The sequence below is a fragment of the Capnocytophaga sp. G2 genome, from assembly GCF_035282625.1.
Taxonomy (GTDB): domain Bacteria; phylum Bacteroidota; class Bacteroidia; order Flavobacteriales; family Flavobacteriaceae; genus Capnocytophaga.
The window spans coordinates 1-57,671 of record NZ_JAYKBU010000008.1 but is presented as its reverse complement, the minus strand read 5'-3'; the positions used below and the strand labels follow the sequence as shown (position 1 = coordinate 57,671).

The following is a 57,671-nucleotide window of genomic DNA, read 5'->3' as shown; positions in this document are numbered from 1 at the left end:
CATACCTCTTTGTTGCCAGATTATAGAGGGGCTGCTCCGATTAATTGGGTAATTATTAATGGAGAAACCAAAACAGGAGTTACTACTTTTCTAATAGATGAAAAGATAGATACAGGTGCAATACTTCTGCAAAAAGAAATTCCTATTTCAGAGAGAGAGACTGCGGGCTCCTTACATGACAAATTAATGTCTGTAGGTGCAAATTTGGTGTTAGATACCCTTGATTTAATTGCTTCAGGGAAAAGTAATCCTATCACACAACCTAATGAAAATATTAAGGAAGCCCCTAAAATACATAAGGATACAGCTCGTATTCGTTGGAATATATCTTTAGAAGCTATAGATAGATTCATACGAGGAATGTCTCCTTATCCCACTGCTTGGACTGTGTTGCATCATAAAGGGAAAGAATATGCTATAAAAATATATACAGCAACTCCTATAATAGCAACACATACTTTTACGATAGGAAGTATTCATTTAAGTAATAGACAAATTAGAGTAGCTGTATTAGGAGGTTTTTTACAGATAGAAGAACTTCAATTCCCCTCTAAGAAGAGGATGAATAGTAAAGAATTCCTTAATGGATTCTATTTTGAAGAGAGTGATTTTTTCTCTTAGAAGTTAAGAATTATTCTCAAAAATAATTAAAATAAATACTAACAAAATAATAAAGTTTCTCATTTTCAAGTATTTTTTATGTAAGGGTGTTTTTTTTCTCAATAAAAAGACTACTTTTGTACTGTATTTAACAATTTAAGTATTTAATTTTATTTTTATGAACAAAACAGAACTTATCGACGCTATTGCAGAAGAGGCTGGATTAACCAAAGCCGATGCAAAAAAAGCTTTAGAAGCTTTCTTGGCATGTGTGGAAAAAACATTGAAGAAAGGAGACAAAATCTCCTTAGTGGGATTTGGTTCTTGGTCAGTAGCTGAAAAGGCTGCTCGTGAAGGAAGAAATCCTCAAACAGGAAAAACTATCAAAATTCCTGCTAAGAAAGTAGTGAAGTTTAAAGCAGGAACTGAACTATCTAATGCTGTAAATTAAGATTTTAGTAGTTTCAAAATCTAAAGAGGCTATCCCTACAAAGGTAGCCTCTTTTTGTTTTTTATATCTTTTTGAAAGAATGGCAAGAGAAGCCTTTATAAATTTGAAGAATAATCATGAAAAAAATAACTTTTTTGTTGATAACTTCCAAAATAATTAGTAACTTTGAGCCCTTGAAAGAAAGTATATTTTTGAAAGATAAATGAGAGATATTACCTTTATTAATCCACAATTCTTTTGGCTTTTTTTATTTTTCCCATTACTGATAATCTGGCAATGGTTCCGTAGAAAGAAAGAAATTCCACCGGTGCTTCTATCTTCTTCACAAGCACTTACATCAATTCATACTTGGAAAATACGATTAAGACCTATATTATTTATACTTAGATTATTAGCTTTATCTTGTTTAATTATTGCATTAGCACGTCCTCAATCTTCTTCAGAGATAACTAAAACAAAGACTACAGAGGGAATTGATATCATTTTGGCTATTGATATGTCCTCTAGTATGCTTGCAAAGGATTTAAAACCCAATAGAATAGAAGCTCTTAAGAGGGTGGCTTCTCAATTTATAGAGGAGCGAAAGTCAGACCGTATAGGAATTGTTGTTTATTCAGGGGAAAGCTATACTAAAGTTCCTGCAACTACAGATAAAAGTATTGTTCTTCAGTCTCTCAAAGATATAAAACAAGGAGAAATAGAAGATGGAACAGCCATAGGGATGGGATTGGGAACAGCTATTAATAGGCTAAAGGATAGTAAAACAAAAAGTAAAGTTATTATTCTTATGACAGATGGAGTCAATAACACGGGAGTTATTGATCCTCTTAGTGCAGCTGAATTAGCAAAAGAATATGGTATCCGAGTATATACTATTGGCATAGGAACCAATGGGAAAGCTCTTTCTCCGGTGGCTTATAATCCAGATGGTTCTCTTCAATATGACATGGTACCTGTGGAAATTGATGAAAAATTATTAGGAGAGATAGCTCAGAGCACAGGAGGAAAATATTTCAGGGCTACTGATAATAAAAAATTGGCTCAGATTTATACAGAAATTGATAAATTAGAAAAATCAAAGATAGAAGAACTAAAATATTACCAGCATCAAGAAAAGTTTCGTTTATGGGCTATTTTAGCTATGTTTTTTTTGATGACTGAATTTGGATTGAGGCATACAGTTTTTAGAAGTTTTATATGATACATTTAGAAGAAAAAATATATTTTTATTTACTTTTACTTATTCCTGTCTTTTGGATTGGATATCTTGGAGTTCAGTTTTGGAAAGCAAAAGCAGTAAGGCATTTTGCTGATAAAATAACCTTTTCTAGGCTTGCTACAGAACGTTCGTTATTTAAACCATGGGTGAAGTTTGCTTTCTTTGCCCTCGTATTTATTTTTATAGTAATAGGTCTTGTTAATCCTAAGATAGGAACTAAGTTAGAGACTGTCAAAAGGGAAGGAGTGGATATTGTTTTTGCTATAGATGTCTCCAAGAGTATGCTCGCTGAAGATGTAAAACCTAGTAGGATAGAAAAAGCAAAGCGTATTATTTCTGAACTTATAGAACTTCTACATGGAGATAGGATAGCTTTCATTCCGTATGCTGCTCAGGCTTATCCCCAACTTCCATTAACCTCGGATTATTCAGCTGCAAAGATATTCTTAGAAGCTATTAATACTGATATGCTCTCTTCACAAGGTACAGCTATAGGGGAAGCCATACAGACAGCTATTAATTATTTTGAGGATAGTAATCAATCCTCTAAAATACTTATTATTCTTTCTGATGGAGAGGATCACCAGCAAGGAGCTACAGAAATGATACAGGAAGTGAAGGAAAAAGGAATTCGAATCTTTACTATAGGATTAGGTACAACACAAGGAACAACAATCCCTATTAAAGAGAATGGACAAACTTTCCCGAAAAGAGATAAAGATGGAGAAGTAGTAATTACAAAACTTAATCAAGCCCTTCTGGAAGAAATAGCTCAAGAAGGAGATGGAAAATACTTTGATGGAAGTAATACTCAACAAGTTATAGATAATTTGCAAAAAGTATTGAATAATATAGAAAAGAATGAATACGAGTCTCAGGTATTTTCAGATTATAAGGATCAGTTCCAGTGGTTATTAGCAGGAGCTTTCTTACTTTTGGTTATAGATGTCTTTATTTCTTATAAGAAAACAACTTGGGTTCGCACTTTGAATTTATTCAATGAGAAAAATAAGATTAATAAATAGTAAAACTTAAAATAAATCTTCTTATGAAAAAGAGAAAAGTACTTATTATCTTTGCAATAGTATTAATATTGGGGGGCTTAGCTTTCTTCTGGTTTAAAAAATCTAGTGTACTTCCTCCTCAAACTACTGTAAATATAGAAAATAGGGATATAAAGGAGGAAATTTATATACCTGGAAATGTGTATCCTGTTAAGGAAATAGAATTAAAATCTCAGCTTTCAGGCGTATTAGATAAGATTTTTGTAAAAATAGGCGATGTGGTGCAAGAGGGTTCTCCTGTGGCTTCTATCAGTCTTGTACCTAGCACCTTAGAACTTGAAAGATTAGAGAATAATGTAAAGATGGCGAAAATTAACTTTGATGCCACAAAGCTATCTTATGAGCGTTCTGAAAAGCTTTTCCAAGCACAAACTATTTCAGAAGTGGCTATGGAAAATGCTCGAAAGGAATATAACTCAGCTCGTGAACAATTGACTTCAGCTCAGAATCAATTATCTATTCAAAAGACAGGAAAAGTATTGGGAAGCAAAAATACCTCTAATATTGTTAAATCTAGTATTTCAGGTTCTGTGATTGATCTTCCCTTGGAAGAAGGAGCCTCTGTTATAGAAAGAAATACACTTAATTCAGGAATAACAGTGGCTATTTTAGCTAAAATGGGACAATTTGTATTTCGTACACAGTTAGCAGAACAATACTTAGAGAACATTCACTTGGGTGATAGTATTTCTTTAGTCTTCAATGCCTATAAAGATCTTAAAACTCAAGCTAAAATTACCAAAATTTCTTCAAAAGGGACTTTAGAGAATGGAATAATGAAATATACTCTTGAAGCTGAATTTCCCGTAACAGCTCAGATGCCTGTGATTCGTTCAGGGTATTCTGCAACGGCAGAAATAATTCTCAATAGGAAAAATAATGTACCTGCAATTGAAGAAAAATATATTATATACAAAAATGATTCTTCTTATGTATGGGTGAGAAATGGAGAAAAATTAGAGAAGAAGTATATTGAATTAGGAATTTCTGATGGGAAATATACAGAGATAACTAAGGGGCTTTCTGTTAATGATAAAATTATACAAAATGATTCAGCTCAATGATATTAAAAAGGCCTATCATACTGAGTTTGATACTCTTCAAGTGCTGAGGGGGATTAATTTGGAGGTAGAGAAAGGAGAAATGGTCTCTATCATGGGAGCATCAGGTTCTGGAAAATCTACTTTGATGAATATCATTGGGTTACTGGATACTTATGATAGTGGTACTTATCTCTTTGATTCTAAAGATATGAAAAATCTTAATAGTATAGAGCGATCTGCCTATCGTAGCCGAAATATTGGTTTTGTGTTCCAAGCGGCTAACCTTATTTCTTACAAGAATGTAGTGGAGAATGTAGCGCTCCCATTATTTTATCAAAATGTCTCTAAGAAAGAACGTGAGAAGAAAGCTATGGAGAAGTTGGAACCTCTGGGCATTACTAATTGGGCAAAACATTTTCCAAATGAACTCTCAGGAGGGCAAAGACAAAGAGTGGCTATTGCTCGTGCTCTTATTGCTGATGCTCCTTTGCTCCTTGCTGATGAACCTACAGGACAGTTGGACTCTAAAACTACCAATGAAGTCATGCAAATATTTAAAGAAATTAACCAAAAGGGAACAACAATTGTTATTGTAACTCATGAGGAAGATATAGCGGCACAAACACAGAGAATTATTCGTATTGTGGATGGAATTATTCAATAAAAAATAAGTGTACATTTGCTATGATTATACAAAAAAATATCGTATCTTTGCACGAAGTTTTTTGATGTTTCTTACTTTGGGAAACTATAAATTTTAGAAAAATAAATGGATAAAACATATATAGAAAATTTTGTAAGAGATATTCCTGATTTTCCAAAAAAAGGAGTGCTCTTTAAGGATATAACTCCTATATTAGATAATGCAAAGGCAACTCAGGAGGCATTACGACAACTTTTAGCACCTATAAAAGATGAAAAAATAGATAAAGTAGCGGGTATAGAGAGTAGGGGTTTTTTATTTGGAATTCTATTAGCTCAAGCATTAGGAGTGGGGTTTATTCCTATTAGGAAACCAGGCAAATTACCCGCACAAACAATAAGTGAAAGTTATGATCTTGAGTATGGAAATAGTCGTTTAGAAGTTCATACAGATGCCCTTGTGAAAGGGGAAAAAGTGCTTATTCATGATGATATATTAGCTACAGGAGGAACTGCTTTAGCAGCTACAAGACTTATAGAAAGATTAGGAGGGGAGGTTGTACAATGTTCATTTTTGATGGAACTCTCTTTTCTGAACGGACGGGAAAAATTACATAAATATCAAATAAATAGTATTCTAAATTATTAATTATGAGAAAGAAAATACTTTCAGTGCTCATTCTAATGAGCGTAGGACAAGCCTTTGCACAGGATAATCTTATTAATGCATTGGCAAACAATCAAGGGAAAAATGTACAAAAGTACTACCAAATCAAACCTGTTTTTGCGATAGGGGTTACTGATGTAAAAGACCAAGGTCATAGTGGTACATGTTGGAGCTATGCTGGCTCTTCTTTCTTAGAATCTGAAATGATGAAAAAGAAAAAACAACCAGTGGATTTAGCTGAAATTTATACTGCTAGAAAAACCTATTTAGAAAAAGCAATTAATTATTTGCGTATGCATGGAGCTCTTACATGGGGTGATGGAGGAGAATTACATGATGTAATCAATATCTATCGAAAATATGGAGCTGTACCACAATCTGCTTATTCTGGACTCATTAATGGAGCTACTAAAAATGATTTCAAAGAAATGCAAAAGGATTTGGAATCATATCTAAAAGAAATAGTAACAAGTGAAAAAGTTCCAGCAAATTGGAAGGAAGTTTTTGAACAAAAAATGGATTCCTATATAGGAGCTGTTCCTAAGACATTTATGTATAATGGAAAAATGTATACTCCAGAAACATTCGCTAAGGAAGTTGTTGGATTGGAGGATGAAAAATATATAGAAATGCTCTCAGTAGAAAATAAACCTAAATACCAAAATGTATTTATGGCAGTACCTGATAACTGGAGTTTTGATTATGCATTCAATGTTAATATGGAGGACTTTATTACTACTATTGATTATGCTTTAAGCAAAGGATACACAGTAGGGTGGGCAGCAGATGTTTCTGAAAAATCTTTTAGTTGGCGTAATGGGCTTGCACTTGTTCCTGAAAAAGATTACAAAGACCTAAGTGAAGCAGAGCAAAAAGAATATTTCCATACTTATTGGAATGAAAAGGAAATCACTCCTGCAATGAGACAAAAAGCCTTTGACAATTATGAAAATACTGATGACCACGCTATGCAAATTGTAGGGCTCGCTAAAGATCAAAAAGGTAGAGAGTATTATATTGTAAAAAATTCTTGGGGAACAAGTAATGATAATAAGGGATATCTTTATGTATCTAAAAATTATGTTCGTTATAAAACAATGGCAATCTTAGTGAATCAGAAAGGAACTCCTAAGTCCTTGCTTAAAAAGTTTAAAAAAGCATCTTTTGTAAGCTAGAAGTTCAGTTTTGCATTATATGAATTATTTTAGATAATTTATTCCCCTTAATAGAATTTTTATTACGAGAATTATAATATAAAAAACGGATAAATATTTCTAAAACCATTAATAATGATAAGAAAAATAGTTTCAGTTCTACTTTTGATAAATGTAGGACAAGTCTTTGCACAAGAAAACCTTATTAATGCATTGGCTAATAATAAAGGAAAGGATATACAAAAGTATTACCAAATTACTCCTATTTTAGCTTTAGATGCTACGGAAGTGAAAAATCAAGGTTGGAGTGGTACTTGTTGGAGCTATGCAGGTTCTTCATTTTTAGAATCAGAGTCCCTAAAAAAGAAGAAACAGCCTATTGATTTAGCGGAAATCTATACGGCACGTAAGATTTATTTGGATAAAGCAATTAATTATGTGCGTATGCATGGAGCCGTAAATTGGGGAGATGGAGGAGAACCTCATGATGTAATCAATAGTTATCACAAGTATGGAGCAGTTCCACAATCTGCCTATTCAGGGCTTATTAATGGAGCTACTTACAATAACTTTGATAAGATGCAAAAAAACTTAGAACCTTATTTGAAAGAGTTAGTTAAGATGAAACAACTTCCTGATAATTGGAAGGAAGTCTTTGAAAAGAAGATGGATTCCTATTTAGGAGCTGTCCCTAAAACATTTATGTATAATGGAAAGATGTATACACCACAAACCTTTGCTAAAGAGGTTGTGGGATTGGAAGATGAAAAATACATTGAGATGATTTCAGTTGAAGATAAGCCAAAATATCAGAATACAATTATGGCTGTACCTGATAACTGGAGTTTTGATTATGCATTCAATGTTAATATGGAGGACTTTATTACTACTATTGATTATGCTTTAAGCAAAGGATACACAGTAGGGTGGGAAGCCGATGTATCAGAAAAATTCTTCAGTTGGCAGAATGGACTTGCTATTATTCCTGAAAAGGATTTTGAAAGCTTAACTCCTGCAGAACAAGAAAATTATTATCATACTTATTGGAAAGAAAAAGTGATAACTCCTCAGTTACGTCAAAAAGCCTTTGATAATTATGAAACTCTTGATGATCATTCTATGCACATTGTAGGTCTTGCTAAAGATCAGACAGGAAAGGAGTACTACATTGTGAAAAACTCTTGGGGTACAGAAAATGATAACAAAGGTTATCTTTATGCAAGTAAGGATTATGTTCGTTATAAAACAATAGCAATCCTAGTGAACCAAAAAGCAACTCCAAAATTCTTACTTAAGAAATTTAAAAAGGCTTCTTATATAAGTCTATAATTTCTTAAGTATATTCTTTTAAAGAGGTTATCTAAGGTTTCCAATGATAACCTCTTTTTTGGATTTTATAACCTAAGTATAATATAAAAAATCCTACCTTTAAAGAAGATAAAAGGTAGGATTTTACACACAAAAGTTACTCGGTATTATCGTAGGCGGTCTGCTGATTTTACCAATTCTTCGTCCCTGTGAATGGCTCGATTTGCCAAAAATAGAAATACGATAGAAATGAATGGAACTATGAGCTGAACACCTTTCTCAGAAAGTAAATTTTCTCCAGATGAATGTAGCTCCTTCCACGAAAATACACTTAGTAAAATAAGGTTACACAAAATGTTGATTCTGTTTAAAACAAATTGTCTTTTTCTATTCTTATAAGAGAAAATACTGATTAAAGCAAGTAATAAGGTACTTATTAATAGAGAGGATATGCCCCAATCATCTATATTGAAAAACACAAAAGTACCTCCTAAAATACTAACAATCAGTAGATAAACCGTTTGAATGCGTTGTATCATTACATTGAGTTATAAAATGCAAATATAAGAAAAAAAAATCTTTCTAAAGAAGTTTTTTCTCAAAAATTTGTGTATCTTTGCACTCGCGAAACAAATCTTTTAAGAGAGTGTGTTTTAGCATTGAATCTGCCTGATTAATGCTCCCCTCCAGTATTTATGTTTTTTCATAAAGAGAAGCAATCTATCTTCTCTTAGTAATATTATATTGACTTTCTCAAGATTGAATAACTGAATTATTAACTTACTACATTTACAATGTTTGAAATTTCCGATTTAAAGGAGAAAAAGCTCCTTGATTTGCAAGAAATTGCACAGTCTTTAGGAATGAAAAAGTTCAAAACACTTAAAAAAGAAGAACTTATCTATCGTATTATTGATTTTCAAGCAGAAAATCCTTCTCTTATAACTCAGAAGAAATCATCATCTGATAAAGATAATGCGGAGCAGTCTCTACCTTCATTAGTGAAAAATGCTAAAAAGCAAAAAGAAAAAGTAAGAGTCCAACGAAAAGAAACTTTGACTAAGGGAGAAAAGGCTCCTATGAATATAGAAAATGCCTCTAAGAGTCTACAAGATAAAGGAAAAAGATCAGAAATAATAGAGAATAGTCCCTCTAATTCTAAAGAGTCTATTTCTCAGCCTAAAAAGCAGATAGAGGCTAAAGAAAAAAATGAAAAAGCAAATAATAAAGAAAAGAAATTAGATAATAATTTTCAAAAACAAGACAAAAAGAAGGGAGAGATCTCTAAAAAGGAGATATCTTTACCAATAAAATATCAACCACAGGAAAGTTTAACTTCTAAGAATATAAATAAACAAATAGAACCTAATTCTTCAAATAATCAACAAAACACTCAATCTAATCAAAATCAATCATTAACAAATAATTCCCTAAATAATTCCCCAAAAAATACTAATAATCTTGAGAACTTTGATAAAGAAAAGAAGAATAGATACCGTTCTCCTGATTTTGAATTTGATGGTATAGTGGAATGTGAGGGAGTATTTGAGCTAATTTCAGATGGTTACGGTTTCTTGCGATCTTCTGATTTTAATTATTTAGCTTCTCCAGATGATATTTATGTTTCGCCCTCCCAAATCCGTCTTTTTGGACTTCGTACAGGGGATACTGTATTAGGTTCTGTTCGCCCTCCTAAAGAAGGAGAGAAATATTATCCTCTGATAAAGGTATTAAAGATAAATGGTTGTGATCCTCAATCGGTAAGAGATAGAGTTTCTTTTGATAACTTAACTCCTATATTCCCAAATGAAAAATTCTGTTTGTCAGGAAGAAGAAGTTCTGTTTCTACTCGTATTATTGACCTTTTTGCACCTATAGGAAAGGGGCAACGAGGAATGATTGTAGCTCAACCTAAAACAGGTAAAACTACTTTACTTAAGGATATTGCCAATGCTATCTCGGATAACCACCCAGAGGTTTATCTAATGGTATTACTCATAGATGAACGTCCAGAGGAAGTTACTGATATGCAAAGAAGTGTAAGGGGAGAAATTATCTCTTCTACTTTTGATAAAGAGGCTACAGAACATGTAAAGATAGCGAATATTGTATTAGAAAAGGCAAAACGTTTGGTAGAATGTGGACATGATGTAGTCATTCTCTTAGATTCTATTACCCGATTAGCACGTGCTTATAATACAGTACAGCCTTCTTCTGGAAAGGTGCTAACCGGAGGTCTTGATGCTAATGCACTACATCGTCCTAAACGATTTTTTGGTGCAGCAAGAAATATTGAAAAAGGAGGTTCCCTTTCTATTATTGCTACTGCCCTTACTGATACTGGTTCAAAAATGGATGATGTTATTTTTGAAGAATTTAAGGGTACAGGAAATATGGAATTGCAGTTGGATAGACGCATAGCTAATAAGAGGATATTCCCAGCCATTGACCTAATAGATTCTTCCACTCGCCGTGATGATCTGTTACAGGATGAACAAACTCTTCAGCGTATGTGGATTGTCCGTAAATACCTTTCTGAGATGAATGTGGTGGAGGCAATGGAGTTTATTCAAGATCGTATTAAAAGAACTCTTAATAATAATGAGTTCTTGATGACAATGAATGAATAAATTAGAAAAAAGATTTTTCGTATATTTATACTCCTAAACAACAGCAATGAAAATACACTTTATTACAGAGGGAGAACCTTCCTTGCAATCCCTTATAGCAGCACTCTCTCCGTTACATGAGGTTTCTACAAGCTCTTCATTGGTAGAACTTACTCCAAATATAGAAGCAGTAGTAGTAGAAGAAGGAATACCAACCACGCATCCACAATGGCAAAAAGCTAAAGAACTTCAGCTGCCTATCTATTCTTATGGAGCTTTTCTCTATGAACTTCATAAGATGAAAACCAGAGTAGTTATCTCTGGTACTCAAGGAAGAAGAACTATAGCGGACATGGTATTGCATACTATGGATTACTTTTCAAGAAAGATAGATTATTTCTTAGAATCATCCAGAGAAGGTGCTTCCAGTTGTAGGTATTCTTTGGAAGCGGAATTTGTACTTATTGAGGGCAATGATACTCTTACACAGATAGAACAAGTACCTATATTTCAGCTTTATCGTCCTACCTTGGCACTGATAAGTCATATAGATAAAGAAAAGGAAAAACAGTATGCTGACTTTGTAAATACCCTTACCAAAGGGGGAATCCTTCTGTACAATGAGGAAGATATCGCCCTATCAGTACTTGCTAAAAATACAGAAAACCAATTGCGCCTAATGCCTTATGGAACAGCGCCACACCAACAAAGTGGAGGAATGATTTATCTCCTTACGCCTGAGGGAGAGATGCCTCTTATGGTCTCAGGAGATGCGGTGATGAATTACCTATCCGGAGCTAAGTGGTTATGTCAAAATCTCGGTATAGATGAGCAGGACTTCTATGAGGCGATGGAAACATTTAAATGAAAAATGAAAAATAGAAAGTGAGGACTAAGCCCACAGAGCAGAGTATGTGAGGTGGTTCACTCTCATTTGTCCTTGTAAAGAACATAAAATAAAAAAGAGGCTGCCTGAAAAAGGGTAAGCCTCTTTATTGTAGAAAATTATATCAGTTATTTTATACCGAAACATTAAAGTCCCTTAATGCATCATTTAAAGATGTTTTTAGGTCAGTGGAAGCTTTTCTTTTCCCAATAATAAGAGTGCAAGGTACTTGATACTCTCCAGCAGGAAATTTTTTAGTATAGCTACCAGGTATAACCACAGAACGTTCAGGAATATACCCTTTGAGTTCTATAGGTTTTTCACCTGTTACGTCAATGATTTTGGTAGAGGAAGTAAGCACGACATTAGCTCCTAAGACAGCTCCTTTTTCTATACGGATACCCTCTACTATAATACATCGAGAACCAATAAAAGCACCATCTTCTATAATAACAGGAGCTGCCTGTAGAGGTTCCAGAACACCACCAATACCTACCCCTCCGCTAACATGTACATTCTTACCAATTTGAGCACAACTTCCCACAGTAGCCCATGTATCTATCATTGTACCGCTATCTACATAAGCACCAATATTTACATAAGAAGGCATAAGTACTACTCCAGGAGCAAGATACGCACCACGGCGTGCAGTAGCTGGAGGAACTACACGTACTCCCTTATCTGAATAATTATGTTTTAAAGGAATTTTATCATAGTATTCAAAGATACCTACCTCCTTTGTTGCCATCTTACGGAAGGGAAAGTAAAGAACAACTGCTTTTTTTATCCATTCATGTACCTGCCAACCATTATCAGTAGGAGTAGCTACACGAAGTTCTCCTCTATCAAGGATATCTATTACAGTATCAATAGCCGTCATAGTTGCTTCATCAGAAAGAAGTCTATGGTTTTCCCACGCATTTTCTACTTTCTCTTGTAAATCTTTTATATTCATAAAATTAAACTTTTGAAGTAATCTCCTGCAAAGATACTAAAAATAATCATTAATATTTTAATGATTAATGATTAATTGGTTGTTAATATTTACTTTAATGTGTTAAATAGATTAATAATTGTATAATTCTAGTGGGAAAAGATATTTTTACAATAAATACAATTAGTTGTATATCAAGTGCTTATAAGGATTTCCTCCTAACATTTTCATATCAGCATAAACAAATCCCATACGCAAGTATAATTTCTCTGCCAAAGGATTTCCCATAGAAACTAATAATCCTATAGTTTCCCCCTTGAGAAGTTCTTTCAGATGGAGTAATAATGAGGAGCCAATACCTTTCCCTTGTGCTATGGGAGAAACACTTAGTGTATCTATATAATATTCTCCTGCTTGGGTTTCTTTCTCCAGAGAAATGGTAAGACCATATTGTTGCTTTACAAAATCAAAAACAGATTGGGATAAAGATTCAATATAAGCGCCATTGTAATAGACCAAAGAGCCTAAGATATGGCTGTTTTTTTCATATACTAATGTATTCTTATAGGAATATTGATTATTTTCTTTAATAAAGAGATTTTCTAAAAAATGAATAGCCTCTTGTTTGTTTTCCTGTCCGATAAGTTTAAAAGCAACTTCAGGCATTGCTTGAAACATTAAGGGGGCTACATAAGGAGCATCATGAAGGGTTGCTGTTCGTATCATTGAAATTGGTAAGTAATAGTTCCTATTTGTTTAATTTTACTATCTTTGTTAAAACGAGCTTTACGTGCATAATAGATAGCATTATCAATAAGGCATCCATTGGAAGTGGTGGAAGCTGCTTTGTTATAAGCTGCTTCTGTTACGTAGCCTTGACTATCTACAGTAATATTAATGACTACTTTACCAGATTGTTCACAGGTATAAATAGGATTAGGCAGTTCTGAAATAGCATTTCTTCCTATCAAAGAATAGGAAATTAAAGTTCGTTTATTGGCTTTTTTCTCATCCTTAGGTTGTTGTTTATATTTTTCTAATTCTTTAAATGACATACCATCTTTCACTTTATAGGGGTCTGTTTTAGGAGTTTCTATACCTTCGCCTTCGTCAGGGTCAGTAGTTCCTTCTTCATTGCTATTTTCTTCTTGAGATTGTTGTTCAGCGAGAAGTTCATCCAATGTTTTTAAGTCCTCTACATGTTTTATACTAGCGTCGGCTTGGTTATAAGCATGAGTGGTTATAGGAGCGTTGTCTTGATTCTGTTCTGTTTGAGTTTCATTCAAGAGTTTGTCCTGTTCTTCTAAAAGTTTAGTAATTTCTTCAGTAGGTGGTACTTCAAGCCAAATTTCTTCAGGTTTGTTATTGACTCTAATAATGATAAAGGAGACTACAATACAAAGCATTATAAAAAGAGTAATTACAAAAGCACCTTCTTGGCGTGACATGCCTATAGATTGGAATTCTCGTTTAAATAGTTGTATTAATTTCATTTTCAGTATTAATAAATAGTTGTACGAAAGTGTCTGGGGAAAGAGCATTCTCTACAGAATGCACTCCTATATGTGTACGTCTCAATGAGGAAAGGTAAGCTCCGCTACCGAGAGCTTTTCCTATATCATGAGCTAAAGAGCGAATATATGTTCCTTTACTACAATGTACCTCAAAAGAAAGTTCTTTTTCTGTGTATGGAACTAGATTTAATGAATGTATAGTAATATTTCTTGGGGATATTTCAGTAATCTCTCCTTTCCTTGCCAATTCATATAAGCGTTTCCCTTCTTTCTTAATCGCAGAAAATAGAGGAGGAGCTTGGGTTAGTTCACCTATAAATTGCAGTCGGATTTCTTCTATCAATTCAGGAGTAATGTGAGTGGTAGGAAATGTAGCATTAATTTTGGTTTCCAAATCATAAGAAGGGGTAGTTGCTCCAAGAGTGATAGTTCCTGTGTAAGTTTTTGGAGCATCTTGAATAAAAGGAATCTGTTTGGTATGCTTCCCAGTGCAAAGAATGAGCAATCCTGTTGCTAAAGGATCTAGGGTACCAGCATGACCTATCTTAAACTTTTTCAAGTGATATCTTTTCATAATTGCCCATTTGAGCTTATTGACTGCTTGAAAAGAACTCCAGTGCAAAGGTTTGTCTATTAATATTGTAGTTCCTTGAATGATAGATTCCATAGGGTGTTAACTTCTCATATTATAAAAGTTGGGGCAAAAATACATCTATTTTTTTAATTCTCTATTATAGTTTATTAAAAATATTTGAAGGTAATAAAAAAGAAGTACCTTTGTCATTAATTAAATAAGGACTCACTATGAAACAAAAAAGTTCTCTTTTAAATATTGAAAATGGTGATCTTTTTCTTTTGAGAGAAATCACTATTTCTAAAAGTACAACCTTCTCAGAACTTCGTAAATTATTTCCTACTCATAGGATATGGGAGGTAGAAACAGGATTTAATTGGATATATTTTGATGATATTCTCTTTGAGTATAAAAAATTTTATCTTTACATCTGTTTTGAAGGAGAGATGATAAGAATGATAGGTTTTTCTATGCAAGATAATACTACTTCTACATGGGAAAACTGGAGTGAGGAAAATGAATTACAAAAGGAAAAATATTATAAACAATGGCTCACTTTTCATATAGGGGAAAGGAGAAAGTTCTCATGGGGAATAATTGATGCTTATTTTGATAGAAAAGCAGGAGATACATCAATCTGGATTAATTATAATTAAGCTATTATTTCTTAACAATACTTTGGAAATTTCCTCTTAGATGTAGATTTGACCATTTAAGTTATAAGATTTGAGAAAGGATAATTACATTTTGAATCTGTTAGCAATAAAATGGGAAGATAATATGTAACTTTTGAATAGTATAACTTTTATCCAATTTTGAAAGAGAAATGTTTGATGAAACATTTAAAAATTGTATCTTTGTGCTATTTAAAATCAGAGGGTAAAGATTTTTTATAAAATGGATATAGCACAGTATGTACTTAACTTTGTTAATCAAACTCATCGTTCAATTTTCTTAACGGGTAAGGCGGGTACAGGAAAGACTACCTTATTGCAGCATATTGTTACTACTACCTATAAAAATGTGATAGTAGCAGCACCTACGGGAATTGCAGCTCTTAATGCGAAAGGAGTTACTCTGCATTCACTTTTTCAACTTCCGTTGGCCACTTTTATTCCTTTTTCTATTGAGAATTATCCTCTATCTGAGAATATAAATGTAGTTATTCCTAAAACTCTTATAAAGCAACAAAAAATGAATGCCTATAAGAGAAAAATGCTTAAGAAATTGGAACTTCTTATTATTGATGAAGTAAGTATGCTTCGTGCAGATACTTTGGATATGATTAATGTTGTACTGAAGTCTGTGCGAAAATCTCCCCGTCCTTTCGGGGGAGTACAAGTGATTTTTATTGGAGATTTATTACAACTTCCTCCAGTGGTAAAACCTCAAGAATGGCAAATTTTGCAACATTATTATAAGGGAATTGCTTTCTTTCATTCAAAGGTTATTGAAGAGAATCCCCCTCTGTATTTAGAATTGGAAAAAGTATATAGGCAAACAGATGAACATTTTGTAAGTATATTGAATCGCTTACGTAATAATGAAATAACTCTGCAAGACAAACAAATATTGCAGACTTACCTAAAACCTTTATTTATCCCCCCTAAAAAAGAAGGATATATTATACTTACAACTCATAACTATAAAGCTGATCAGTTTAATAGTGAAGCATTTGAGGAAATTAATAAAAAAGAATTCCATTATTATGCAGAGGTGAAAGGTGAATTCCCTGATTATCTTTATCCTTTAGATATGCAATTGACTCTTAAAGTAGGAGCACAAGTTATGTTTGTAAAGAATGATTTGGATATTCCTAGACGTTATTACAATGGAAAAATAGGAGAGGTAGTATTTCTATCACAGGAAGAAATTCATGTAAAATTAGCAGACGAGGATACCATTATTGAAGTAGGTAAGTATATATGGGAGCATATTCGTTACAAGAACAAGACAAATTCAGAAGAGATTACTCAAGAAGTATTAGGAACTTTTACTCAATATCCTCTGAGATTAGCATGGGCGATTACAATACATAAGAGTCAAGGACTTACTTTTGATAAAGCTGTAATTGATTTAGAAGATATTTTTGCATCAGGGCAGGCTTATGTTGCTCTTTCCCGCCTACGGACTCTTGATGGGCTTGTATTATTATCTTCTTTTAAGGATAAAGAGCTTCATGTCTCTTCAGATATTATTGATTATGCCTCTCAGAAAGTATTACCAGAGTCATTGGAAGGATTACTTTCCTCAAATAGAAAGGATTTTTTAGAGGAAGAAATAGTACAGACATTCTCTTGGCTTGACTTGGCTGTTCAATGGAAAGTACATGTTAATTCTTATAAGATAGAAAATACTCAAAGTATTAAAAGTCAATTTTATAGTTGGGCTATAGAACAGAGTAAAGCTTGTGATACCATTGTATTGAATTCAGAGAAATTTGTAAACCAACTCAAAGGTATTCTTACAACACCCCATTATGATATTCATTTTCTTTTAGAAAGATTTCACAAAGCATTTGATTATTTCTTTCCACTCTTGGAGAGAATAGCTTTTGATACATTCTATACTCATTTTCAGATAAATGGAAAAAAGCAAGGAAAAACTTTTGTAGAAGAACTTACACTTTTAGAGGAAATGATTATAGAGGCTATTGTTAGGTTACTTAAAACTAAAATTATTCTTGAATCCTTATTAGATAATCATCAGAATATAGAAGATAGAAAGGAAAATTTTGAAAAAGCAAAATCCTATAAAGAATATCTTCTAAGTCGTGTATTTGAAAAATGGAAAGAGGACTCTCTAAGTGGAAAAATTTCTATAGGAGGACTTAATATAACCAAAGAAAAGAAGAAAGAAAAAATTTCTACTTATGAACAGACTTTTCTTCTATGGCAGCAAAAAATGTCTCCTCTTGAGATAGCTAATAAGAGAAAACTTAGTCAGAAGACTGTTTATGGGCATTTAGTGAAATTTGTAGAAGAGGGAAAAATTGCAGTTACAGAATTACTCCCTATTGATAAATTAAGTCAGTTGGAGGAAATATTTCCAATAATATCAAGAGAGGAAACACTTACCTCTTTGAAAGAACAAGTGGGGGATAGTTATTCTTGGGAGGAATTGAGGATATTTAGAGCTTATCTGATAAATAAAAATAAAGAAAAGGAGTGAACCTGCTTTATATTGCACTCCTTTTCTACTACTATTATTCATTATTTACGGAAATATTTTTTATATTACTTACCAAAAAAGTAAGTTTTTCTTCATTATCAGTATAATCAACAGAGATAGTGTCCCCCCGTCGTACTTCTGATAATACTATTTTTTCAGCAATTTCATCTTCTACATAGTGTTGGATAGTACGCTTGAGCGGGCGTGCTCCAAATTGTTTATCATATCCTTTCTCAGCAATAAAATCTTTAGCCTTATCAGTAATACGCAGAGAATAACCCAACCCTTTCATGCGTTCTAATAATTTCTGAAGTTCTACCTCTACAATATCCTTTATATTTTTCTTGTTAAGAGTATTGAACATAATTACATCATCTATACGATTGAGAAACTCAGGAGCAAATACTTTTTTAAGTGCATTTTCCACAACAGAACGTTCATACTCATCAGCCTGGGAAATTTTGGCAGTGGTAGAAAATCCCACACCCTGTCCAAACTCTTTCACTTGTCTAGCTCCAAGATTGGAGGTCATAATAATGATAGTATTACGGAAATCTACCTTTCTACCAAGGCTATCAGTAAGGAAGCCATCATCCAATACTTGTAATAACATATTGAAAACATCAGGGTGAGCTTTTTCTATTTCATCTAAAAGAATAACAGCATAAGGTTTACGTCGCACTCGTTCAGTGAGTTGGCCTCCTTCTTCATGTCCTACGTATCCAGGAGGTGCCCCGATAAGGCGAGAAGTAGTGAATTTTTCCATATATTCGCTCATATCCAAGCGGATAAGAGATTCTTCTGAATCAAATAATTCACGAGCTAATATCTTAGCTAACTGAGTTTTTCCTACTCCTGTTTGTCCTATGAAAATAAAGGAACCTATAGGACGGTTAGGATCTTTAAGTCCTGTACGATTACGTTTGATAGCTTTTACAATCTTAGAGATAGCTTCTTCTTGTCCAATTACTTTTTCAGTAATAAGTTTTTCTAGCGAAGAGAGTTTCTTCATTTCAGACTGTTCCATACGGGTAATAGGAACCCCACTCATCATAGAGACTACTTGAGCTATATCTTCAAAGCCTACTTCACTTCGATTCTGCAAGGATTCTTTCTCCCAAAGTTCTTTTTCCTGTTCTAATTGTTTATTAAGATTGCGCTCTGTATCTCGGTAACGAGCTGCCTCTTCATAGCGAGCTCCACTGACAGCCTCGTTCTTAAGTTGTTGCATTTTTGCAATCTCTTCCTCTAAGTTTTCTATTTTTTTAGAGACTTTTATTTGAGAGATATATACACGAGCTCCTGCCTCATCCATTGCATCTAGGGCTTTATCGGGTAAAAAGCGATCTGTAATGTATCGAGAAGTAAGTTTCACACAAGCCTCAATAGCCTCAGGAGTATATTTTACGTGGTGATGGTCTTCATATTTTCCTTTTACATTGTTGAGGATTTCTATGGTTTCCTCATAATTTGTAGGCTCGATAATTACCTTTTGGAAACGGCGTTCTAGAGCTCCATCTTTCTCTATAGACTCTCGGTATTCATTCAAGGTAGTAGCTCCAATGCACTGTATTTCTCCACGTGCTAAAGCAGGCTTGAACATATTGGAAGCATCTAAACTACCTGAAGCACTGCCTGCACCTACAAGGGTATGTATCTCATCAATGAATAAAATAACGTCTTTATTTTGTTCTAATTCATTCATGATGGCTTTCATACGTTCTTCAAACTGACCACGATATTTAGTTCCTGCAACTAAAGAACCTAAATCAAGGGTTACTACTCGCTTATTGAACAAAGCACGGGATACTTTCCTCTCTATAATACGCATAGCAAGTCCCTCAGTCACTGCACTTTTTCCTACTCCAGGCTCACCGATTAATAAAGGATTATTTTTCTTTCTACGACTTAGGATTTGGGAGACTCGCTCAATTTCCTTAAAACGACCTACTACAGGATCTAATTTTCCTTGTTGCGCCATATAAGTTAAATCTTTCCCAAAATTATCCAGTACGGGGGTATTTGTTTTCCGAGCAGGTACATTCTTTTGAGTAGTAGAAGCTGACAAAAAGTCAGGTTTTGCATCATCATCGTCATCATCATAGGTATAAGAATCGGAAAAAGCCTTTTCATCTTGTTTCTTCTCATTATTGATGATCTCGAATTGTTGCCTCACATTATCATAATTAATCCTTTCTTGATTTAGGAGTTTGGTAGTTGGATCATTATCATTTCTTAATATGCATAATAATAGATGCGCTGTATTGATTTGGCTATTACGAAAACTCTTCTGTTCCAAAACAGTAGCCTTTAAGGCTCTATCTGCTTGTTGCGTAAGGGGAATACTTTGTTCTATTGAGGCAGAAGGAGCCGTTGAAAAAGGATTTATAGAATTGGCTAGTTTTTCAGTTTTACATTGTAAAGCAGCAAAATCCGCATGTAAAGCTGTAAGCACTTCAATGGCGCGTCCTTCATTTTCTTTAAGGATACCCAATAACAAATGCTCAGTCCCTACCACATTGTGTCCCATACGGTTAGCTTCAATTTTTCCCGTATTAACTACATTTTTTACTCTGGGTGAAAAATTTTCATTCATAAGTATTGTTGTCCTTTCTTTTTTATATGCTAAATTATAACTTTTATTATATGGCAAAAATAGTGCCATTGAATTTTGTCTGACATTTACAATTTAGCATGAGAAATATTTATTTGTTAAAAAAGTTAATATTTAAAAATTAATTATTTTAGATTTTCTATACTTTTTTGAAGCATTGCTATTTTAGCTAAAGCATCTGTTTCTTTTTTCCGCTCATTCTCTACTACTTGGGTAGGAGCTGAGGTAACAAATTTTTCATTAGAGAGTTTGGAACGTACTGATTTTAAGAAACCTTCTATATGGGTAAGTTCCTGCTCTAACTTCTTGATTTCTTCTTCTACATTTATCTTGTCTAAAATAGGAACAAAATATTCATTAGCTTTTACTCGAAAAGAAATGGCTCCTTCAATAGCTGTTTCTATATAATTAATTGAAGAAATATTACCTAATTTTGTTATAGTACTATCCCATTCAGTTCCAAAGTGTTCATTATTAATTACAGAAAGAGAAATTGTTTCTTTGAAAGCAATATTTTTTTCTTTACGGATGGTACGAATACCTGAGATAATCTCTTTAGCAAATTCAAATTGTTCTAAGATAGTTTCATTAAAGATCTCTTCTTTAGGATACTTGGCTATAATAAGTGCTTCTTCAGGAGTTCTTGAAGAGATTTGTTGCCAAATTTCCTCAGTGATGAAGGGCATAAAGGGATGTAATAGCTTTAAGTTATTTTCAAACAAAGTAATAACTTCCTTAAGTGTTTGTATATCAATAGGGCTTCCAAAAGTGGGCTTTACTATTTCCAAGAGCCAAGAACAGAAATCATCCCAAACAAGTTTATAAACCTTCATTAAGGCATCAGAGATACGGTATTTGTTGAAATCATCTTCAGTTTCATTAAGTACCTTTTGGAATTTGCTCTTAAACCATTCGATGGATTTTTTAGCATAATCAGGTTGGGGAATATTAGCCGTTTGCCATCCTTTGATAAGACGGAAAGCATTCCATATTTTATTAGCAAAACCACTACCTTGTTGACAAAGGGCTTCATCAAAGAGCAGATCATTTCCTGCAGAAGAGGATAAGAGTAAGCCAACACGTACTCCGTCCGCCCCGAAATCCTTGATAAGTTTTAGAGCATCAGGAGAATTACCTAAGGATTTGGACATCTTCCTACGAAGTTTATCTCTGACAATTCCTGTTAAGTAAACATTAGAGAATGGTTTCTTACCTGCAAATTCATAGCCTGCAATAATCATTCTCGCCACCCAAAAGAAAAGAATATCAGGAGCTGTAACTAAATCTTGTGTAGGGTAATAATATTTGAATTCTTTGTTATTAGGCTCTAGAATACCATTAAAGACGCTTATAGGCCAAAGCCAAGAAGAGAACCATGTATCCAAAGAATCTTCGTCCTGATGTAAATCACCTAAAGTTAAATTAGGATTATGGGATTTCTTCCTCGCCAGTTCAAGAGCTTTTTCTTTAGTCTCGGCTACTACAAACTCTTTGTTTTCCCCATAATAGTAGGCTGGTATTTGTTGTCCCCACCACAGTTGGCGAGAGATATTCCAATCATGTACATTTTCTAACCAGTGGCGATAAGTATTATCAAATCTTTTTGGATAGAGTTTAATTTCTTCAGTTTCTGAAACCGCTTTAAGAGCAGGTTTTACCAATTCTTCCATCTTTAAGAACCATTGATCTAAAGGACGTTGCTCTACCACTGCTCCCGTACGTTCAGAAGTTCCTATGTTATTTATATAGTCTTCTGTTTTAGCAAGTAACCCCTTCTCTCCTAATTCCTTAACAATTTCTTTACGTACAATGAAACGGTCTTTGCCTTTGTAATGTTTTCCTTGTTCATTAAGCTTCCCTTCATCTGTAAAGGTATCTAAAATAGGTAACTGATATTTAATGCCTATTTCGTAGTCATTAATATCATGAGCAGGGGTAATTTTTAAGGCTCCTGTTCCGAATTCAATATCTACATAATCATCTTGAATAATAGGGACGGCACGATTTACTACAGGAACAATAACTTTTTTTCCATGTAAATGTTTGTAACGCTCATCATTAGGATTTACACATACTGCTACATCTCCGAAGATGGTTTCAGGGCGTGTAGTGGCTACAGTAAGGTATTCATCAGAGCCTTCTACTTTGTATATAAGATAGAATAATTTCCCTTTTTGTTCTTTATAAATAACTTCCTCATCAGAGAGAGTTGTTTTTGCATCAGGATCCCAATTGACCATGCGATAACCTCGGTAAATATAACCTTTGTTGTATAAATCTACAAATACTTTGATAACGGATTTACATAGATTGTCATCCATAGTGAATTTGGTTCTTTCCCAATCACAAGAACATCCCAATTTTTTGAGTTGCTCAAGGATAACTCCCCCATACTGGTGAGTCCAATCCCAAGCATGTTTGAGAAATTCCTCACGTGAGAGATCACTTTTTAGGATTCCTTGTTCTTTTAGTTTTGCTACTACTTTGGCTTCTGTAGCAATAGAGGCATGGTCAGTACCGGGTACCCAACAAGCATTGAATCCTTTAAGGCGAGCTCTACGGATAAGTACATCTTGGATAGTATTGTTAAGCATGTGCCCCATGTGTAAAATACCAGTTACATTGGGAGGAGGTATAACTATGGTGTAAGGTATTCTTTCATCGGGAGTTGAACTGAAAAAATCGTGTTCAATCCAGTAAGTATACCATTTATTTTCAAAGTCCTCTGGTGAATATTTTGTTGTAATTTCCATCTTTGGCATGGTATTTGTTAGTAAGAAAATATCGTCATCTGATTCAAGGGACAAAATTAAAAAAAAATATTATATTATTATTGCTTTTTAAAAAAATATTGTAATTTTGCCGCGAGTTAGAACGAAAAAACTAAATAGTAAATTATAATTAAATTATTAAAAAAATGAAAAAAGTTTTATTTTTTCTTCTTGCTGTAACATTTGGATTTGTTGCACAAGCACAAAACAAAGCTGAGATTAAATTTGTTACTGAAGAAATTGACTACGGAACAATAAAGCAAGGAGCAGATGGCTTGCGTGTATTTGAGTTCAAGAATACAGGTAAGGCGCCTCTTGTAATCTCAGGAGCTAGTTCAAGTTGTGGTTGTACAGTCCCCTCTTGGCCAAAAGATCCCATCGCTCCAGGAGCAACTGGAAAGATTGAGGTAAAGTATGATACTAACCGTGTAGGAGCAATTGCTAAAACTATTATGGTTACTTCTAATGCTACAGATACCCCTAACATTGCTCTTAGAATCAAAGGAAAGGTAGACCCTAAATAAAATAGTTAGAGTTTAATTAAATTAATTTGAGCTGCCCCACATCAAGGGCAGCTTTTTTTCTACAAATGAATGTAATGAATGAGAAGGAATGAAAATATAGTATTTCTTTCTAAAGATCATCATTTTGGATTGCTTCATATATGGAAAATAAAGCAAGGAATAAGGAGAAAAGTAACTCTTGATCGTATAGTAAAATATATTACTTTTTATTGGGAGAATAATCAGAAAGCTCATTTTGAAGAAGAAGAACAATATCTATTTTCATATCTTTCTGATGAATTGATAGGAAAAGCCATAGAGGAGCACAAACAAATTAGAATACTTATAGAACAAATTCAAAAGATAGGAGGGATATATTTGATAGAAAAATATATAGATCTTCTTACGCAACATATTCGTTATGAGGAACGTATTCTTTTCCCTTATATAGAAAAAAATCTTTCTGATAAGGTACTTTCAGAAATAGGAGGGAAACTTACAAAGGAGCATCATACTGAAATAGAATCCTATGCAGATGAGTTTTGGCAATGATTTACTGAAAAGCATAGCTAATTCAAATAAAATTTTTATCTTTGCGCTTTAAAAACAAAAACCATGATATTACCTATTATAGCTTATGGAGACCCTGTACTAAGAAAGGTATGTGAGCCTATTACGGCGGATTATCCTGAACTTTCTAAGCTTATTGAGGATATGTTTCAGACTATGTACAAAAGTCATGGAGTGGGGCTTGCAGCACCTCAAGTGGGGCTACCCATCCGACTTTTTGTTGTAGATACTATAGGATTCTCTGAGAATGAGGACTTAACGAGGGAGGAAAAAGAATATCTAAAGAATTTTAAACGTCCATTTATTAATGCAAAAATTATCAGTGAAGAAGGAACTCCTTGGATGTTCAATGAAGGATGTTTGAGTATTCCAGGGATAAATGAAGATGTCTCTCGCAAGCCGACTATTGAAATAGAGTATCAAGATGAACAGTTTAATATACATAGAGAAACTTTTTCAGGACTGGTAGCACGTGTAATTCAACACGAATATGATCATACAGAAGGGAAATTATTTACAGATTATCTCTCCTCCTTTAAAAAACAACTGCTTAAAAACAAATTGAATAATATCAGTAATGGGAAAGTGAATGTATCATACAAAATGCGATTTTTTGAAACAAATAAAAGAAGAATTCGTTAAAAATAATATATATAGATGAAGTTAAATCAAATATTAACTATTTCAGGGAAACCAGGATTGTATCAATTACAATCCCGTACCCGTTCAGGATTTATAGCTCTTTCACTTATTGATCAAAAGCATATCAGTATTGGGCTACGCAATAATGTAAGTTTGCTTTCAGAGATAGCTATTTATACACTTGAGGGGGAAAAGCCTCTTGAGGAAATATTTAAGGCTATAAAAGAGAAAGAAAATGGAGGGAAAACAGCTATATCTCACAAAGCAACTAATGATGAATTGGAAGCCTATTTTTTCTCTGTAATTCCAAACTATGATGAGGACAAAGTATATCCGAGTGATATAAGAAAGATTATCCAATGGTATAATCTGCTTATTGATAGAGGATTCTTAGAAGATGATCCTTCTGAAGAAACAAAAGTTGAGGAAGAAAAGTAGAATTGTTATAATTGCTCATAACACACTTTGTAAGGATCTTTGGTAGCCTTACAAAGTGTTTTTTTTAAGGTGAATAAAAGAAGATAAACTCTATTTCTAAGCAATCTAATTAGAAAAAAATATTTAATATTATTTTGTGTTTTTTAAAAAATAAATCTTAATTTTGCCACAATGAAATTAAAAAGCAATTTTCTTTCAAAACGGACTATAGGAATCTTATTTTGTATTCTTTTAGCAGCACTTTCGTGGTTTGTTGGGAACCTTTCCAAGAGGAGTACTCAACAATATACAGTGAAGGTATCATATAAGGATTTGCCTTCTCAGAAATTCATGACTACTGAAGCCCCCTCATCAGTTAGGGTAGAATTAGAAGGAGTGGGATTTTCTTTATTTAAATATGCAATATCTACTCCGACTATTACAATATCTTTTAATGAATTAAAAAGGGTAAAACATGATAAATATATGTTTAATAAAAATCTTATTTCTCAAATTAATAAGCAGTATTTCCCTGACGTCTCAGTACTTAGTTTACAGCCGGATACCTTAAAAATTCATTTTCAAAAGATAGATCAGAAAAGAGTTCCTGTAAAAGTTCAGTTTCTCTTACCCTTACCTGAGGATTATCGAATAGAATCTTATCAGATATTTCCAGATTCTGTGCTTATTAGTGGACTTGAACATGAATTGGATACGGTTACAGGAGTTTATCTATATAAGAAAGGTAAGAAAAATATAACAAAATCTTTTTCTGGAGAAATACCTTTGAAAAGTACTGCAAAAATTCATTATAATGCGCAGAAAGTATCCTTTTCTGTTCAAATAGTTCATGTAACAGAAGAAAAAATAGAGACAAAAGTACAATTGCTTCATCAGCCATTTTCTGCAGATGTAAAGTTATTTCCTGAAGAGATATCCATCTTGGTATCAGGAAATTTAGAAATTATACGTGATCTAAAACCTACAGATATTATTGTTGTAGCAGATTATAGAAAGCGTAATGATACACATATTCCTCTTGAAATATACAAAAAGCCAGCCTCCATAGAGGTGTCTTTAAGTGATCAGAAAGAGGTAGAATATCTTATAGTACACTAAGAATGAAACCAACCGTAGGACTTACAGGAGGAATAGGTAGTGGGAAAACTACTATAGCCAATCTTTTTGCAAATTATTTTTCTATACCCATCTATATAGCAGATGTGCAGGCTAAAAATCTTATTGCAAATAATTCTCATTTGCGAGAGGAAATTAAGTTACTCTTAGGAGAAAGAGCTTTTGTAAATAACGTTTATAATACTTCTTTTGTATCGAATATTGTTTTCTCAAATAAGCAGGTGTTGGACAAACTTAATGCTATTATCCACCCTTATGTACAAGAGGATTTTTTGCAATGGAAGAATATGCAGAAAAGTCCTTATGTAATCAAAGAAGCTGCTATTCTTTTTGAGAGCGGATCTTATAGAGATTGTGATTATATTATCATGGTAACAGCACCTTTGGAAGAACGTATTAAGCGTGTAATAATTCGTGATAAAATTGATAGAGAAATGGTGGAAAAGAGGATAAAAAATCAGTGGAGTGAGGAAAAAAAAATAAAATTATCAACATTTGTTATTGAAAATAAAGAAATCGATAAAAATTTAGATAAAATCAAAGAAGTGCATTTTAAAATAATGAAAATGATAGATGAAAACGTAGGAAATTAACCAAAAAGTTAAACGTTGTTAAAAATAATTAGTATTGAAAAAATAATTATAATTTTGCCTAATGAATAAGAGAAGTTATATTGTTACCCTAATATTGATGCCTATAGCACTAATAGGGCTTATTTCCATTCAAATATATTGGGTAAAGAGTTCTATTGACAATAAAGAGGAAGCTTTTACACATTCCGTTCAGCAAACGCTTAATTCGGTAGCTGAATCAGTGGAACTCAAAGAAATTAATCGATATATTACCCGATTTATAGAGCTAAAGGGAAAAGATAGCTTAGGTTCATTGAAATCATCACAAATTCGTGATTTAGTTTTTGTTCAGGAGAATAAGAATACTAAAGAAACATTTACTTACAAACATCAAGTATTAGAAGAAGGGTATACTGTTCCATCAGAGTTATTCAACCTTCCTAAAGGAGATACAACTCAGATACGAAATTATGTAAGTAAGCAAACCTCCCGTACTTTTGGTCCTAGCAAAGGGTTGGATGGTCAGCGATTTAGTAGTACTACAATAAAGGAAAAAACAGGTCGTATAACATCTTTTGATAAAGCTATGTTTGAGGAGATGTTCCGGGAGATTTCTGTAAAGCTTTCCATAGAGAACCGAATTACAGCCCCACAATTAGAAATTCTTATAGAGAGAGAACTTAGAAATAGAGGACTTAATTTGGACTTTGAGTTTGCAGTATATGATAAATCGTTGCCTAAAGGAAAAGAAATGACTTCGGTTGTATCAAGCAGATTTAATCCTAAGGCAAAGAATATCTATAGTATTCCACTACTGAGAAATCAGGAAGGAGAGTCTCATTATGAATTAGAAGTACATTTTCCTGATAGACAGCGTTATTTGTTATCTTCAGTGGTAATGATGGCTGTTTGGGTATTTATATTTACTGCTATTATTATTTGGGCATTTACTAAGACATTTATACAGTTGCGAACTCAAAAGCAAATTTCTGAGATTAAGACAGATTTCATTAATAATATGACGCATGAGTTTAAGACCCCTATAGCTACTATTAATCTAGCTCTTGATGCAATGAAGAACCCAAAAGTAATGCAGGATCCAGAAAAGATGTCATTTTACTTGAAAATGTTGCGGGATGAAAATAAGCGAATGCATGCCCATGTAGAAAATGTATTACAGATTTCAAAATTGGATAAAAATCAAGTAGAAATAGAGAAAGAACCTTTGGATGCTCATGAGTTAATTGATAATGCTGTAGCACATGTACAACTACTAATAGATGATAGAGGAGGAAAAATCAAGAAACATCTGCATGCAGAGAATTCAGATATTTTAGCTAATGAAATGCATTTTACTAACGTGATTGTTAATATCTTAGAAAATGCTATTAAGTATTCTCCAGAAGCACCAGATATTGATATATATACGGAGGTTGCTCATAACAAATTTGTCATAAGAATACAGGACAAAGGTCAAGGAATGAGTAAGGCTGTGTTAAAGAAAATTTTTGAGAAGTTCTATAGGGAACACACGGGAGATTTGCATAATGTAAAAGGACATGGATTAGGGCTTGCCTATGTGAAACGAATTGTAAAATATCACGATGGAGAAGTGTATGCAGAAAGTGAGAAAGGAAAGGGAAGTACATTTGTGATAAAGATCCCACTTATTATTTAATTAGAAAATAAACGTAAAAAAATATTAATTTTAAATGTTGAATTATGGAAGCAGTTAATAAAAAAATTCTTCTTGTAGAAGATGATCCAAACTTTGGAACTGTATTGAAAGACTATTTGTCCATGAGTGGCTTTGATGTTACTTTAGCGAAGAATGGTATGGAAGGTTTTGATAAGTTTCGTAAAGATCCTTATGATATGTGCATTTTAGATGTTATGATGCCATATAAAGATGGTTTTACACTTGCTAAAGAAATTCGTGAGAAAAATGAAAAAGTACCTATTATCTTCTTAACAGCAAGGACTATGCGAGAAGACGTGATTAAAGGATACAAATCAGGAGCAGATGATTATTTAAATAAGCCTTTTGACTCAGAGGTATTGCTTATGAAAATTAGAGCAATGCTTCAAAGAAAATCTATTGATACTGTAATTGATAGTAAAAAATTTGAATTCCAAATAGGAGACTTTTTCCTAAATTCTAAACTCCGCTTCTTGCGTTACAAAGATGAAGAACCTTTAAAACTCTCTCCTAAAGAAAATGAACTTTTACGCTTACTTGCCTTACATGAAAATGATTTGATGCCTCGAGAATTGGCATTGAATAAAATTTGGAAAGATGATAACTATTTCACCTCTCGTAGTATGGATGTATATATTGCAAAATTGCGTAAATATCTTAAAAAAGATGAAAATGTAGAGATTGTGAATATTCATGGAGAAGGTTTCCGTTTGCTCACTGGTAAGGAGGATGAAGAAGAAAATGCATAGTTAAATAATATTTCATTTACCGAAGAGATTATTCTATAAGTGGGTAATCTCTTTTCTTATTTAGAAATAATTATATGGAAGATTCCTTAAAAATATCTACTTTTCCAAAATCTGAAAAATTATGTAATTTTCATCGCATTCAGTTACTCTTTAGAGAAGGAAGTATTATAAAAAAGTATCCTTTAAAGCTATTATATCTTCCTACAATCAATGAAAATTTTTCAACTCAGGTACTCATTAGTGTACCGAAACGAAAATTTAAAAGAGCTGTTCATCGTAATCGGATAAAACGATTGATAAGAGAGAGTTATCGTAATCAAAAGCATTTATTATTGATACAAAAGCCTCTTTCATTAGCTTTTGTATATATGGGGGAAGAACTTATCTCATATACACAAATGCATTTTCTTGTAGGAGAATTGTTAAAACAACTTTCTTTGATGCAGAAGTAAATTGTCTTAAGAGAATAGTATATGTTATAGGAAAAGGTTATCTTTGCATATATTTTTTGTATAATAAAATAGTTGTATATGGGAACTTATATAAAAGGAGATCGTGATTTTGAGGAAATACCCTCCCTTACGGCTAAAGCCCTACGTATCAATTTGAATGAACACATTTATGGGACTTTCTCTGAGATCGGAGCAGGACAGGAAACGGTGCGTTATTTCTTTCGTGCAGGAGGTGCTTCTGGAACCATTGCAAAAGCAGTAAGTGCATACGATAAAAATTTTAGTGATGCACTTTATGGAGCAGAAAAAGATGGTCGTTATGTAACGGAAGGACGGCTTAAAAAGATGCTTACTCATGAAATAGGACTTCTGGAGGATCGCTTACCAAGAGATAAATATCCAGATAAGCTTTTCTTCACTTATGCAAACACGGTGACTACCATTGATTTTGCTAAGCGATATAAAGGACACGGATGGGTTGGAATACGCTTTCAAACAGAACCTCAAGGAGGATATAATGATATTATTTTGCATATCCGATTTCATCAAACAGAGACACGTGCTCAGCAGGAAACACTAGGAAAGCTTGGAGTGAATCTTATTCATAGTGCTTTTTATAAAGCAGATAAGCCTCATAGAATTATTAAATATCTTTATGATCATATAGATAGAGATCTTATTGAGATAGACATGATTAACTTCTCTGGACCTAAATTTGCACAAGTAGATAATAGGTTGATGAGTTTGCAATTAATCAAAAATGGTATGACTGAGGCTGTAATGTTTGGTGCTGATGGAAATAATTTACTTCCTGCTGAAGAACTCTATAAGAAAAATATCCTTACTTTGAGAGGTAGTTTTCGCCCTGTTGCCAATGTGAATATTGATATGCTTGAGCGATCTTTAGACTTATTTCTTCAAGAAAAAGGAGTAGAAAAGAAAAATACACAGGTTATTTTTGAAATAACACTCTCAAATCTTTTAGAGTCTGGAGAATTGGATGAACAGGACTTTATGGATAGAACCCGTATACTTTCATCATTAGGGTACAAAGTACTTATATCTAACTTTAAGGAATATTACCGATTAGCAGAGTACTTTTCTAACTATACTAAAGCTCAAATGGGGATGGCTATGGGAGCTGATAACCTCATTGCCATCTTTAAGGAAGAATATTACACGCATCTGAGTGGAGGAATATTGGAGGCTTTTGGAAAACTTTTTTACAGAGATATTAAGATATATCTTTATCCTATGAGAGATAGAGATACAGGACAGATTATCACCAGCAATAATATCCAAGTTCCTCCTCGTATGAAGGAACTTTACAAATTCTTTAAATTCAATGAGAAAGTAGTAGATATTCATGATTATGATATAAAAAATTTGGATATACGATCTCGAGAGATTGTTCAAAAAATAAAGAAAGGAGAGGATGGTTGGCAGCCATTACTGCCTAAAGGAGTTGCTGAAATGATAGAAAAAAATGGCTTTTTTGGTTGGAAGAAGAAAGAATAAAAAAAGAAGCTATCCGAAAGGATAGCCTCTTTTTTTATTTCATGGACTGGAAAAAATTCTCCATTTTTTCTTTTTCTTCTCGTGCTAAATCTGGGTCAATAAGGATACGTCCACTATGTTCGTCTGTAATGATTTTCTTACGGGTGGAAATTTCCACTTGTACTTGAGGAGGGATTACAAAGAAAGACCCACCAGAAGCTCCACGCTCTACAGGAACAATTGCTAACCTATTCACTACGCTATTACGAATCCGCTGATAGGCACTTAATAAACGAGGTTCTATCAGGGATGAAATTTCTAAGGATTTTTTAAGGAGAGTTTCTTCATCTTTTTGAGTTTCTTCTAGGATAGAATTGAGCTCCTCTTTCTTATGCTGTAGATGTTTTCTTCGCTCCTCTAACTGATCTTTTATCTTAGCAATAGTTAGCTTTTTTTGTTCTATTTCTGCCTTATATTCCTTAAGATGCTTTTCTGCTAATTGAATTTCAAGCTCTTGGAATTCTACTTCCTTAGAGATAGCATTGAATTCACGATTATTTCGTACATTTTTTTGTTGTTCAGCATATTTCTTAATAAGTGATTTACTTTCCTCAATAAGATTTTTTTTCGCAGAAATATCCGCATTTATCTTGTCAATGTCAGAAGTTAATTTCTCCACGCGGCTTTCCAATCCCATTACTTCATCTTCTAAGTCATCCACTTCTAAGGGGAGCTCTCCGCGTACATTTCTTAGTTCATCTATTTTGCAATCAATTAGTTGCAAATCATATAAAGTTCTTAATTTGTCCTCTACGGATATTTCTTTTTTTGTCATAACTATAAGTAGTTGATAGGATTTGTATTTGTATTAGCTAAATAAAATGCAAAGGTAGGAAATTTTTTTGTAAGTTGTTCCCATAAAAGCATTTTTGTGAATTGTTCACTTTCATAATGTCCGATATCTGCTATAAGAATTTGATTTTCAGATTTAAAGAATTCGTGATATTTAATATCTGAAGTAATATATGCTTCGCAATGTTTCCTAATACAGGCTTCAATAGCAGAGGCTCCACTACCGCCAAGAACTGCAACTTTTTTAATTTTTCTTCCTAATAGGGGAGAATATCTTATACAGGAGGTCTGCATGCGTTCTTTTACAAAATATAAGAAATCTTCCTCTGGCATAGCTGAAGGGAGTTCTCCTATCATTCCTAAACCTATATGTTGATGGTTGTTTTCTAAGGTATGTATTTCATAGGCAACTTCCTCGTATGGATGATGGGTGAATAGAGCCTTTAAAATATTTTTTTGTAAGTGTTTAGGGAAGATGACACTAATACGAGTTTCTTTTTCACTATGGAATTTATTTTTTTCTCCTATAGTAGGGGAACTTTGCTCATTTCCCATGAAAGTACCTATACCATTAGTATTGAAACTACACTGAGAGTAATTTCCTATATTACCAGCACCAGCTTCGAAGAGTTTTTTTCTCAAATTTTCAGCTTCCTTTTCTGGGATATAAGTTACTAATTGTTGGATAGTATGAGGTTTAGGTAGGAGAATATTTCTGTTAATAAGTCCTAATCGGTCGCAGATTCGTGCATTTACTCCCCAGAAAGAGTTGTCCAAAGCGGTGTGTATAGCATAAATAGCTATATCATGCTGAATAGCTTTAATTACAGCACGTTCAACATAATTCTTACCCGTAAGCTTCTTGAGTCCATGGAAGATAATAGGATGGAAACTTACAATAAGATTACATTTTTTTTCAATAGCTTCATCAATTACTGTTTCAAGGGCATCAAGAGTTATGATAGTACCTTGTAATATATTATTTGGATTTCCCACTAGGAGTCCTACATTGTCAAAATCTTCCGCATATTCGGTAGGGGCTATTTCCTCTAGAAAATTGATAATTTCTTGTATTTTCATTATAGAAAAATTATGGTGTAAGAAAAATTTTTAAAAATAATTACTTTCAGTAAGACTACTAATTTTTAGGTATTTAGAGGATGACAAGTATTTGGGATTATTATAGTATGCAAAGATCATAGTACCTTCTTTAATGGTCTCAATTATTTGCTTATAAATAGCTGTGGGTAATACAGGACATCCTAAGCTACGTCCATATCGTCCATTCTTTTTTAAGAAATCTTCATTCATATAATTAGCAGTGTGTATTACGATGCCTCGTTTGTATGCATTTGAGTTATAATTTCGCTCATCTCCATAGAGCTTTAAGCTAAATCCTGCATCTCCTTTATAAGTTTTCCCTGTTACATAAAAGCCTAAGCTACTTTTGTTTGAATCATTTTTATTGGAAAAATAAGAAGCTGCTTTCATTCCTGTTTTTTTCCCATGTGCCACATAAGTATAATAGAGAATCTGCTTAGAAGTTAGATCAATTGTATAGAAGCGTTTCTCGCCACTTTCTTTAGTGAAGTCTATGATAGAGAGTAATCGCTTATCATTGAGTTTATTTTGGATTTTCATATTCTGATAACCAATATAAGCATACCTGAAAGCACTATAATTAAGGTCATGTTCTCTCCCTTGAATATCTATATATAATCTTTTAATGGCATATTCAAAATCCTCTTGAGGAGTGAATAGGCTATCTATAATGCTGGAAGAGAGCTTAGAGAATGCATTTATTTTTGAATGTTGTCCATATACGGAAGAAAAGGAAATACAGAAAAATGTGATTAGATAGAGAATTCTTTTTTTCATTTATTTATGAAAATTTATTGATAAGTGGGGCAAATATCTGAAAAACTAATGAAATAGACAAGCCTTTTCTTAATCAAAAAGTCAATAACTTTTATTATTGTTGATAATTTATTGGTTAAATATTTTGTAATATATTTATTTGCAATTACTTATTTGTAATTTTAGTATATAACTTGATTTAAAAGAATTAACTTTAATTTAAATAATTTAACAATTTATAAAGATATATTTTTGAATTTTTATTAAATATAGTTTCTTTGTTAAATAGGAGGTATTCATAGATAGTACCTCAATAAAAAATTTAGAGAGTAGGATACTTTTTCTTAAATACTTTATAGCACCAAGTTCCGACTGCAATAAGGAAAAGTCCACTGAAAAGAACTAGTAGAATAAAATAATTATCTGGAACCAATAGGTTATTCAGCAGAGCAAATCCTTTGTAAGTAATTAAAAGTTCTGTTCCTACAAAGGAAGTTGCATATAGAGAAATACTCCATTGAGAAAAGCGAATATGTAAATTATTCTTTAGGAAATAAATAATACCAGAACCTATTACTCCCAAAAAAGTAAAATGTAAATAACTAATTATAAAATCTCTATTAAATAGAATTATTTTTGATATCCACGGGAAAGAACCTAAAAACATAAGAATAGTCTTCAGGCACCATAAAAATAAGAAAATACGTATCAAAAAGGCAGGTTTCTCTAATTTTATATAAATAGTATACAACTGATAGACACTTATTAAGAGCAGAAAACTTGAAATATTTCCTATAATATAGAGGAGAGGGTTATCAAAGATGCCTACCCAAGAAAGAGTAACGGATCCTATAGTTCCTATAATAAAACAATAATAAGCAGAATAGAGTTTCTGGCTTATCAGCATGCTTTTATGCTCTATTTCACCTACTAAAAGTCCTAATAATACAGATAAAAACCAACCATTATATTGAAAGTGTAGAAAAAAGTAAATTGCACTATTATACCAATCACTATTCTTTCCTGTCTTTATAATGATTAAAGGTAGCAACCAAATACCTAAACTTGAGATCACCAAGAAGAAGATTCCCCAACGGACAAATCGTAAAGAAAGGGGAAATTCTTTTATGGGCTCAACACTTTTGAAAAGAGAATAGCGAACATGTATGAATTTCTTACTTCTCTTAATAAAAAATATACTGAACCAATAACTTCCTATAATAAATAAAGAAGAGAAGATAATTGAATATAGAAAATACCCTCCGAAAGGGAAAGTAAAAAGCATTCCTAAAATAGATATCTGGGAAAAAATGAATATTTTTAGGTATTCTTTTCTATCTTTTTCTTTTAAAAAATATTGACAGATAAGAGAGGTGAGTATTGTATATACCCATCCCAATAACCCTATGTGTGAGTGCGAATGGGTTACATATCGAAAGTCAAAAAAAGTATTTGTTAGATAGGCAATCCTAAGAGAAAATCCTAATAGGATAGTGATTATGAAGTAAAGGAAAGCCCACTGAATATCTCTTCGAGTATTCATAAAATCGTTACTTTAAAGAATTTGTTCTCTTAACTAGGGAGAAGTGTGCAAAAGTAGAAAATAAATTACTAAATCACAAGTCTATAAATGCTAAATTATTCAATAATAAAATATAATAAAATGATAATTAAAAGTGTAAAAAAATAGTTTGTCATAAAAAGACAAACTATTTTAATACTAATAAAAAATCAAACTTTAAGGTATGAATACATTCTTTTTATAAGAAATAGCGTTCTTTTTCTCCATTTTTATTTTGTATGATAATAGCATTACGTTGTGACTTGCTATTATCAAGAATATTCTTAACGCTATCAATATCGGTTACTTCTTTTCCATTGATAGAAATCAATACTTTTCCGTCCAAATTCACTCCATTTTCAATAAATAGTGGACTTGTCTTAGTTATTTTTACTCCTTTTTTTATTTTAAACTCTTTTTTATCTTTTTCAGAAAGGTTTTTTACAATAATTCCCAAGTCATTTGCTACATAAGAATCATTTTTTTGAAGTTTAACAGTAATATCCTTTTCTTTTCCATCTCTAAGTATTGTGATTTTCACACTATCATTAGGGCGTTTTGTATTAATATGACCGCTTAGGTCAGAGAAAGTGTGTATTTTTACATTATCCATTTGGGTAATAATATCTCCTTTTTTAAGTCCTGCTTTTTCTGCTCCAGAGTCATCATCCACACTATCTATATAGAAACCCTCTGTTTGTTTAGTTTTAAGTTTTTCAGCGGTTTCTGAATTGAGTTCTGTGCCAGCAATTCCTAAAACACCTCGTTGTACGTTTCCATACTCAATGAGATCTTCCACTACTTTTTTAGCAATATTACTAGGAACAGCAAAAGAGTATCCAACAAAGGTGCCTGTATTGGCAGAGGCTATGGCTGTATTAATGCCTATTAGATCTCCATTGAGGTTTACCAAAGCTCCTCCACTGTTACCTGAATTAACAGCGGCATCTGTTTGTATGTAGGACTCTACTTTTCCATTATATTGGTTGCCAAGATTTCTTGCTTTTGCACTAATAATACCTGCAGTAACAGTGGAAGTAAGATTAAAAGGATTCCCTACAGCCAAAACCCATTCTCCTATTTTAGTATTATCAGAATCTGCAAAAGTGAGAAAAGGTAATTTCTCAGAGGCTTTGATTTTCAATAGAGCAATATCAGAACTACTATCTGAACCTATAATTTCAGCTTTGTAAGTTTGGTTATTATTTAAAGTAACTTGTACAGATGAAGCCCCACTAATTACATGGTTATTAGTAACAATATATCCGTCAGGGGAGATGATTACTCCAGAACCTGTTCCTGCCAATCGTTCTTTTCCTCCTTGCTGTGGCATATTACCACTAAAGAGGTCAAAAATAGAAGTAATTTCAGGTGCTACGGTCATATTTTTCACATGAACTACGCTATTGACAGTCTTATTGGAAGCATTAATGAAACTATTCTCATCAAAATTAAAATTGGCTACCTGATGGAAATTTGTATGTACTACATTTGTATTGTCCTCTGTAGAGGATGAAAAAGAAAGAGAACTATTTTCTTTCTCTTTTATGAGAAAATGATAACCTCCTAAGGCAATAGCTCCTCCCATAATTGCAGAGAGTACAGAAATAAAATATTTTTTCATATCAAAAATCTTAAAATAATTAATAATATCTATTTTTTTAACTTCAAAATTGCGAATACTGTTTCTCAAAAACAATGCCAAAAAGATAAAAATTACAAATTTAACTTTTTTTTAATGGATAGTGCATGGACGTTATCATATAAACTTGATTTGTAATATATTATGTATTCACTTTTAAAATATGTCTTTGTTTGAAGTAAGGACAAAAAGTAAGAATATATGACATTGCATCTTCTGTAAGAAAATTGTCTAATAAAAAGAGGCTTAGTAAAGGGATGAAAATTGAAAAAAGATTGATTTCTTTAGATTCGAAAAAAATCGTAATTTTGTGCCTACAAAAAATAAGTTAATTACTGCTTCTCATGAAACATTTGAATGAAAAGATAACTCTTGCAGAGAATGATAGTTCTTCTTTGGTGGATAGGGTAGAGCAGAGCATTATTGACTATATTAAAGATAATGCCTTAAAAGTAGGGGATGCTCTTCCTAAAGAAATAGAGTTTGCCGAATCCTTAGGAGTAAGTAGAACAGCTATACGTGAGGCTATGTTGCGACTAAGGACATTGGGCTTGGTGGAATCACGTAAGCATAGGGGGATGGTGATTATGGAACCTGATTTGGTTCATAATTTTGAAAAAATGCTTGATCCTGCTTTAGTCGATATCAAAAAACTCTCTAACCTTTTTGAACTAAGAATGATGCTTGAAGTAGGAATGGCAGATTTTGTTTTTGCCCGTAAGACATCAAGACAACTAAAAGAATTAGAAGATATTGTTATTAACTCGGAGGAACAACGTTGTGATAGTCTTAATTTTTATTTAGAAGCAGAAAAGCAATTTCATGGTAAATTATATGAAATGGCAGGAAATGATATACTGAAAAAGTTTCAGGATATATTTATGCCTATATTTCAATATGTACATGATATGAATCGATACCAAGCTGCCTATATTCTCCCAGAAGGAGGTAAGTATATCTCTCATCGTGACTTGTTTGAGGAACTTAAACATGGTACTCCTTCTTCTTTTAGGGAACTCATGCGAGAGCATTTGAATCCCCATTATATCAAAGTATTAGGGATTAGTTGTTAAAATGTAAAGATATTGGAATTAAATAGGCTATTCTTTAGATTTGAGTAGCCTATTTTCTTATTATCACGAAAAACTGTATAGATGCATCAGAAATATGATATAGTTATTATTGGTAGTGGCTTAGGCGGACTTATGTCAGGACTTATTTTAGCCAAGGAAGGAAAAAGGGTTGCTATTATTGAAAAAAATAGTCAATTTGGAGGAAATCTACAGACATTTGTTAGGAATCGTACTCTTTTTGATACAGGAGTACATTACGTAGGTAGCCTTGAAAGTGGACAGACACTTTATAATTATTTCTCTTATGCAGGTATTATGCAGCAATTAGACTTGGAGCGAATGCCTATAGAAGGATATGATCATATTTGTTTCGGAAAAGAAGTTATAGAGTATCCTCATGCCCAAGGCTATGAGAACTTTGTTGAGCAATTATCGTTTTATTTTCCTAAAGAACATAATGCTATAGAGCAATATATAACTAAAATAAAAGAGGTGTGTAATTGTTTTCCCCTTTACCGTTTTCACTTGGACGGAAGTTATGATGAGCACTTACTTTCAGAACCTCTTACAGATTTTTTATCAATGATAACTTCTGATAAACGCTTGCAGGCAGTATTATTGGGAAATAATTTCTTGTACGCAGGAACACGAGCATATACTCCTTTATATCTGCATGCTTTATCAGTAAATTCCTATATAGAAAGTGCATGGAGATTAAAGAAAGGAGGTTCTCAAATTACTTATTTACTCTTGCAACAGTTGGAGAAATTGGGAGTATCTCTTTTTAAAGAGAATGAGGCTCTTGCTTTTGAATATCGTAATGAGAAAGTATATTCAGTGATTACTTCTCAACAAAAAAAGTATATTGCTGATCATTTTATTTCTGATATTGATATCAAACAATTGGTTCGCTTAGTAGGAAAAGAATATTTTAAGCCTTCCTATTTTAATAGAATAGAGCGACTTACCCCTGTGACCTCAGTTTTCTCTTTATATTTGGTATTAAAATCTGATACATTTCCTTATATACCCTATAATGTATATTGGTTTAAAGATACTCAATCTGTATGGGGATCACCCTATTATACAGAGAATGATTTCCCATCCTTCTATATGCTTTCTATGAATCCATCTAAAAATAGGGAAGGATATGCAGATAATATGACTATTATGACCTATATGAATGAAAAAGAAGTGAATCAATGGATACATACCTCAAATATGGTTTCACAACCTCAAGATAGGGGAGAGGAATATGAAGTTTTTAAAAAGGAAAAAACTGAACAACTCCTTAAAATAGTTGAAGGAAAATTCCCTCAAATAAGAAATAGCATTGCTTATATGTATACTTCAACTCCTTTAACCTATAGGGACTATATAGGAAGTCCTACAGGAGCTCTTTATGGATATGAGAAAAATGCTTATAAGATATTACACTCACGAATTATCCCTCAAACACATATTCCTAATCTGTATGTGACAGGGCAAACTGTTAATATGCATGGCCTAGTGGGGGTAACTATAGGGGCTGTACTTACTTGTATGGCTTTGCTTAAGAAGAAGATAAATGGGATAGGATAAAATAAAAATGAATGAAATATGATTATGAGTTTTTAGTTAGAAAGATAATATATTATTTGTTGTTTTATTGTGAGATTTTATATATTATGTAGGTGAACTTGAAAATTAGATAATGTATGGGAAGATTATGAAGAAGATGTCTCCGAAGATTATTTTATGGATGTAGAACTAAACAACAAGAAAAAGAACGATAACTCTACTCCCTGGATAGAATTAAAAAGGAAGAACAGAAATTATACTTTTTGTTCTCCCTTTTTTCATATACATTTAAAAATTGATTTCAATAGATTCAGAATCACCTCCTGTGGCTTCAATAGGGTCATTTCCTTGACAATTGAGGCTAAAACTATCACCTTGAGGTCTTGGGAAAGCTCCTTTTGAGATACCTAAATCCTTGTCTTCATATCCTTTTTTCATATAATATCCCCAGATAGGAAGAGCCATAGTAGCTCCTTGACCTAATTGTAATCCTCTAAAATGTACAGAACGGTCTTCTCCTCCTACCCAAACACCAGTTACAAGATTAGGGACAATTCCCATGAACCATCCATCGGACTGGTTTTGTGTAGTTCCTGTTTTTCCAGCAATAGGATTGGTAAAGGCATAAGGATATCCAGTAACTACATTTTTATAAATGGCATTATAAGCATCAGCACCTTTAGTACGTAAGCGTATCCCCGAACCGGAGTGCGTTACTCCTTCTAAAAGATTAATAACAGTATTAGCTACATCGGCACTTACTACGTCATGAGTTTCTGGTATATATTCAAAGAGTACGCGTCCGTTCCTATCTTCAATGCGAGTAACAATGATGGGTTTCACATATACCCCCTCATTAGCAAAAGCTCCATAAGCACCAACCATTTCTAATAAAGTGATATCCGCAGAACCTAGGGCAATTGAAGGAAGTTCTGGTATGTCGGCAGTAATACCCAATTTTTTTACGAGTTTCACCACAGGCACAGGTCCTACTTTGTCCATTAGATTAGCAGTGATAGAGTTGATGGAGTTTGCCAAGGCTGCCTTAAGAGTAAGCATTTTACCACTAAAATTACCATCGGCATTGTGAGGACACCACTCTTTGCTATTTCCATATTTTCCTGCTTCTATACAGGTTTTTACATCAGGTAGTTGATCACAAGGAGTATAGTGAAGCTGATCTATAGCAGTGGCATATACAAACGGTTTAAAGGCAGAACCTACCTGACGAGCTCCTTGTATTACTTGATCGTATTTGAAATTCTTATAATCAATACCACCTACCCATGCTTTGATATGTCCTGTTTGTGGTTCCATTGAAAGGGCGGCTGCTCTCAAGAAAGCTTTATAATAGCGGATAGAATCAGAGGGGGTCATAATAGTATCAATGGTACCTTTCCAAGAGAAAACTTGCATAGGAATCTTTTGTTGGAAAGAAGCACGGATTTCTTTTTCTGATTTACCTAAAGCTTTTAAGTGATACCAACGATCGGAATTCTTCATCGCTCGCTCCATAATGCGATTAATTTCCTCTTGAGAGAGATTTACAAAAGGAAAATTCTTATTTTTCTTAGGATTATTTTCATTGAAGAAAGCTTTCTGGAGATTCTTCATGTGTTTCTGTACCGCCTCCTCTGCATTTGCTTGTAATCGAGAGTCTATGGTAGTATATATTTTGAGACCATCAGAATAGATATCATACTTAGAACCATCAGGCTTAGGATTCTTCTCTATCCATTCCTTCATATAAGAACGAAGATACTCACGGAAGTAAGTAGCTATGCCTTCATTATGCCCTTCTGGATTGAAATTCAGTACTAATGGAAGTTTTTGTAAAGAGTCTTTTTCCTTAGTGGTGAGGTAATGATTCTTCTCCATTTGGGCGAGTACAACATTGCGTCGATTGATAACTCCCTCCGGATTTTTGCGTGGATTATACAAAGAAGAGTTTTTGAACATACCTACCAGTACAGCTCCCTCTTCTATTTTGAGATCTTTAGGTTCTTTCCCAAAATAGATACGTGCAGCCGAGCGGATACCGTCGGCATTATTATTGAAATCATACTGATTAAAGTACATGGTAAGAATTTCCTTTTTAGTATATTGTCGTTCTAATCGAATGGCAATAATCCATTCTTTTATCTTTTGAATATAGCGTTTGCCTACATTCTTAGAACCTTCATGATGGAAAAGAAGTTTTGCAAGCTGTTGTGTAATAGTAGAAGCTCCTCCTCGCCTACCTAAAAAGACTATTGCACGAAGTGTACCGCGTGCATCAATTCCTGAATGACTTTCAAAACGTTCGTCTTCAGTGGCAATTAAAGCATTAACTAAGTGCTCAGGTAATTCTTTATAGGTTACTGCTGTACGATTATCATTGAAGTAAAACTTACCTAATGTTTTTCCATCAGCAGAGATTATCTCTGTAGCAAGATTTGTTTCAGGATTTTCTAAGTGGTCAAAGTCTGGCATTTCTCCTAAAGCGCCCCACGAAGCCAATAAGAAAATAAAAATTACCAAAGCTATTCCTCCCAGTATACAACCCCAGAAATATTTTAAGAGTCTTTTTCTTGAAAAAAAGGTCTTATCTTTTGTTGTTTTTTTTGTAGTCATTTTTTATTCCTTTTTAGGATTTTCAAAATACTCGGCAAAAGTACAATATTATTTACAATTAGCACCTTCTTATTATGAAATTATGATTTATTTAGAAAGAATTCTTATGAGAACCTGTCAATTAAGATATATTATATAACAAATTATTAAAAATCAATATTTAAATAGAAGAGAATTCCTGAGAATTATGATAGGGCTATATTATGATACTGATACTTAAGTTCTTTATGGTAGTACTTATAGTAGTAGTTTATCCCTATAGAAAAAAATCTCCATAATTAAGTAGTATGTTGCAATCTTAATGAAAAAAGGTTGCACACAAATATTTTCATTTCATTGGAAAAAGAAGTTCTAAATCTGCTCCCAAGCCTTGCTTTAATCTGTAAAAGGTCTTAATAAAGGTGTCTTCTAAGAATATTTCATTGATAAGTTCTGTACGAGATATAAAAAATGTTTCTATATGACTTTTGTCATAAGTATAATCATCTTTTCTTCCATAAAAAAGTAAGAAGAGAGTTCTGCATGGAACATACAACTGAATCTCCTGAGGAAGATAAGGATGAATCTCTGCATCTGAAGGACTTATAGAAAGAGGAGAGCCTATCTTTTGTCTTTTTAAGCTCTCCTTGTCCCATAATCCTATATTTGCTATAAGTAAGCAAATAGTTATTAAGAAAAGTTTCCACCCTTGTAGGAAAATGAAGGATTATAAAAACTCTTAAGAACCTTGATGAGTTTTCTTTAGTAGGTCATTAACAGATTTTACGGGATTGAAAGTAATCTGAGGGACTTCTACAAAGATGCTAATCCATCCAGCCATACCTCCATTCCAAAGTCCTGGTAATTCTAATGCCTTGAGAGGGATACCATTATAGGATTTTTCAGTAATAAAACTAAGTTTTTTATCTTGAAATTCCTCTAAGTCAAATATTTCTCCCTTGTAGTTTTTGATACAACAAACTATATCCACAGGATTAAAATGAGTAGAAGATTGTAATATTTTCCATTGTTTAGGGTTGTTTTTATCTATCTGAGCCATTTCAATGATTTGAAGGCTTTCATTTCCTTCTGTATCTTTTACCCAAAAAGGACCTCCCCCTACTTCTCCTTCATTTTTCACCATGCCACATACACGAATGGGGCGATTGAGCATTTGGTAAATGTACTCTATCATATAACGCTTAGCAAACTTATGTACATAAGGCGGTACCTTAATATTTAGTTCAGGAAGAAACTTAAGTACTTCGGGCAAATCTTTCTTTTTAAGTTTTTCTTTTTGTATTTGCCTTAGGATTTTATGTACTTTAGAACGTGTATCTTCCAGTTTCCCAGCGAGGACTTCTTTGTAAAAGATAGCCTCATCGGAATATGATTCTACCACTACATTATCTATATTTTTGATAAAGATAATATCAGCATTGAGTTCATTTAAGTTCTTAAGCAGTGCTCCATGTCCTGCCGGACGGAAAAGGAGTTGATTATTTTCATCTCTAAAAAATTCGTTATTTAGGGTAAGGGCTACTGTATCGGTACTTTCACTTTGGTGAGAGAAAGATACTTCAAAATGTACACCATACTGTTTTTCTAAATCAGGGCGGATTTCGGCTAAGGTGTTAAGGAATTGAGAGGTATATTCCTTATTAATAGTGAAGTGAATATTGACAACATCTCCTTGTGTAGCGTATAGAAAAGCCTCACGGAAATGCTCTTCAAAAGCAGTAACTACTTTTTCACCATATTTGTGGAAAGGAAAGAGTCCTTTAGGTTTGTTTTTATAGTTAAAAGGTTCTTCTTCCAATAATAATTTAGCAATGCGGTGTTTCTGTGCATCTTCGGAAAGTCCGTTGAGCGTTTTGTGTTGCTCTATATATTTCTGGAGGGCTTCATAAAAGGCAAATTGAGGAAGATGCTCAAAGAATATCTCTACATTCACATTTCCACTTTCCTTTACATATTCAGAAAAAGTTTGTTTCTCAGGATTAAAATCACTGACAAAAGCAGATAGAAACTGAAACATACGGGTGGCAGATCCCGAAGCGGGGACGAACTTGAGAATGTCTAAGCCATTTTTCTTCTTCTGATAGATAGCTACGTATTGGATAGCTTCATCACGTGAAAAAGAGAAAATGCCTGTTCCTACATGTGCAGGAGCGACTAAATTTACAGGAGGGACTCCAGAGAGGAAAATAGATACTTGTTCCTGTAGTTTACTTACTTTGATCCCTTTTTCTCCTAAGAGAAGTTGGTCATACTCGGTTAATTCTTTCATCGTTTTAGTTTTTGGTTAATTTGTTGTATTCTACTATTTAAATCTCCCTTCAATAGGTGAAAGGGAATAGATTTTTCTTCTAAAAAATGCTTAAAGAAAGTAAATACTTCATTTCGTTCATTAGGCTTGTCTCTTAAATCGTCGGCTTGCCAAGGAACATCTATATAGGTTAAGAAAATAAAATCATACTTATGAGAGAGTGCATAGTGCTCGATTATAGGATTGCATTTTCCATAGTATATATAGGAATAAATAACTAATTCTAACAGACAGGTATCACAGAAAAGGTATTTATTAGCCTTTTGAATCATTTCATTTTCAAGAGCTATTTGTCCTTTAGCGATAGGAATCAAATCCTCCCATGTACATGGCAAGTGTTCAGAGTCCCATTTTTTTTGTAGATAAAGGCGCATATATTCAGGTGTCCATTGGGTGTTATACAGTGCAGCCATTCTCTCACTTAGGGTTGTCTTCCCTGTGGACTCAGGACCTAAGAACACTACTCGCTGACATGAACTGTTTAATTGCGTAAAATCCTTTTCCATTCTCTATAGGCTGAAATAGCTATAATGGTGAAAATAGCATATTGTAGGGCTGTAAAAATAAAGTTTTTATAAGTATATAGAGGAATAGAGACAACATCTCCAATAATCCAAAAAATCCAATTTTCTATTTTTCGTTTTGCCATGAGCCACATTCCCACAAGGAAGATAGCTGTAGTTGTGGCATCCACCCAATCAGTCCATACAAAGTGTTCTATTCCTAATTCTATTCCATCTAAAGAAAAATTATTATTGATATATGGCTTAAAATAATAAACAATCATTACTAATAGCCAACTCATCAACGCTAACCAAGAGGTGATTTTTATATCATAAGCATTCATCTTAGAGATTTCCACATGGATATTGTCTTTACTATTTTTTGCCCAGAGAACCCACCCATAAACACTCATAATAGTATAATAAGCATTGATGAGCATATCTCCGAATAATCTTCCACACCAAAGAAGATATACAAAAAGAACGGTACTAATGATTCCTGTGGGATATACCCAAATGTTTCTTTTTTTAGAAAAAATAACACTGACAAGACCAAAAAATACGCCTAATATTTCTATATAGATAAGATGGTTTGGGACACCTTTGTACTGAGAGAAAATCCAATCAGAAATGTGGCTCATAGTCGTGTCGGTCGGATTTTACAATTTTTATGTAAATTAATCCCTTTTCCAAGAGTTCAAATACTTCTTTTACCTCATTAGTAAGTATTTCCATGACACGGTCATATTCTCCATATACTTGGGTACTAAGGGGATTTTCATACACAATTAAGCCGGATGCACGGAGTTTCTTAATAAAGTGAATAATTGGAGCCTCAAACTCATCTTGTAAGGGGCTTAAAGTAAGTTCTACAGATACTTTCATGGTAAAAAACATTTCTTATTTTCAGAAAGCAAATATACTAAAAATAATTGAAAAAAGATATCTTTTCTAAATTTATTTTTGAAAAATATTTTAAATGTAGTAACTTTGCCTGCGCTAATAGTCATTGTCATGGGAAAAATCAGAAAGGTTATATTTAATAAGCGTTTTCTTAAGAGAAGTATGTTCTTTATAGTATTTGTTTTGCTCATGATAGGAGTGGTTATTCATAATGCAGATAATACTATTCGTGAGGCTACTAAAGGGAAGCTATATACTCAAGTAGATAGTATTCCTAAAAATAGGGTGGGCTTACTGTTGGGAACAAGCCAATATCTGAAAGATGGGCGTATAAACTTATATTTTCAATATCGTGTGGAGGCTGCTGTAGCTCTTTTTAAGGCAGGAAAAATTGATTTTATCCTTATTAGTGGCGATAACAGTACTAAGGAGAATGATGAGCCTACAGACTTTAAAAAAGCATTAATAGCTTTAGGAATTCCTGCTGATAGGATTTATTTGGATTATGCAGGGTTCCGTACGCTTGATTCTGTTATAAGAGCCAGAGAAGTATTTGGACTTACTCAGATGACTATTATTTCACAGGCTTTTCACAATGAAAGGGCTATTTATATAGCTCAGAAAAAGGGTATTAAGGCTGTAGGATTTAATGCCAAGGATGTGAATAAGTATACAGGATTGAAGACACGTATCCGTGAACGGTTTGCTCGTGTGAAAGTATTCTGGGACTTGACCTTTGGAGTAAAACCTAAATTTTTAGGAGAAAAAATAGAAATTCGTTAAAATGAGGACTTTAGGAGATTTATATTTGATACCTAATATGTTAGGGGAAGTTAGAGTTACTGAAGTACTTCCACTCAAAGTTAAAGAAATAGTTCTTTTGTGTAACCATTTTATAGTAGAAAATGAGAAAAATGCGAGACGGTTTATAAAACAAATAGCTCCTGAAAAATCTCAAGACCTTCTTGAGCTTTTTCCATTGAACAAACATACTGCAATAGAAGATAAACAAACATATTTGTCCTATTGCTTGTCAGGATTTCCTACAGGGATAATTTCAGACGCAGGTTGTCCAGCTATTGCTGATCCAGGAAGTGAAATAGTACATATAGCTCACCAAAAAGGAATTCGTGTGATCCCTTTAGTGGGTCCTTCTTCTTTACTCCTTTCATTAATGGCAAGTGGGATGAATGGACAATCCTTTGCCTTTAACGGATATTTACCTATAGATAAAAATGAGCGAAGAATAATTCTTAGAAAATTGGAGAGAAGAGCAAAAGAAGAACATCAATCCCAATTATTTATAGAAACTCCTTATAGAAATGAATCCCTTTTGCAAGAAATGTTACAGATATTAGCACCACAAACGGATCTTTGCATTGCTTGTGATATAACTCTTCCTGAGGAATTCATTCATACTTATACAATAAGGGAATGGAAGCGTCGTGTTAAAGAAATAAATATTCATAAGCGCCCAACAATTTTTATTATTTATTAATAATAATTAGTATTTTTTTTCTATTTTTGTCTCCTGAAATAATAAATTTAAGAATATGAAAGTACTTTCTTCTCTTTCTCAGTATATATTATTGGGAATCATTACTTTATTTATATTATCTTGCTCTAATACCCCAAAGAGTTTGTCTGCAGTACCTAAGGAAGCAACAGTAGTCGCTTCCATAAATCTTTATTCATTAGGAGAAAAGGCAAATTTGAAAAAAGCAAAGGAATTAAAGATATTTAAGAAATTCCAAGATGAAGTAAAGTCAGAAAATAAAAAACTTGAAAAGATTTTTTCAGAGTTTATAGAGAATTACAAAGTGTCAGGAATTGATATAAAGGAAGATATCTTTATCTATCGCTATAGCCAATTCTCAGATGAGACTCATCAAGATTATGTAGGAGTTTCCGCTCAGGTAAGAGATAAAGGTAAGTTTACAGATTTTGCAAAGCGTATAGCTGAAGCTACAGAGACAAATGTTACTATTGAAAATGCAAAAGATTACTCCTTCTTTTTTACTCAGAAAGAACTTGTGGGCTGGGATGAAGATAAAATACTTCTACTTTCTGCTGTAGAACAAAATGACAGATTGGAGGAGATATTTGCTAAACTATTTCATCTTGATAAAAAAGAGCAAATCTCTTCAAATAAGGACTTTAAGGATTTTTATGATAAAAAAGAAGAAATAAGTGTTTGGGTTTCTGGGAGATTAATAGAGGATTTAGGATCTGATACGGATACCTCTCTTGATGAAGTAAGAAATATGTCTGACCTTGACATACGCTCTAGCTCTCTTTCTTTCTATTTGGATTTTGCTGATGAGAATATTACTTTAACCACAGCTCTGAATGCAAATGAGGAATTCAAAAAGAAATTAGAAAAATATAAGTTTTGGAAGAATAAATTCAATGCAGAATTATTAAATTTTCTTCCTAAAGAGTCTTATCTTGCAGGAAGTTTTTCTATTAACATGCCTTTGTATTACAAATATCTTAAAGAACAGAGTATATTTACCTTAATGGAATCGGTTTTCCTTATGGGAACAGGTACTAAGTTGGAAGATTTCTTCAATACTCTTGGCGGAAGTGCGATATTTACAATCTCAGGTTTTGAAAGAAAAAGTTATACCCATAAAGTATATGAAGAGTTTGATCTGGATACAGATGAGGATGATAATGAGGATTCTAATATAGCCATCTCAGGGGAGGACAATCAAGAAGAAGATTTGTATGAAGATCATTATGTAGAGAAAACAGAGGAGATACTTACCCCATTGGTTAGCTTTGTGATGGATATTAAAAATAAGGAATTTATAGAGAGACAACTTAAAAAGAGTTATTCAAGATTGCTTAAAAAAGAAAATGGATATTATACTTTAACTAAGGATGATATTACTATATATATAGCATATAATGAGAAATATCTCTTTATAAGTAATGATAAAAGTGGTGTAGATGCTTTTCTAAAGAAAGGTTATGATAAGGATAGGAGTCTTGCAAAGGCTACTATTGCACAACAAATAATGAAGAATAACTTTTATGGATATGTTAATCTAGACTATGATACTTATCCTCAGATTGTAAAAGATGAGATAAAGAAGGAACAAAACAGACAGGAACAATATTTATTAAGTATCTGGAAAGATATCCTAAAGGACATGGAGGTAAAACAGCGAGGTGATTACGCTACTCAATTTATTTTGAATTTGAGGAATACAGAACAAAATAGCTTATATACCCTTCTTAAAATGATTGATAAGTCAATAGAATAAAAAAAATATATTAAAAAAATAATATTTTTGAAATAGTGCTTGAAAAGAAGAATTTAGATTATGAAAGAGTAGTTTTAGTTGGGGTAATTACTACTACTCAGAATGAAGAGAAATCTCATGAATATTTGGATGAGTTAGAGTTTCTTACCTATACAGCTGGAGGAGAAGTGGTCAAAAGATTCACTCAGCGTTTGGAGACTCCCAATCCAAAAACTTTTATAGGAACAGGAAAAATGGACGAACTTATCCAGTTCGTAGAAGAAAATGAAATAGGAGCTGTTATCTTTGATGATGAGCTTACCCCTGCTCAGCAGAATAATATAGAGAAAATCTTACGTATAAAAGTCTTAGATAGAACAACGCTCATTTTAGATATATTTGCTCAACGAGCGCAGACAAGCTATGCACGTACTCAAGTGGAGCTTGCCCAATATGAATATCTGCTGCCACGGCTTACAGGACTTTGGACCCACCTTGAGCGTCAACGAGGAGGGATAGGAATGCGAGGACCTGGAGAAACAGAAATAGAAACTGACCGCCGTATTGTACGTGATCGTATAGCATTGCTTAAGAAAAAGCTAGAAACGATTGATAGACAAATGTCCACTCAGCGCAGTAATCGTGGAGCCTTGGTACGAGTTGCTCTTATTGGATATACTAATGTAGGAAAGTCTACTTTGATGAATCTTATTAGTAAGAGTGAAGTATTTGCGGAAAATAAACTTTTTGCTACCTTGGATACCACTGTGCGTAAGGTGGTTATTGGTAATTTACCTTTCTTACTCAGTGATACAGTAGGTTTTATACGAAAACTACCAACACAACTTATTGAATCCTTTAAAAGTACTCTTGATGAGGTACGTGATGCGGATTTGCTTTTGCATATTGTGGATATTTCTCATCCGAATTTTGAAGAACATATAGCTTCTGTGAATCAAATATTAGGAGAGATTAAGAGTATCAATAAACCTACTATAATGGTTTTCAATAAAATAGATGCTTATACACACCAAACTATAGAAGATGATGATCTCATGACAGAGAAAACTTCTCGGCATTTTTCGCTTGAGGAATGGAAGCAAACATGGATGAACCGTATGAATGGAGATATTATTTTTATTTCCGCTCTTAATAAGGAAAATATTCAAGAGTTTAGGGAAAAGGTATATAAAAAAGTAAGGGAAATACACATTACACGTTTCCCTTACAATAACTTTCTATATCCTGAGATAGAAGAATAAGAATTTTAATTAGGAATCCATTTTTTCTCAAAGTTAGGTTTACGCTTTTGAAGGAAAGCATCACGACCTTCTTGAGCTTCATCAGTCATATAAGCAAGGCGAGTAGCTTCTCCTGCGAATATCTGTTGCCCCACCATACCATCATCCGTAAGGTTCATGGCATATTTTGCCATTTTGATAGCTGTAGGAGATTTGTGAAGGATTTCTTGTGCCCATTCGAAGGCAGTACTTTCCAATTCTTCATGTGGGATTACAACGTTGACCATTCCCATCTCAAAGGCTTCTTGTGCAGAATAGTTTCTACCTAAGAAAAAAATCTCACGAGCCTTCTTTTGTCCTACCATTTTAGCCAAGTAAGCGGAACCGTATCCAGCATCAAAACTAGCAACATCTGTATCAGTCTGTTTAAAGATAGCGTGTTCTCGACTGGCTAAGGTGAGGTCGCATACTACATGTAGGCTATGTCCACCACCTACTGCCCAGCCAGGTACTACAGCAATTACTACTTTAGGCATGAAACGAATAAGACGTTGTGCTTCAAGTATGTTGAGTCTGTGGGCACCATCATCTCCTACATACCCCTGTTTGCCCCGTACACGTTGATCACCTCCACTACAGAATGACCACACACCATCTTTTGGTGAAGGACCTTCAGCAGAGATAAGTACGCAACCAATAGAAGTATCTTCAGTAGCATCTCTTAGAGCATCGATGAGTTCAGAAGTTGTACGTGGGCGAAATGCATTTCTTACTTCTGGGCGATTGAAGGCAATACGGGCTACTCCTTGACATTTCTTGTAGGTAATGTCCTGGTAATTTTTGGCTACTTGCCAAGAGATTTCTTTTGTCATGTTATTTAGTTGAAGGATTATCTATATACATTCGGTTATAATAAGGAGTATGGCTTTTGGAATTGTCAATTTCCTTTAAGGAGAAATCTATTATTGGTTTCCTTATGCGATTACTCCTCGTGGAAGCGCTAAGAGGTGGAATCCCTGTGATTTCTTCTATCGCCTTGGCGAGAAGTGGCTCCTTTTCATCTCCCAGAGTTCCTAATGAACTAAGCCTTTCTCTTATATAAAAATCGGGTTCTATTCCCGTTTGATATTCTCCAAAACCATTGGCATTCTCTGATCGAAGTACAATAGGTTGCATTGCCCATTTATTATTAGGATTTTTAGTGTCCTTTATGGTAATGGAGGCTAAATTCTTTCCTACAGTAGTATCTCCTATCTGCACTACTGTTAGGTAAGGCTTAAGCCCATTGATAATAAGTTCAGATGCGGATGCTGTATGATTAGAGGTAAGGATATACACCTTAGAAAGATTTAAAGTATTGATAGGAACTCCAGCAATGTTATTCTCAAAAGAGTAATCACTCTTCCAGCGATTTTTCATTTTGGGATTGGGGGTCTGTTTTACAAATATCTTTTGTGTATCTGTCCCTGCAACCATACTGGCTAAGTAGATAGCTGTTTGTACACTTCCTCCTGGATTATAGCGAAAGTCAAGAATAAGGTCAGTAATCCCATTAGCTTTAAATTCTCCAAATACATTATTTAGCTGTTTGTCATACTTGCTTAAGAATGAATTATAGAGTAAATAACCTATCTTTTTTTCTCTATTTGAGATAATTTTATGTATGAGTATAGGATTTTCTTGGAGAGGGAGTTGGGAGATTGTTTTATTTGCTGAAAAGGCAAATTCTCCATTTTCTATGGTATAGAAAGAGAAGGTAAGACTTGTTTTTTTGTTAGAGAGCAGTTGCCTATAATTGCTTATAGTAAGTGTTTGTCCATCTACTTTTAGAAAAATATCTCCACGCTTAACCCCTTGTTTTTCAGCGTCGGAATTAGGAATTACATAGCGTACATAACCAATGATGACATTATTCAAATCCTGAATTTGTGCAATGCTAAAATCCATACCCGTACTTAGAGTACTCCCTTGTAGTTCATCTTCTAATTCCTTATAATTATCGGTAATAAAGCTAAATCGATCGCCATAAGTGTCATAAGTATTATAGAGTAGAGTATTGAATAAATCCCGTGGAGAACTGAAATTCTTTAGATAATTTACATAGGTAGAGTTAGTTGCATTGGTGGCAGCAGGGGATCTATCAAAACGATTATCGGATAGGTCAGCCACCTGAGGTTGCCACAAATAATACTCATTTAGTCCTTTCCATATAAAATCTTTTATTTTATAAGCAGGGTCTTTAGCTTCAGCTTTTTTAGTAGCTTCTTCTAAATAACTATCATCTTCTATCTTACTACAGGAGATGAGGAAAAATATTGATATAAAGAGAAATAAATATTTTTTAATCATTGGAATTGATAAATATTTTGCAAAGATACATCTTTTTATTGAGGTAGAGATATCTATTAAGATTTTATTTATCTACAACTTGTCAGAAAAATTTAATGTAAAAAAAATTGTTTCTTTTTCTAAAAATTATTACCTTTGCAAATGGTTTAGAATTCTCTGAAAATCAAAGAATATAAAATTAAAACCATGTTAGAAGTAGGAGATGTAGTAGAAGTTATAGATGAACTTATTGAAGGAATAGTTACTAAGATTACTCCCCAGCAAGTGTATATAGAAACAAATGAAGGTATAACTCTTGCATTTTCTGCTAATGAATTAATAAAAATAGACAAAGACTCTCCTATATCATATAAGATGACCAATTTCTTGCCTAAGGAGGAGAAACGTAATAAGAATTATTTACTCAAAGGGAAAAAGGCAAAGAAAAAAGCAATTCCTCCTATGGAAGTGGATCTGCATATAGAGAAATTAGTAGTTAGTACTCATGGAATGTCTAATTATGATATGCTTAACAAACAATTAGAGGTAGCAAAGCATCAATTAGAATTTGCTATAGAGAAGCGGATTCCCCGAGTAGTATTCATCCATGGAGTAGGGGAGGGAGTACTTAAAGCAGAATTAGAGACCCTTTTTTCCCGTTACAAAAACCTATCTTATCAAGATGCAGATTATGCTCGTTATGGAATAGGAGCTACGGAAGTATTTTTGCAAACCATATTTTAAAATATAAAAATAATGACAACAAAAGAAAAACTATCATTGTTACGCAATGAAATGAAAAACAATGGCTTAGATGCTTTTGTAGTTTTCAATGCAGACCCTCACATGAGTGAGTATTTTACTCCATATTGGGAAGAAAGAAAATGGATTACAGGTTTTGATAGTTCTGCTGGTTATGTATTTATCACTCATGATAAAGCAGTACTTTGGACAGATGGACGTTACTTAGTACAGGCGAAGAATGAACTTACAGGTACAGAAGTTGACTTTTATATAGAAGGAACAAAAGATGCCCCTATCAGCGAACAATGGTTGTTAGCTGAACTTCCTCAAGGAGCAAAAGTAGGTTGTAATGCTCTTTGTACTCCTCATAATACTTGGGAATTACTTACCAATGTCTTGAGAAGAAAAAATATCTCCTTAGTGGATAAACCTCTTATTGAGAAAATCTGGAAGGAACGTCCTAAAGATGAAAGACAATCTATATATGTACGTCCTGAAAAGTATACAGGAGAGTCCGCTAGCAGTAAGATAGCTACTCTAAGGAAAATAATGAAAGAGAAGAATATCACTTGTTTCCTTGTAACTGCTCTTGATGATGTGGCTTGGGTTACTAACCTTCGTGGAAATGATATTGTATTCAATCCTGAGTTTCTCTCCTACCTTTGCATTACTCCTGAAAAAGCAATACTTTTTGCTGCTATTGACAAGTGCGATAATTCCGTAAAAGAATACCTCAAAAAACACCATATAGAACTTAAGGATTATCCTGATTTCTTTAAGGAAATTATATCACTAAAAGGGGAAACTGTATTACTTAACCCTGATGCAAACCAATTTATTTTTAACACCATAGAGGATAAAAATACTTTGTATGTAGAAGCCTCTCCAATTCAATTATTAAAAGCAGTTAAGAATGAAACAGAATTGGAAGGATTCCGTAAAGCAATGATAAAAGATGGAGTAGCTTTGACTAATTTCTTCTGTTGGTTGGATAAAAATATAGGAAAAACAGAACTTACAGAGTATTCTTTAGGAAAAATTCTTGATAAGTTCCGTTCTGAACAAGAAGGCTATTTGGCAGATAGTTTTGCTAAAATAGTGGGTTATCAAGGGAACGGAGCCATTGTACACCATCATGCTACTGAAAAGCCAGGAGTACCTCTAAAGGCAGAAGGAACTATTCTCATTGATTCAGGAGCTCATTATACAGAAGGAACCACAGATATTACCCGTGTAGTGCCTTTAGGAAAATTCTCTGATGAATTCAAAAAAGATTATACTTTGGCAATGAAGGCTATGATTACCCTAAGTACTACTTTATTCCCTACAGGTACTCGTGGAGTGCAATTGGATGCTATTACAAGGGCTATCTTATGGAAGAATATGCGAGATTATGGTCATGGCACAGGTCATGGTGTGGGCAACTACTTATGTGTACATGAGGGACCACAAAGCTTACGTAAGGACTTGAGAGATGTTGCTTTGTTAGAACACATGGTATGTTCTAATGAACCAGGTGTATACTGTGAAGGACGCTACGGTATACGTATAGAAAACTTATTTATTATCCAAAAGAAAGGTTCTTCTGAATTTGGAGATTTCTATGGATTGGAAACGTTAACTATTTGTCCTTTGGATACTCGTGCAATTGATGTGGCTCTTTTAACCCAGGAGGAACGTCAATGGCTTAATAACTATAATTCATGGGTAGAAGAAAAGTTAAGCCCTTTGGTGGGAGAGGAACAACGTACTTGGCTTAAGGAAAGATGTAAAGCCATATAGAATTATAAATAGTTAATACAAAAAGCTGTTCTTATGAGCAGCTTTTTTCTTCAAAATAATTTGTTTAATTGCCTTATTTTTCGTTACTTTGCTCTTAATTTAATAATAACACAATTGCGTATGGAATTGAAAGATATGAAAATCAAAACCTTCAAGGAGTTTTTAGAAGATAAAACTAATCCTGTGGTCTACTGTCTGCTCAGTTCCAATGGCAAAGACTTCTTAGCCAAAGAAAGCTACAAGGTAGAACTGCATCAATATAACTGCCAGCACGATACTTTCACCATTGAAACCCCTGAAGACTCTTTTGATGCTTTTAATGAGTACATTATGGAGCATTCCCGCGACTTGCTCGGTGAGCCGCTTACCATTAAGTTCCACCAATACGGCAAAGTAGTACAGCACTTTTCAGGGATTATCACCAGAATTTATTGCAAACGACAAACAGGCGGCGGTTATGGCACACTCTATATCTCAGGCAATGCACCAAGTATTTTGTTAGATCAAGGCAAAGCCTGTCGTTCTTATGAACACAAAACCCTCAAGGAAATTATAGCCTCAGTAGGTGAGGGTTATGATAATTCTGCTCAGGTTGATAGCTCAGCAGGGGTAAACACTACAAGAGTATTGCCTTATACGGTGCAATACAACGAATCTGATTACGATTTTATATGTCGCTTAGCTAATTTGTATGGTGAATACTTTTATTATGATGGTAGTAAACTTATCTTTGGCAATAAACTTCAAGAGACGATAGACTTGGGGGAGAACTTAAATCTTATTGATGAGGACTTTACCTTAGAGATGAAGCCACAGGAGTTTGAATATATCGCTTACGATTTCCATAGGTCTGAAGTTTATAGAAAGGACGCTGAAAGTGCTTGTTGTGAGTACAAAAACAATCCTATACAGACGGATGCCAAAAATGCTTCTAAAAAGCTCTTCAAAAAGATACCACAAAAGTATCACTCAGCTACCTCATTAGAACAATCGGATATAGATTTAGAAGAAGTAGTGCGTCAGGAAAAAGATTTAAGGGAGCTATCACTTAAAGTAACAGGGCGTAGTCGCGACCCACGTCTGAGGATGAACACCTTCGCGTGTCTTACCGACATCAATGCACATGCGATGGAGACCTATAGAGTGATAAAAATATCGCACTACCACAGCGGTATGAACTATGAAAATAGTTTTGAGGCTATCCCGATGATGCGCACGCCTGCGGATTACAATGCCGAGGCTTTTCCCAAAGCAGAACAGCAACCTGCTATCGTTAAAGATAACAACGACCCTCAAGGAATGGGACGTGTACGGGTACAGTTCTTTTGGCAGAAAGGCGAACAACTGAGCCCGTGGATACGGATGATACAGCCTTATGCAGGTAGTGGTAAAGGTTTTTATTTTATCCCAGAGGTAGGCGAAGAGGTAATGGTAGATTTTGAGAATGGCAATGCTGAACGACCATTTGTATTGGGGGCGCATTATAACGGTGCGGCAAAGAGTGGGTATAACCCAACGACCAAAGCTATACATACGCAAAGTGGCACCAAAATACTCCTTAATGATGCAGAGGGGAGTGTGAGAATTGAGGATGCGAGCCGTAATATTTATGAGATGGACGGGCAAGGCAATATCAATCTTTATGCGCCGAATAACATCTGTATGAATGCAGGTAAAAACTTTGACCTGAGTGTGGGGAATAACCTCAACTTCACTGTAGGTGGACAAGCTACAATGCAAATATTACAGCAAATGATTATGGAGACTCCGCTACTCAGGCAAATCGTAGCTGAATATGAGGCACGTTTAGGCAACGCCTTGCTCAGTTCCGATAACCTGATGAAGATAGAGGCAAAGGAAACAAATGTGGCAGGAGTAGAAAAACTCTTTATCCACTCAGATGAGTTGGCAACGGTAAACTCTAAGGGCTTGCTTGAGGTGAAAGGACAGCAAGGCACAAAGCATAGTAATAAAGCAGAAGAGTATGAAATAAT

The 57,671-nt window shown here is 33.6% G+C and carries 51 protein-coding genes and 1 pseudogene (1 of these 52 running past the window's edge); 33 read left to right on the top strand and 19 right to left on the bottom strand.

Going from position 1 to position 57,671, the window contains the following annotated elements:
* The 9 genes from fmt to VJJ03_RS06085 all read left to right on the top strand — a co-directional run.
* Positions 1-621 carry the 3' portion of a methionyl-tRNA formyltransferase gene (gene fmt / locus VJJ03_RS06125; protein ID WP_323974456.1) on the top strand. The gene continues 324 nt to the left of window position 1, outside the view, so only the last 621 of its 945 coding nucleotides appear in the window; its start codon lies off the left edge, out of view; it ends in the stop codon at positions 619-621.
* Between the two features lie 157 nt (positions 622-778).
* Complete coding sequence (locus VJJ03_RS06120; protein ID WP_009746017.1) at positions 779-1,051, top strand: HU family DNA-binding protein; 273 nt, start codon at positions 779-781, stop codon at positions 1,049-1,051.
* A gap of 202 nt (positions 1,052-1,253) precedes the next feature.
* Positions 1,254-2,252 (top strand): vWA domain-containing protein, encoded by a 999-nt coding sequence (locus VJJ03_RS06115; RefSeq protein ID WP_009746015.1) that lies wholly within the window; start codon positions 1,254-1,256, stop codon positions 2,250-2,252.
* Complete coding sequence (locus tag VJJ03_RS06110) at positions 2,249-3,295, top strand: vWA domain-containing protein (protein WP_009746014.1); 1,047 nt, start codon at positions 2,249-2,251, stop codon at positions 3,293-3,295. The genes VJJ03_RS06115 and VJJ03_RS06110 overlap by 4 nt, the downstream gene beginning before the upstream one ends.
* A gap of 23 nt (positions 3,296-3,318) precedes the next feature.
* The gene (locus tag VJJ03_RS06105) at positions 3,319-4,398 is read left to right on the top strand and encodes an efflux RND transporter periplasmic adaptor subunit (RefSeq protein ID WP_009746013.1); all 1,080 of its coding nucleotides are present in this window, start codon (positions 3,319-3,321) and stop codon (positions 4,396-4,398) included.
* Complete coding sequence (locus VJJ03_RS06100) at positions 4,382-5,041, top strand: ABC transporter ATP-binding protein (protein ID WP_040358075.1); 660 nt, start codon at positions 4,382-4,384, stop codon at positions 5,039-5,041. Before VJJ03_RS06105 ends, VJJ03_RS06100 begins: the two co-directional genes overlap by 17 nt.
* Positions 5,042-5,146: 105 nt before the next feature.
* Complete coding sequence (locus tag VJJ03_RS06095; RefSeq protein ID WP_009746011.1) at positions 5,147-5,668, top strand: adenine phosphoribosyltransferase; 522 nt, start codon at positions 5,147-5,149, stop codon at positions 5,666-5,668.
* A gap of 2 nt (positions 5,669-5,670) precedes the next feature.
* Positions 5,671-6,861, top strand: a complete 1,191-nt coding sequence (locus VJJ03_RS06090) for an aminopeptidase C (protein WP_009746010.1) — start codon at positions 5,671-5,673, stop codon at positions 6,859-6,861.
* A gap of 114 nt (positions 6,862-6,975) precedes the next feature.
* Positions 6,976-8,169 carry an aminopeptidase C gene (locus VJJ03_RS06085; protein WP_323974453.1) on the top strand — a complete coding sequence of 398 codons (1,194 nt, stop codon included), beginning with the start codon at positions 6,976-6,978 and terminating at the stop codon, positions 8,167-8,169.
* 146 nt (positions 8,170-8,315) lie between these two features.
* On the opposite strand, the gene VJJ03_RS06080 is transcribed toward VJJ03_RS06085, so the two are convergent.
* Positions 8,316-8,687, bottom strand: a complete 372-nt coding sequence (locus tag VJJ03_RS06080) for a DUF4293 domain-containing protein (protein WP_009746008.1) — start codon at positions 8,685-8,687, stop codon at positions 8,316-8,318.
* Between the two features lie 255 nt (positions 8,688-8,942).
* Here VJJ03_RS06080 and rho point away from each other — a divergent pair, with 255 nt between their 5' ends.
* Together rho and VJJ03_RS06070 are read left to right on the top strand one after the other, a co-directional pair.
* Positions 8,943-10,778 carry a transcription termination factor Rho gene (rho, locus tag VJJ03_RS06075; RefSeq protein ID WP_323974451.1) on the top strand — a complete coding sequence of 612 codons (1,836 nt, stop codon included), beginning with the start codon at positions 8,943-8,945 and terminating at the stop codon, positions 10,776-10,778.
* A 46-nt stretch (positions 10,779-10,824) separates the two neighbouring features.
* Complete coding sequence (locus VJJ03_RS06070; protein ID WP_323974449.1) at positions 10,825-11,625, top strand: UDP-N-acetylmuramate--alanine ligase; 801 nt, start codon at positions 10,825-10,827, stop codon at positions 11,623-11,625.
* 151 nt (positions 11,626-11,776) lie between these two features.
* On the opposite strand, the gene VJJ03_RS06065 is transcribed toward VJJ03_RS06070, so the two are convergent.
* The 4 genes and pseudogenes from VJJ03_RS06065 to truB form a co-directional block, all read right to left on the bottom strand.
* Positions 11,777-12,598, bottom strand: a complete 822-nt coding sequence (locus tag VJJ03_RS06065) for a 2,3,4,5-tetrahydropyridine-2,6-dicarboxylate N-succinyltransferase (RefSeq protein WP_009746004.1) — start codon at positions 12,596-12,598, stop codon at positions 11,777-11,779.
* A gap of 162 nt (positions 12,599-12,760) precedes the next feature.
* Complete coding sequence (locus tag VJJ03_RS06060) at positions 12,761-13,303, bottom strand: GNAT family N-acetyltransferase (protein WP_009746003.1); 543 nt, start codon at positions 13,301-13,303, stop codon at positions 12,761-12,763.
* The gene (locus tag VJJ03_RS06055; protein WP_009746002.1) at positions 13,300-14,070 is read right to left on the bottom strand and encodes a hypothetical protein; all 771 of its coding nucleotides are present in this window, start codon (positions 14,068-14,070) and stop codon (positions 13,300-13,302) included. The genes VJJ03_RS06060 and VJJ03_RS06055 overlap by 4 nt, the downstream gene beginning before the upstream one ends.
* Positions 14,051-14,758: pseudogene (gene truB, locus VJJ03_RS06050) on the bottom strand (tRNA pseudouridine(55) synthase TruB); the annotation flags it as partial. The pseudogene truB and the gene VJJ03_RS06055, both read right to left, overlap by 20 nt.
* Positions 14,759-14,895: 137 nt before the next feature.
* On the opposite strand from truB, the gene VJJ03_RS06045 reads away from it, so the two are divergent.
* On the top strand, positions 14,896-15,321 hold the full coding sequence (locus VJJ03_RS06045) for a hypothetical protein (protein WP_323974446.1): 426 nt from the start codon (positions 14,896-14,898) through the stop codon (positions 15,319-15,321).
* A gap of 241 nt (positions 15,322-15,562) precedes the next feature.
* A complete protein-coding gene (locus VJJ03_RS06040; RefSeq protein ID WP_323974444.1) occupies positions 15,563-17,836 on the top strand; it encodes a helix-turn-helix domain-containing protein in 2,274 nt (757 codons plus the stop codon).
* A gap of 34 nt (positions 17,837-17,870) precedes the next feature.
* Here VJJ03_RS06040 and VJJ03_RS06035 read toward each other — a convergent pair whose 3' ends face one another.
* Positions 17,871-20,432, bottom strand: coding sequence for an ATP-dependent Clp protease ATP-binding subunit (locus VJJ03_RS06035; RefSeq protein WP_323974442.1), 2,562 nt, complete (start codon positions 20,430-20,432; stop codon positions 17,871-17,873).
* Between the two features lie 143 nt (positions 20,433-20,575).
* Positions 20,576-23,212 carry a valine--tRNA ligase gene (locus VJJ03_RS06030; RefSeq protein ID WP_323974440.1) on the bottom strand — a complete coding sequence of 879 codons (2,637 nt, stop codon included), beginning with the start codon at positions 23,210-23,212 and terminating at the stop codon, positions 20,576-20,578.
* Between the two features lie 155 nt (positions 23,213-23,367).
* Here VJJ03_RS06030 and VJJ03_RS06025 point away from each other — a divergent pair, with 155 nt between their 5' ends.
* The 10 genes from VJJ03_RS06025 (at position 23,368) to VJJ03_RS05980 (ending at position 31,480) form a co-directional block, all read left to right on the top strand.
* Positions 23,368-23,745: a DUF1573 domain-containing protein gene (locus VJJ03_RS06025; protein WP_009745996.1), complete on the top strand. Its 378-nt coding sequence runs from the start codon at positions 23,368-23,370 to the stop codon at positions 23,743-23,745.
* A 78-nt stretch (positions 23,746-23,823) separates the two neighbouring features.
* Positions 23,824-24,276: a hemerythrin domain-containing protein gene (locus VJJ03_RS06020; RefSeq protein WP_323974438.1), complete on the top strand. Its 453-nt coding sequence runs from the start codon at positions 23,824-23,826 to the stop codon at positions 24,274-24,276.
* A 63-nt stretch (positions 24,277-24,339) separates the two neighbouring features.
* Positions 24,340-24,936: a peptide deformylase gene (gene def, locus VJJ03_RS06015; RefSeq protein ID WP_009745994.1), complete on the top strand. Its 597-nt coding sequence runs from the start codon at positions 24,340-24,342 to the stop codon at positions 24,934-24,936.
* 15 nt (positions 24,937-24,951) lie between these two features.
* Positions 24,952-25,374 (top strand): DUF5606 domain-containing protein, encoded by a 423-nt coding sequence (locus VJJ03_RS06010; protein ID WP_009745993.1) that lies wholly within the window; start codon positions 24,952-24,954, stop codon positions 25,372-25,374.
* A gap of 171 nt (positions 25,375-25,545) precedes the next feature.
* A complete protein-coding gene (locus VJJ03_RS06005) occupies positions 25,546-26,472 on the top strand; it encodes a hypothetical protein (RefSeq protein WP_009745992.1) in 927 nt (308 codons plus the stop codon).
* Positions 26,473-26,474: 2 nt separating this feature from the next.
* Complete coding sequence (gene coaE, locus VJJ03_RS06000; protein ID WP_323974437.1) at positions 26,475-27,083, top strand: dephospho-CoA kinase; 609 nt, start codon at positions 26,475-26,477, stop codon at positions 27,081-27,083.
* Between the two features lie 61 nt (positions 27,084-27,144).
* Positions 27,145-28,740, top strand: a complete 1,596-nt coding sequence (locus VJJ03_RS05995; protein ID WP_009745990.1) for a sensor histidine kinase — start codon at positions 27,145-27,147, stop codon at positions 28,738-28,740.
* A 44-nt stretch (positions 28,741-28,784) separates the two neighbouring features.
* On the top strand, positions 28,785-29,510 hold the full coding sequence (locus VJJ03_RS05990) for a response regulator transcription factor (RefSeq protein WP_009745989.1): 726 nt from the start codon (positions 28,785-28,787) through the stop codon (positions 29,508-29,510).
* A gap of 74 nt (positions 29,511-29,584) precedes the next feature.
* Positions 29,585-29,962, top strand: a complete 378-nt coding sequence (gene rnpA, locus VJJ03_RS05985; RefSeq protein ID WP_009745988.1) for a ribonuclease P protein component — start codon at positions 29,585-29,587, stop codon at positions 29,960-29,962.
* A 78-nt stretch (positions 29,963-30,040) separates the two neighbouring features.
* Positions 30,041-31,480, top strand: coding sequence for a hypothetical protein (locus tag VJJ03_RS05980; RefSeq protein WP_009745987.1), 1,440 nt, complete (start codon positions 30,041-30,043; stop codon positions 31,478-31,480).
* Positions 31,481-31,514: 34 nt separating this feature from the next.
* Here the strand turns inward: VJJ03_RS05980 and VJJ03_RS05975 are convergent, their stop codons facing one another.
* From VJJ03_RS05975 to VJJ03_RS05955, 5 genes are all read right to left on the bottom strand, one after another.
* Positions 31,515-32,294 carry a zinc ribbon domain-containing protein gene (locus VJJ03_RS05975; RefSeq protein WP_009745986.1) on the bottom strand — a complete coding sequence of 260 codons (780 nt, stop codon included), beginning with the start codon at positions 32,292-32,294 and terminating at the stop codon, positions 31,515-31,517.
* 2 nt (positions 32,295-32,296) lie between these two features.
* Positions 32,297-33,391 carry a Nif3-like dinuclear metal center hexameric protein gene (locus VJJ03_RS05970; protein ID WP_009745985.1) on the bottom strand — a complete coding sequence of 365 codons (1,095 nt, stop codon included), beginning with the start codon at positions 33,389-33,391 and terminating at the stop codon, positions 32,297-32,299.
* 30 nt (positions 33,392-33,421) lie between these two features.
* A complete protein-coding gene (locus tag VJJ03_RS05965) occupies positions 33,422-34,189 on the bottom strand; it encodes a murein L,D-transpeptidase catalytic domain family protein (RefSeq protein WP_009745984.1) in 768 nt (255 codons plus the stop codon).
* Positions 34,190-34,490: 301 nt separating this feature from the next.
* Positions 34,491-35,711, bottom strand: coding sequence for a hypothetical protein (locus VJJ03_RS05960; RefSeq protein WP_323974435.1), 1,221 nt, complete (start codon positions 35,709-35,711; stop codon positions 34,491-34,493).
* 217 nt (positions 35,712-35,928) lie between these two features.
* A complete protein-coding gene (locus tag VJJ03_RS05955; RefSeq protein ID WP_040358421.1) occupies positions 35,929-37,353 on the bottom strand; it encodes a S1C family serine protease in 1,425 nt (474 codons plus the stop codon).
* Between the two features lie 362 nt (positions 37,354-37,715).
* Here VJJ03_RS05955 and VJJ03_RS05950 point away from each other — a divergent pair, with 362 nt between their 5' ends.
* Together VJJ03_RS05950 and VJJ03_RS05945 are read left to right on the top strand one after the other, a co-directional pair.
* A complete protein-coding gene (locus tag VJJ03_RS05950) occupies positions 37,716-38,444 on the top strand; it encodes a FadR/GntR family transcriptional regulator (protein ID WP_323974433.1) in 729 nt (242 codons plus the stop codon).
* 81 nt (positions 38,445-38,525) lie between these two features.
* On the top strand, positions 38,526-40,025 hold the full coding sequence (locus VJJ03_RS05945; protein WP_323974431.1) for a phytoene desaturase family protein: 1,500 nt from the start codon (positions 38,526-38,528) through the stop codon (positions 40,023-40,025).
* A 267-nt stretch (positions 40,026-40,292) separates the two neighbouring features.
* Here the strand turns inward: VJJ03_RS05945 and VJJ03_RS05940 are convergent, their stop codons facing one another.
* On the bottom strand, positions 40,293-42,617 hold the full coding sequence (locus VJJ03_RS05940) for a penicillin-binding protein 1A (RefSeq protein WP_009745979.1): 2,325 nt from the start codon (positions 42,615-42,617) through the stop codon (positions 40,293-40,295).
* A 450-nt stretch (positions 42,618-43,067) separates the two neighbouring features.
* On the opposite strand from VJJ03_RS05940, the gene VJJ03_RS05935 reads away from it, so the two are divergent.
* Positions 43,068-43,205, top strand: coding sequence for a hypothetical protein (locus tag VJJ03_RS05935; protein ID WP_162859673.1), 138 nt, complete (start codon positions 43,068-43,070; stop codon positions 43,203-43,205).
* 130 nt (positions 43,206-43,335) lie between these two features.
* On the opposite strand, the gene VJJ03_RS05930 is transcribed toward VJJ03_RS05935, so the two are convergent.
* Genes VJJ03_RS05930 through VJJ03_RS05915 form a run of 4 tightly spaced genes read right to left on the bottom strand, consistent with a single transcriptional unit; the run spans position 43,336 to position 46,313 of the window.
* Positions 43,336-44,886 (bottom strand): DUF4301 family protein, encoded by a 1,551-nt coding sequence (locus VJJ03_RS05930; RefSeq protein WP_009745977.1) that lies wholly within the window; start codon positions 44,884-44,886, stop codon positions 43,336-43,338.
* Positions 44,883-45,431, bottom strand: a complete 549-nt coding sequence (locus VJJ03_RS05925; RefSeq protein WP_009745976.1) for an AAA family ATPase — start codon at positions 45,429-45,431, stop codon at positions 44,883-44,885. The genes VJJ03_RS05930 and VJJ03_RS05925 overlap by 4 nt, the downstream gene beginning before the upstream one ends.
* The gene (gene pnuC, locus VJJ03_RS05920; RefSeq protein ID WP_009745975.1) at positions 45,407-46,069 is read right to left on the bottom strand and encodes a nicotinamide riboside transporter PnuC; all 663 of its coding nucleotides are present in this window, start codon (positions 46,067-46,069) and stop codon (positions 45,407-45,409) included. Before pnuC ends, VJJ03_RS05925 begins: the two co-directional genes overlap by 25 nt.
* Positions 46,053-46,313, bottom strand: coding sequence for a thiamine-binding protein (locus VJJ03_RS05915; RefSeq protein ID WP_009745974.1), 261 nt, complete (start codon positions 46,311-46,313; stop codon positions 46,053-46,055). The genes pnuC and VJJ03_RS05915 overlap by 17 nt, the downstream gene beginning before the upstream one ends.
* A gap of 129 nt (positions 46,314-46,442) precedes the next feature.
* On the opposite strand from VJJ03_RS05915, the gene VJJ03_RS05910 reads away from it, so the two are divergent.
* Genes VJJ03_RS05910 through hflX form a run of 4 tightly spaced genes read left to right on the top strand, consistent with a single transcriptional unit; the run spans position 46,443 to position 50,844 of the window.
* Complete coding sequence (locus VJJ03_RS05910) at positions 46,443-47,114, top strand: SanA/YdcF family protein (RefSeq protein ID WP_323974429.1); 672 nt, start codon at positions 46,443-46,445, stop codon at positions 47,112-47,114.
* A gap of 1 nt (position 47,115) precedes the next feature.
* A complete protein-coding gene (locus VJJ03_RS05905; RefSeq protein WP_323974427.1) occupies positions 47,116-47,829 on the top strand; it encodes an SAM-dependent methyltransferase in 714 nt (237 codons plus the stop codon).
* Positions 47,830-47,884: 55 nt separating this feature from the next.
* The gene (locus VJJ03_RS05900) at positions 47,885-49,603 is read left to right on the top strand and encodes a DUF4836 family protein (RefSeq protein WP_009745970.1); all 1,719 of its coding nucleotides are present in this window, start codon (positions 47,885-47,887) and stop codon (positions 49,601-49,603) included.
* A 35-nt stretch (positions 49,604-49,638) separates the two neighbouring features.
* Positions 49,639-50,844 carry a GTPase HflX gene (hflX, locus tag VJJ03_RS05895; protein ID WP_323974425.1) on the top strand — a complete coding sequence of 402 codons (1,206 nt, stop codon included), beginning with the start codon at positions 49,639-49,641 and terminating at the stop codon, positions 50,842-50,844.
* 5 nt (positions 50,845-50,849) lie between these two features.
* Here the strand turns inward: hflX and VJJ03_RS05890 are convergent, their stop codons facing one another.
* Entirely contained in the window at positions 50,850-51,695 is an 846-nt protein-coding gene (locus tag VJJ03_RS05890; RefSeq protein WP_416377846.1) for a 1,4-dihydroxy-2-naphthoyl-CoA synthase, read from the bottom strand.
* A gap of 1 nt (position 51,696) precedes the next feature.
* The gene (locus VJJ03_RS05885) at positions 51,697-53,172 is read right to left on the bottom strand and encodes a S41 family peptidase (RefSeq protein ID WP_323974424.1); all 1,476 of its coding nucleotides are present in this window, start codon (positions 53,170-53,172) and stop codon (positions 51,697-51,699) included.
* 186 nt (positions 53,173-53,358) lie between these two features.
* Here VJJ03_RS05885 and VJJ03_RS05880 point away from each other — a divergent pair, with 186 nt between their 5' ends.
* From VJJ03_RS05880 to VJJ03_RS05870, 3 genes are all read left to right on the top strand, one after another.
* Entirely contained in the window at positions 53,359-53,895 is a 537-nt protein-coding gene (locus tag VJJ03_RS05880; RefSeq protein ID WP_323974423.1) for a Smr/MutS family protein, read from the top strand.
* A gap of 12 nt (positions 53,896-53,907) precedes the next feature.
* Positions 53,908-55,677 carry an aminopeptidase P family protein gene (locus VJJ03_RS05875; RefSeq protein ID WP_009745964.1) on the top strand — a complete coding sequence of 590 codons (1,770 nt, stop codon included), beginning with the start codon at positions 53,908-53,910 and terminating at the stop codon, positions 55,675-55,677.
* A 120-nt stretch (positions 55,678-55,797) separates the two neighbouring features.
* A partial coding sequence (locus tag VJJ03_RS05870; RefSeq protein WP_323974421.1) for a type VI secretion system Vgr family protein occupies positions 55,798-57,671 on the top strand: 1,874 nt, incomplete at its 3' end.

Bases quoted from the DNA above. Each gene is read 5' to 3' on its own strand.
- VJJ03_RS06120 (WP_009746017.1), top strand. From the start codon at position 779: ATGAACAAAACAGAACTTATCGACGCTATTGCAGAAGAGGCTGGATTA.
- VJJ03_RS06115 (WP_009746015.1), top strand. From the start codon at position 1,254: ATGAGAGATATTACCTTTATTAATCCACAATTCTTTTGGCTTTTTTTA.
- VJJ03_RS06110 (WP_009746014.1), top strand. From the start codon at position 2,249: ATGATACATTTAGAAGAAAAAATATATTTTTATTTACTTTTACTTATT.
- VJJ03_RS06105 (WP_009746013.1), top strand. From the start codon at position 3,319: ATGAAAAAGAGAAAAGTACTTATTATCTTTGCAATAGTATTAATATTG.
- VJJ03_RS06100 (WP_040358075.1), top strand. From the start codon at position 4,382: ATGATTCAGCTCAATGATATTAAAAAGGCCTATCATACTGAGTTTGAT.
- VJJ03_RS06095 (WP_009746011.1), top strand. From the start codon at position 5,147: ATGGATAAAACATATATAGAAAATTTTGTAAGAGATATTCCTGATTTT.
- VJJ03_RS06090 (WP_009746010.1), top strand. From the start codon at position 5,671: ATGAGAAAGAAAATACTTTCAGTGCTCATTCTAATGAGCGTAGGACAA.
- VJJ03_RS06085 (WP_323974453.1), top strand. From the start codon at position 6,976: ATGATAAGAAAAATAGTTTCAGTTCTACTTTTGATAAATGTAGGACAA.
- VJJ03_RS06080 (WP_009746008.1), bottom strand. From the start codon at position 8,687: ATGATACAACGCATTCAAACGGTTTATCTACTGATTGTTAGTATTTTA.
- rho (WP_323974451.1), top strand. From the start codon at position 8,943: ATGTTTGAAATTTCCGATTTAAAGGAGAAAAAGCTCCTTGATTTGCAA.
- VJJ03_RS06070 (WP_323974449.1), top strand. From the start codon at position 10,825: ATGAAAATACACTTTATTACAGAGGGAGAACCTTCCTTGCAATCCCTT.
- VJJ03_RS06065 (WP_009746004.1), bottom strand. From the start codon at position 12,598: ATGAATATAAAAGATTTACAAGAGAAAGTAGAAAATGCGTGGGAAAAC.
- VJJ03_RS06060 (WP_009746003.1), bottom strand. From the start codon at position 13,303: ATGATACGAACAGCAACCCTTCATGATGCTCCTTATGTAGCCCCCTTA.
- VJJ03_RS06055 (WP_009746002.1), bottom strand. From the start codon at position 14,070: ATGAAATTAATACAACTATTTAAACGAGAATTCCAATCTATAGGCATG.
- VJJ03_RS06045 (WP_323974446.1), top strand. From the start codon at position 14,896: ATGAAACAAAAAAGTTCTCTTTTAAATATTGAAAATGGTGATCTTTTT.
- VJJ03_RS06040 (WP_323974444.1), top strand. From the start codon at position 15,563: ATGGATATAGCACAGTATGTACTTAACTTTGTTAATCAAACTCATCGT.
- VJJ03_RS06035 (WP_323974442.1), bottom strand. From the start codon at position 20,432: ATGAATGAAAATTTTTCACCCAGAGTAAAAAATGTAGTTAATACGGGA.
- VJJ03_RS06030 (WP_323974440.1), bottom strand. From the start codon at position 23,212: ATGCCAAAGATGGAAATTACAACAAAATATTCACCAGAGGACTTTGAA.
- VJJ03_RS06025 (WP_009745996.1), top strand. From the start codon at position 23,368: ATGAAAAAAGTTTTATTTTTTCTTCTTGCTGTAACATTTGGATTTGTT.
- VJJ03_RS06020 (WP_323974438.1), top strand. From the start codon at position 23,824: ATGAGAAGGAATGAAAATATAGTATTTCTTTCTAAAGATCATCATTTT.
- def (WP_009745994.1), top strand. From the start codon at position 24,340: ATGATATTACCTATTATAGCTTATGGAGACCCTGTACTAAGAAAGGTA.
- VJJ03_RS06010 (WP_009745993.1), top strand. From the start codon at position 24,952: ATGAAGTTAAATCAAATATTAACTATTTCAGGGAAACCAGGATTGTAT.
- VJJ03_RS06005 (WP_009745992.1), top strand. From the start codon at position 25,546: ATGAAATTAAAAAGCAATTTTCTTTCAAAACGGACTATAGGAATCTTA.
- coaE (WP_323974437.1), top strand. From the start codon at position 26,475: ATGAAACCAACCGTAGGACTTACAGGAGGAATAGGTAGTGGGAAAACT.
- VJJ03_RS05995 (WP_009745990.1), top strand. From the start codon at position 27,145: ATGAATAAGAGAAGTTATATTGTTACCCTAATATTGATGCCTATAGCA.
- VJJ03_RS05990 (WP_009745989.1), top strand. From the start codon at position 28,785: ATGGAAGCAGTTAATAAAAAAATTCTTCTTGTAGAAGATGATCCAAAC.
- rnpA (WP_009745988.1), top strand. From the start codon at position 29,585: ATGGAAGATTCCTTAAAAATATCTACTTTTCCAAAATCTGAAAAATTA.
- VJJ03_RS05980 (WP_009745987.1), top strand. From the start codon at position 30,041: ATGGGAACTTATATAAAAGGAGATCGTGATTTTGAGGAAATACCCTCC.
- VJJ03_RS05975 (WP_009745986.1), bottom strand. From the start codon at position 32,294: ATGACAAAAAAAGAAATATCCGTAGAGGACAAATTAAGAACTTTATAT.
- VJJ03_RS05970 (WP_009745985.1), bottom strand. From the start codon at position 33,391: ATGAAAATACAAGAAATTATCAATTTTCTAGAGGAAATAGCCCCTACC.
- VJJ03_RS05965 (WP_009745984.1), bottom strand. From the start codon at position 34,189: ATGAAAAAAAGAATTCTCTATCTAATCACATTTTTCTGTATTTCCTTT.
- VJJ03_RS05960 (WP_323974435.1), bottom strand. From the start codon at position 35,711: ATGAATACTCGAAGAGATATTCAGTGGGCTTTCCTTTACTTCATAATC.
- VJJ03_RS05955 (WP_040358421.1), bottom strand. From the start codon at position 37,353: ATGAAAAAATATTTTATTTCTGTACTCTCTGCAATTATGGGAGGAGCT.
- VJJ03_RS05950 (WP_323974433.1), top strand. From the start codon at position 37,716: ATGAAACATTTGAATGAAAAGATAACTCTTGCAGAGAATGATAGTTCT.
- VJJ03_RS05945 (WP_323974431.1), top strand. From the start codon at position 38,526: ATGCATCAGAAATATGATATAGTTATTATTGGTAGTGGCTTAGGCGGA.
- VJJ03_RS05940 (WP_009745979.1), bottom strand. From the start codon at position 42,617: ATGACTACAAAAAAAACAACAAAAGATAAGACCTTTTTTTCAAGAAAA.
- VJJ03_RS05935 (WP_162859673.1), top strand. From the start codon at position 43,068: ATGTTTCTATATGACTTTTGTCATAAGTATAATCATCTTTTCTTCCAT.
- VJJ03_RS05930 (WP_009745977.1), bottom strand. From the start codon at position 44,886: ATGAAAGAATTAACCGAGTATGACCAACTTCTCTTAGGAGAAAAAGGG.
- VJJ03_RS05925 (WP_009745976.1), bottom strand. From the start codon at position 45,431: ATGGAAAAGGATTTTACGCAATTAAACAGTTCATGTCAGCGAGTAGTG.
- pnuC (WP_009745975.1), bottom strand. From the start codon at position 46,069: ATGAGCCACATTTCTGATTGGATTTTCTCTCAGTACAAAGGTGTCCCA.
- VJJ03_RS05915 (WP_009745974.1), bottom strand. From the start codon at position 46,313: ATGAAAGTATCTGTAGAACTTACTTTAAGCCCCTTACAAGATGAGTTT.
- VJJ03_RS05910 (WP_323974429.1), top strand. From the start codon at position 46,443: ATGGGAAAAATCAGAAAGGTTATATTTAATAAGCGTTTTCTTAAGAGA.
- VJJ03_RS05905 (WP_323974427.1), top strand. From the start codon at position 47,116: ATGAGGACTTTAGGAGATTTATATTTGATACCTAATATGTTAGGGGAA.
- VJJ03_RS05900 (WP_009745970.1), top strand. From the start codon at position 47,885: ATGAAAGTACTTTCTTCTCTTTCTCAGTATATATTATTGGGAATCATT.
- VJJ03_RS05890 (WP_416377846.1), bottom strand. From the start codon at position 51,695: ATGACAAAAGAAATCTCTTGGCAAGTAGCCAAAAATTACCAGGACATT.
- VJJ03_RS05885 (WP_323974424.1), bottom strand. From the start codon at position 53,172: ATGATTAAAAAATATTTATTTCTCTTTATATCAATATTTTTCCTCATC.
- VJJ03_RS05880 (WP_323974423.1), top strand. From the start codon at position 53,359: ATGTTAGAAGTAGGAGATGTAGTAGAAGTTATAGATGAACTTATTGAA.
- VJJ03_RS05875 (WP_009745964.1), top strand. From the start codon at position 53,908: ATGACAACAAAAGAAAAACTATCATTGTTACGCAATGAAATGAAAAAC.